Here is a 55,059-nt window from a genome sequence, read left to right as displayed (position 1 = left end):
GGCTCGCCAACAAGGGCATGACCGAGGCCCGGAGCGCGCTGACCAGCCGCTGAGCCCGGCTCAGCGGGTCGCGTCCGGGTGCCCTGGCATGCTGGAACCCCCGCCGCTACTGCCGGACGAACCACCGGCGACGCCCGAGTTGTCGGGCTCGGTCACGATGTCCGGCCGGACGTCGGTGTCCGCCGGTGCGGGGATCTCGGTGTCCGCCTCGACCTGCACCAGCGGCACCTGGCCGGCCTCGTCCTCGCTGTGCTGCGGGTCGCCCGGCAGCTCACCGTCGCGCTTTCGGTAGCCCACGCCGTGCCCCCCGTCGATGCCGGTCCGCGTCGGCGCTGGCTACCCGGCGTCGTCCCGCCCGAAACCTCCGACCAGCGGCGTCGGCGGCGGGCGGATTAGCGGCGTCGGCGTCGGTCGGAGTGGGCGACCAGGGGTGGCGGGTCAGCGGCGTCGGCCGCGGGGACCAGCGGCGTCTGTGTCGGTCGGAGGTGGTCGACCAGTGGAGGTGGTCGACCAACGGCGGCGGGGGTCAGCGGCGTCGGCGGCGGGCGGTGGCGGGGGATCGGGTTGGCTGGCGGACCGGGGTGAGGGGCAGTGCCGTCCAGTGCGCCGGCCGGGTGCGCGTCTCGGGCAGGCCGGTGTGTGTGTCGCCCCGGGCGGCGTCGAGCTGGGTCTGGTGCAGGAAGAGCGTGCGCCGCAGGTCCGCGCCCCGCACGTCGGCCCCGCGCAGGTCCGCGCCGGTGACGTCGGCCAGGCTCAGGTCCGCCCCCCGCAGGTCGGCGCCGATCAGCAGCGCCCCGCGCAGGTTGGCCCGGCGCAGGTCGACCCGGCGCAGGTCGGCGCCGAGCAGGTGGGCACCCCGATGGTCGGCACCCGCGGGGGAGCGGGACGCGTCGCTGGCCCGGGACAGCAGCGGGTTGACCCGGTCCCGATGCGCGACGACATCCACCGCGCCCAGGTGCGTCGGGTCAGCATGGGTGAGTGCGGCGGTCTCGGCGCGGGCGTGCTCCAGCTCGGCGCGCAGGTCGGCGGGCAGGCGCAGCGCCACCGCCTCGGTGAGGAACCAGAGCAGCTCGTGCAGCGGTCGCAGCACCGCGAACGCCTGCGCCATCGCCGGCAGAGTCTCCGGCGCGTCGCGCCAGTCCCGTCCGCCGAAGGTGACCTGGGCGACCTGCTGACCGGCGCCGAAGCAGTCGAACACCGTACAGCCGGGGAACCCACGTTGCCGCAGCTCGGCGTGGATGCCGCAGCGGTGGTCCCGGCGCAGGTGGGGGCAGGGCTGCCCGGCGGGCTTGTCGATGGCGAAGTCGGCGGACGCGGCGAACGCGGGCACCACGCAGCACAGCCCGAAGCAGCGTTCGCAGTCGGCGCGCAGCTGCGCCGGCCCGGCTGGCGGTGCGGGGGTGGGCGACACGCGGATGGTCCTCCTGGCAGTCACGGTGGGCCACCATTGTTTCCCGCGCGCCGCCGATCGGGTGCGCCGGGGGTCACCGTCCGTGCGCGTCGCGGGGTGCCGGAGGACGCGGGCTGCCCGGGGGCGGGACCAGGCGGTAGATCTCCCGTTCCCCGTCGCCGTGGCCGTACTTCTGGTCGAAGTGCCGTTTCACGGCGGCGACCGGCGGGTGGTCGCCGTCGGATGGCTCGGCCAGCGTGAACACCGCGGGGGCCGCTCCCGGCGAGCGGGGTGGCAGGGCGGCCCGCATGGTCACCAGCCCGGTCACCCGGAACCGGCGGCAGTCGACGTAGTGCTGCCCGTCGACAGTCGCGTACGGCACCCGCACCTCGACCACGTCCGAGTCCTCGTGGCGCAGGGTGACCGTGACCGACCAGTACCGCTCCAGGTCCAGGGTGGCCTGCTCGTGCTCCCACAGCTCCTCGAACCGGGCGTGCACGAACCCGCCCCACGGGCTGTCCATGTCCACCTCGAGCTGCGGAACGTTGAACGACAACTTCCCGATCGGGAAGAACGAGATGAGCGCCCGCCCGTCCCACTGGTAGAGCTGGATCGACGGGGACGCGTCGTAGAGCCGGACCTGTAGGCGCTGCCGCAGCCGCGAGTCGAGGGCGTCGGTGAAGGCGGCCAGGTGCCGCAGGTTGGTGCGGATCTGTCGGGGGACGTCCACCCGCTGGCGTTCCAGCTCCTCGGAGCGTTGCTGCGCGGCGGTGCAGTCCGGGTCGAGCAGCAGCAACTGCACCTGGGCGCCGTTGCCGAGCGCCGTGCGGATCGCGGTCAGGGTGTCCTCGCGGTGCCGCTGCTCCAGCAGGATCGTCCAGGTGTCGAGGATGCGCACGCGGCGGCCGGAGCGGTGCAGCCGGGTCACGAACGCCTGCTGGTCGAAGCTCAGGTGCTCCTGCACCCGCGCCTTGCGCGCCTCCTCGAACAGCGGGTCGAAGATGACGTACGAGATGGCCGCGAGCACCACGCTGGCACCGAGGTTGAGCAGCAGGTCGCTGAGGAAGCCGGTGGTGCGCCAGGCCGCCACCAGCATGAGGGCGGCGCTCACGAGCAGCGGCCCTCCGACGGCGAAGGCGCGTCGTTGCCGCCCGCCCTGACCAGCCCACCCGGGCATCCGGTCTCCCTCCACCGTCGGCCGGCCCCGCCGCCTACTGATCACCGGAATGCGGAGAATACGTGCCGGCTTTGCCGCCCGCTGTCCCGTTCGGGGACTGCCGGTTTCGCCGCCCGCACCGCCGCCACCGCGCACAGGGCGACGGTAACCGAGCCGGACGACTGCGGAGGGTAGGCGCGATGGACGACGGCGACCGTGCGAAGGCCCTGACCACCGAGCACTTCGCGGGACAGACCTCCCGAGCGACGGCCGGCGTCCGCGCTGACGGCCCGGACTCGACCTCGGGGATGTCCCGGACCGGCCCCGGAAAGCCGGCCGGTCGGCTGGTCGCCGCCTCGATAAGAAGAGAAGCTACATGTAGTGACTCTTCTGGAGGTGGATGTCGTGCCTGCTCGACGACGACCCGTGGTCCGGGTGCTCATCGGTGTGCTTGTCGGCGTACTGCTGCTCGGTGCCGGCCTCGCCGTGGGTGCCTGGACGCTGACCCGACCCACCGACACCGTCGGTGCGGTCAGCTTCGCCCGCCCGCTGGCCGTGCCGCCGCTGGCCGAGTCCCGGTTGGACGACCGGGGTCAGCGGGTCTTCGACCTGGTCGCGCAGGAGGGTCGGCGTGACTTCCGTGGCGACGGGCGGACCACGGCCACCGCAGGGTTCAACGGTGCCTTTCTCGGCCCGACACTGCGCGCCAGGCGCGGCGAGCAGGTGCGGGTGAACGTGGCCAACACGCTGGGCCAGGAGACCAACGTGCACTGGCACGGCATGCACCTGCCGGCCCGGATGGACGGCGGCCCACACCAACTCGTCCGCCCGGGTGACACCTGGTCACCCACCTGGCGGGTGGACCAGCCGGCCGCGACCCTCTGGTACCACCCGCATCCGCACGGCGCCACGGAGGACCACGTCTACCGCGGCCTCGCCGGCATGTTCATCCTCGACGACGAGCGGGAGACGGCGCTGCCGCTGCCACGCACCTACGGGGTGGACGACGTGCCGGTGATCGTCCAGGATCGCAGCTTCTCCGGCAGCGGCCAGTTCGACAAGACCCGCAACGCGTTCGCCGGCGTCGGCGTGCTGGGCGACACCCTGCTGGTCAACGGCACCGTCGGGCCCTACCTGGACGTGCGTACCCAGCGGGTGCGCCTGCGCCTGCTCAACGCCTCCACCGCGCGGACGTACGACTTTGGGCTCTCCGACAACCGGCCGTTCGCGCTGATCGGCACCGACGGAGGACTGCTGGCCCGGACGGCCCGGTTGACCCGGGTACGACTCTCACCCGGGGAGCGGGCGGAGATCGTGGTGGACGTCCGGCCGGGGGAGCGGGTGACGCTGCGCAGCACACCGCCCGACCTGGGTATCGGCGGACTGTCCCGGCGCTCGGCCGGCGGCGCCGACCGGTTCGACGTGCTGCAACTGCGCGCCGCCGACACCCTCGCCCCCGCCCCGCCGGTGCCGGACGACCTCGTGCCGGTGGATCGGCTGGACGCGGGCACCGCGGTCACCACCCGGCGGCTGGAGTTTCGGGGGCGGGGCATCAACGGCCAGTCGATGCGGATGGACCGGATCGACTTCGCCGTCACCCGGGACAGCACCGAGGTCTGGGAGGTGCTCAATGCCGACGGCACCCCGCACAACTTCCACGTCCACGACGTGCAGTTCCAACTGCTCACGGTGGACGGCGCGGCACCGCCGCCGGAACTGGCCGGATGGAAGGACACCATCTTCCTGCCCCCGCACCGGCCGATGCGGATCGTGCTGCGGTTCACCGACCACAGCGACCCGAACCTGCCCTACATGTACCACTGCCACCTGCTCTGGCACGAGGACGCCGGGATGATGGGGCAGTTCGTCGTCGTCGATCCGGGCCAGGCGCAGGGTCGGCCGCCCACGCACACCGGTCACGGGGACCATGACTGATCGGCCGGGGGCGTACGGTCGCCGGATGCGGGTCACCCGATTCACCCACTCGTGCGTCCGCGTCGAGCACGACGGCGGGGTGCTGGTCGTCGACCCGGGCACGTGGAGTGAGCCTCGTGCCCTGGTCGGCGCGGACGCCGTCTTGGTCACCCACGAACACACCGACCACGTGGACGTGCTGCGCCTGGCCGGCTTGGGCGTCCCCGTGTACGCCCCGGAGGGTGCCCGACTGCCGGATCTCGCTCCGCTGCCGGTCACCAGGGTCAGCGCCGGGCAGCGCTTCACGGCGGCCGGCATCGCGGTCAGCGCCCACGGTGGTCGGCACGCGTTCATCCACGAGGGCCAGCCGGACTGCCCCAACCTCGGCTACCTGATCGGCGACGGGCTCTACCACCCGGGCGACGCGCTGCACGTGCCGGGCGAGCCGGTGCACACCCTGCTCGTCCCGGCCCAGGGGTCGTGGCTGCGCCTGGACGAGGCGATCCGGTTCGCCGGTGCCGTGGGTGCCGCCGCGGCGTACCCGATCCACGACGCGCAGCTCAACGAGCGGGGCCTGGCCAGCGTCGCCGGCTGGTTCGGCGAGACGATCCCCGGCTACCGTCACCTCGTCCCCGGCGACACCGCCTGACCGACGTCGCCACCGGAGGTCTCGGCGCTGAAGCGGGGCGCGGCGCCGGTCAGCACCGCGTGGCTCGTCGGCGCCTGCGGGCGACGGCGAGGTGGCCGGCCGTCCGCCGCGCCACGTCGGCGGTGGCGGTGATGCCGGTGGCGTGGACCACGCCGGCGACCAGATCGGGGTACGCGGCGCGAAGCTGCGCCGAATGCTCGAACCGCACGGCACACTCCTATCGTTGGGTGAGGGCGAGCGTCACGCCGAGCGCGACGAACGTGCCGGCGACGGATCGACGCAGCCAGTCGGTGACCCGGGGTCGGGTCAGCACCCGGTCCCGCAGCCGGGCCGCGAAGATGCCGTAGCCGCTGAACACCACGAAGGTGAGCAGCATGAACACCGCGCCGCAGGCGAGCATCGCCTGGGTCGAGCCGACCGCGGAGTCGCCGACGAACTGCGGCAGGAACGCGACGAAGAACAGCGTCGGCTTCGGGTTGAGCAGGTTGACCACCACGCCGGAGACGATCACCCGGGTCGCCGAGCGGGGTGTGTCGTCGGCCGTCGGCGCGAATGCGCTGCGGTCGCGTGCGGCGGACCAGGCCAGGTAGAGCAGGTAACCGACACCGAGGTACCGGACGATGTCGAACGCGACGGCGCTGGTCTGCAACAGCGCGGCGAGCCCGGTCATCGCCGCCAGCAGGTGCGGCAGCGTGCCCAGTGTGCAGGCGAACGCGGCCAGCACGCCGGCTCGGGCGCCCCGGGACAGCCCGGCGGAGAGGGTGAAGAACACCCCGGTGCCGGGGGTGACCACCACGATCAGCGTGGTGATCAGGAACGGGATGGTCACGATCGTCCTCCGGCGGAGTTGACGGGTCTGGCTCCTGCTCACCCTGCTGCCACAATGGCCCGATGGGCAGAGCCAAACCGATGGCATCCGAAAGGTCCATATCGGCTGGGTCCGATTTCCTGCACCTGAGCGTCACGGACGCGGCGCCGGGCGGGCGCACCGACTGGCTGACCGACCGGCTGCGGCAGGCCATCGCCGAGGGGCGGGTGCCGGTCGGCCAACGGTTGCCACCCACCCGGGTGCTCGCCGCCGACCTCGGTGTCTCCCGGGGGGTGGTCACCGAGGCGTACCAGCGCCTGGCCGAGGAGGGGCACATCTCCGGTCGGGGCCGGGCCGGAACGGTTGTCGTCGGTGCGCCGGCCGCGCCCACACCCGCCCCGGCCGCCGCGCCGGCACCCGTCGCGACCTTCCCGCCGGCACCGAGCACCGACATCTTCGAGGCGGTACGCGCGGCGCACGCGACGATCGACCTGACGCCCGGCGTACCCGACCTGACCGCCTTTCCCCGCGCGGACTGGCTGCGCGCCGAACGGACCGTGCTGCGCCGGCTCGCCGCGGCCGACCTCGGCTACGGCGACCCGTGCGGCGCGCCGGCGCTGCGACAGGCCGTCGCGGCCTGGTTGGCCCGCAACCGCGGTATCAGCGTCGACCCCACCGACGTGATCATCGTGGCCGGCGTCTCCCAGGCGCTCGGGCTGCTCGCCCAGGCGCTCACCGCTGTCGGCGTCGACCGGATCGGGGTCGAGGACCCGGGCTCGTTGGGCGTCCGGCAGCACCTGAACAACTGGCGGATGGACACCCCGCCGATCATTGTCGACGACGCCGGGCTGCGGGTCGACGAGTTGACCGCCAGCGGTGTGCCGGCCGTGATGCTCACCCCCGCACACCAGTTCCCGACCGGCGTCGTGCTCGACGGTGACCGTCGCCGCCAGCTCGTCGCCTGGGCGCGGGCCGGCGGCCTGATCATCGAGGACGACTACGACGCCGAGCACCGCTACGACCGTCCCCCGGTGCCGGCGCTGCGGGGCCTGCTGCCCGAGCAGGTCTGCTACGCCGGCAGCGTCTCCAAACTGCTCGCCCCCGCCCTGCGGGTCGGCTGGCTGCTCGTGCCATCGCGACTGCGCGAGGCGGTGGTGACCGCCAAGCGCAACGCCGACCTGGGCAACGCCGTGCTACCGCAACTGGTGCTGGCGGAGCTGCTGACCTCCGGCGCCTTCGAGCGGCATCTGCGGCTGCTCCGCCGCCGACACATCCGCCGGCGGGACGCCATGATCGCCGCACTGGCCCGCGCGGTGCCGTCGGCGACGGTGCACGGCGCCGCCGCCGGCCTGCACCTGATGATCACGCTGGACGACGCCGTGGTCGACACCGAGCTGGCGCAGGCCACGCTGGCGCGTGGGGTGAAGGTGCAACCGCTGTCCTGGCACTGCCAACGTCCCTACCGGCCGGGCCTCGTGCTCGGCTACGCGGCCCGTACGACGACCGAGATCGACGAGGGCATTGCCCAGATCGCCGCCGCGCTCGGTGGCCGCCGTCGGCCCTCCTGAGCACCGCCGGGCGTCCCCTCGGTGGCGGGGCGACTGCTCAGCCCAGGAACAGCTGGAGCAGCACCAGCCCGGCGAGCAGCGCCGGCCCGCGTGAGCCCTGCCGCACCAGGTCGACCGGGACCATGCCGAACGGTGTGTTGACAGTCGCGCCACCGTAGTTGATCGGAGGGCGGGTGCCGGCCCGGAACGCGGCGGCCACCACTCCGAGCGCCAGCGTCGGCGCCAACCAGGCCGGCCCCGGCTCGACGCTCGGCAGGGTCGACAACCACCACAGCCCCGCGCCGACGGCCGGCACCACCACGTGGATCCCGCGCAGCAGGGCGTCGCTGCCGCCGAGGGCCCGTCGCAACCCGGGTGAGCGGCTGACCGACCGCAGGCCACCGGTGAGCCGGTTGGCGGCGAGGTACGCGAACACCACCTGCGCGGCCCCCGCCAACCCGGGGAGGGCGAGCGCGGCAGCGTACTGCACCCCGATCAGCGTCACCCAGATCAGCAGGGCGCTCGGGTGCCGGCGCAACCGGCGTACGTCGGCCTGCAGGAACGCCCACCAGCCGGGCCCGGGGAGGAACCGGCGGCTGTGCACCCGCCCGATCCGACGCCACCGGCGGCTCTCCACCAGGCCGGCGAGCAGGCTCGGGTCGAGCAGGATCGTGGCCGTGGCGGCGGCGTTGGCGAACTGTGCGCCGGTGGTCAGCGTGGCCCGGTCGACGCGGGGCAGCGCGCGCACCGCGCGGATCGTGCCCAGGCCGACGAGGGGCACCGCGAGGGCGAACAGCGCGACGGTCGGCGTCGCCGCCGGCCGGGGCAGCCCGTCACCGAGATGACCGAGGAGCACCACCCCGGCGGTGAGGACGGCGGCCATCACCATCGGCGCCGCTCCGGCCACCGCCGGCCACCGTCGTCCCGCCCGGCTGCTCTGGGCGACGACGCTCAGTGCCAGCGCCGCCGCACCCCACCCCGCGCCGGCCGCGGCCGCCCAACCCAGCGCGGCCGGATCGCTGACGCCCCCGAGGGCCGCCACGGCCACCCCGAGCGCCGCGGTGCCGGCCGCCGCCCCCAGCAGCAACAGGACGAAGCGCGGCGCCAGCCACGCCCGCCGGTCGACCGGGGCGCTGACCGCCCAGCTCTGCGTGGCCGGGGTGACCAGCAGCGGGCCGAGCGCGCGCAGGCCACGCCAGGCCAGGCCGGCGCCGGCCAACAGCGCGGCGAGAGCCAGCCACCAGCGCACCCCCGGCTCGGCCTGCCCCACGGTGGGGGAGTCCAGCAGGTCGCGGCTGGCGCTGATCGCGAACCAGCCGTACATGCCCACGAACAGGACGATGACGTACGCGTCGCCCAGCACGTCGCCGAGGGAGTGGTCGTGGTGCCGGCCGCGGGCCCGACGCAGGTGGGTACGCAGTTGTCGGGCGGTGGGCACGCCGGTCGGTGTGTCGGCGATCGTGGCCGTCGGGGCGGTCACCTGCCGATCTCGATGCGCTCGTCGACCACCGCGTCGATCAGCTCCGGGTCGTGTGAGGCCAGCAGCACGGCGGTGCCGGCGGCGCGTTCCCGCAGCAGCCGCTCGGCGAGCCACTGCCGCCCGCGGACGTCCAGGCGCTGCTCCGGCTCGTCCAGGATCAGCACCCGGCGTGGCCGCACGAAACACGAGGCCAGCGCCAACCGGCGCCGCTGCCCGCTGGACAGGGTCACCGGCAGTTGGTCGCGGGCCGGTGCCAGACCCAGCTCGGTGAGCACCTCCTCGACCGGCTCGGCGCTGCTCCCGTGGGCGTACGCGACAAGCTCCAGGTGCTCGACCACGGACAGGTCCGGGAAGAAGTCGATGTCGTCCAGGGCGGCCGCCACCAGCGCCCGCACCTGCGGGTCGGTCTCGTCGGCCCGGCGACCCTGCACCAGCACCTCACCCGCGTCCGGCCGGTCGGCGCCGACCACGCAGCGCAGCAGGGTCGTCTTGCCGCTGCCGTTGGGCCCCAGCACCACCGCGATCCGGCCGGCCGCGAGCGTGAAACTCACCTCGTCGAGCACCACCAGGTCGCCGAAGTTGCGGCTAAGTCCCCGTACCGAGAGCGCGTCCACGATCACAGAGTCTCCCAGGGCGGTGCCACCGACCAACCTGAGCGACCTATGTCACGCGGTCGGCGGGTGCGTAGAGCGCGGCGAGCCCGGCGGCGGTGGCGGCCAGGCGTTCGCGCAGCGCGACAGGGGTCAGCACCTCCACGTCGGCGCCGAGGCGCAGCAACTCGCCGTGGGCGTGGGTCAGCGACTCGATCGGCAGCACCGCGGTCACCCAGCCCCGCGCGTCGGGTGGCTGGGCGCTGGCGTCCATCGCGGTCACCACCGGATCGCTGCCGACCTCGCGCAGCCGTTGCCGGCCGGCGGGGGAGAGCCGGACGGTGGCCTCGTCGCGGTGCAGGCGGGCCCGGAACCGCACCACGTGTGCCCGCCACCAGGCCGGCAGGTCGAAGTCGGCCGGTCGGACGAACTCCTGCGGCAGCGGGGTCAGCGCGAGGATCTGGTTGACCCGGTACGTCGCCGGAGCGCCCCGGCCGGGCTGGTCGGCCACCACATACCAGCGGCCGCCCTTGAGCACCAGGCCGTACGGCTCCAGCACCCGGGTCGTCTCGCCGTTCCAGCCGCGGTAGCGCACCTCGACGCGGTGCTGCCGCCAGACCGCCTCGGCCGTGCGGGCCAGCTCGGGGGAGGCGTCGCCGTCGGCGTACCAGCCGGGAGTGTCCAGGTGGAAGCGTTGTTGGAGCTGGGTCGCCCGGTCGCGCAGCGGCGCGGGGAGCGCGGCGTGCAGCTTGAGTTGCAGCGCGGCCACCACGTCGCCGTAGCCCAGCTCGTCGGCGGGGCCGGGCAACCCGGCCAGGAACAGTCGGTCGGCCTCCTCGGTGGTCAGCCCGGTCAGCCGGGTCCGCCAGCCGTCGACGAGCTGGTAGCCGCCGGCGTGCCCGGCCTCTCCGTAGAGGGGGATGCCGGCGGCGTGCAACGACTCCACGTCCCGGTAGATCGTGCGGGGGGAGACGGTCAGCCGCTCGGCGAGCTGGGTGGCGGTCAGCCGGCCGTGCTGTTGGAGCAGCAGCAGGAGGGAAAGAAGTCGAGAGGCCCGCACTCCACTGACACTAGTTGTCAGGGGACCCGTCCTACCGTCCCGGCATGGCTTTTCGCGAGAAGGAACTACGAACGCCCGGACCGATCACGGTGGACGGCCGGCAACTCAAGCGTTACCACATAGACCAGCCGGAGCAACCGATCGAGCCCGAGGTGGAGAAGGCCGCGTACGACCACCTGCCCCTGCTGTTGGTGGACATCGTCGACGACGGCACCCCGGCCGCCGGATGGGTGGTGCTGCACCGGGGCGCGGACACCGGCGCCTACCTGCTGGCGTACACCTGGGTGTGGGACAACGCGCTGGAGGTCCGGGTCGCCGCGGCCGGGCAGTCGGCGCTGGACTGCCCGGACGACGATCCGACCCACTTCGTCGAGCTGCGGCGACCTCCCGCCGGCTGTGTCTGGGAGTTGGCGGTGCTGGAGCACGAGCGGGCCGCCTGGGTTCGGCACCTGCTTGCGCCGGACACCCCCAACCTGGCTGGATATCTCAACGACACGCGAGCGGAAGGGCCGGTGGGCCGCTGATGGGCGACTTCGACTTCTTTGTGGGCACCTGGAACGTGGTGAACCGGCGGCTGGTCAAGCGGCTGGTCGGCTCCGACGAGTGGGAGGAGTTTCCGGGGGTGTCGGTCGCGCACGGCTTCTTCGCCGGCGGCGGCCACTTCGACGAGATCACCTTCCCGACCAAGGGCTCCGCGGGCGCCACCGTCCGGATCTTCGACCCGGCCCGGCAGGAGTGGTCGATCTACTGGATGAGCAGTGTCGACGGCGTGCTGGGTCAGCCGCCGATGGTGGGCCGCTTCGTCGACGGGGTGGGTCGCTTCTACGCCGACGACCAGCACGAGGGGCGGCCGGTGCGGTGCCGGTTCATCTGGTCGGACATCAGCGCGACCACCGCCCGCTGGGAGCAGGCGTTCTCGGTCGACGGCGAGCAGACCTGGGAGACCAACTGGATCATGACGTTCACCAAGGCGTCCTAGGGTTGTCGCGGTAGTTTCCGGCCGTCCGGGTGCGGTGTTAGGGTCCGACCACCGCCCCGGATGGAGGAACGCGATGGCCTCCGACCACGTCGACGTGCTCATCGTCGGCGCCGGCCTGTCCGGCATCGGCGCGGCCTGCCACCTGCGCCGCGACTGCCCCGACAAGACGTACGCGGTGCTGGAGGCACGCGACGCCATCGGCGGCACCTGGGACCTGTTCCGCTACCCCGGCATCCGCTCGGATTCGGACATGTTCACCCTCGGCTACTCGTTCAAGCCGTGGACCGCCCCGAAGACCATCGCCGACGGTGCGACCATCCGCGAGTACGTGCGGGAGACCGCCCGGGAGTACGACGTGCCCCGGCACATCCGCTTCCGGCACCGGGTGCTGCGCGCCGACTGGGACAGCGGCACCGCCCGGTGGACGGTGCACGCCCAACGCACCGACACCGCCGAGACGGTGGTGCTGACCTGCTCGTTCCTGTTCGCCTGCACCGGCTACTACCGCTACGACGAGGGATACACCCCGGCCCTGCCCGGTGTCGACGCGTACACCGGGCGGTTGGTGCACCCGCAGCACTGGCCCGACGACCTCGACCACACCGGCAGGCGGGTGGTGGTGATCGGCAGCGGCGCCACCGCGGTCACCCTGGTGCCGGCGCTGGCCCAGCGGGCCGCCCACGTGACGATGCTCCAGCGCTCGCCGACGTACATCCTGGCGCTGCCCTCGCGCGACCGGCTGGCCGACGCGCTGCGGCGCCGGCTGCCGGCGGCGGCCGCGTACCCGGTGCTGCGCTGGAAGAACGTGTTGCTCTCCACCGTCACCTTCCAACTCAGCCGGCGCACCCCCGGCCTGGTGAAGCGGGTGCTGCGCCGGGCCGCGCGGCGCCGGCTCCCGGCGGGGTACGACGTCGACAGGCACTTCGCGCCCCGCTACGACCCGTGGGACCAGCGGCTCTGCGTGGCACCCGACGGCGACCTGTTCACCGCCGTGCGCGACGGCCACGCGTCGGTGGTGACCGACACGATCGACACCTTCACCGCGCACGGTGTCCGCCTGACCTCCGGGGTGGAGGTGCCCGCCGACATCGTGGTCACCGCGACCGGGCTCAACCTGCTCGCCCTCGGTGGCCTGCGGCTGCGCGTGGACGGCACCGACGTCGACCTCGCGAACACCGTGGCCTACAAGGGCATGATGGTGTCCGGGGTGCCGAACTTCGCCCTGACCGTCGGCTACACCAACGCGTCGTGGACGCTCAAGGCCGACCTGGTCGCCGGGTACGTCTGCCGGCTGCTGCGCCACCTGGACCGCACCGGCCAGCAGGTCGTCGCCCCGCTGCCGCCCGCCGACGACGAGCGGGCGCCGCTCATCGACCTGCGGTCCTCCTACGTGCTGCGCAGTGTCGACGCGCTGCCCAGACAGGGTGTGCGCGCGCCCTGGCGGCTGCACCAGAACTACGCCCGCGACGTGCTGCTGATGCGGCACGGCCGGCTCACCGACGAGGGTGTGCGGTTCTCCCGCGCCACCGCGGCGCCCACCCCGCGTCCCGTCCCGACCCGTCCGGCCGCGCGTCGGTAACCGTCAGCGGAGGAGCACCGATCGTGCGGAGATTCGACTTCACCGGCGCGACAGCCGTGGTCACCGGGGCGGCCAGCGGCATCGGCGCGGCGCTGGCGCACGCCCTCGCCGGCCGGGGCACCGACCTGGTCCTGCTGGACCGCGACGCCGAGCGGCTGGACACCGTCGTCACCGCGATTTGCGCCGCGCACCCGGCCCGTCAGGTGCACACGTACCTGGTGGACCTCGCCGACGTGCGCGCCACCGCCCGGGTGGCCGCCGAGATCGGCGCGCGGCACCCGCGCGTACGACTGCTGGTGAACAATGCCGGCGTCGGTCTCGGCGGCCGGTTCGACGAGGTGACGTTCGACGAGTTCAGTTGGGTGATCGACGTCAACTTCCGAGCCGTGGTGCAGCTGACCCACGCCCTTTTGCCCGCCCTGAAGGCGGAGCCGGGCGCGCACCTCGTCAACGTCTCCAGCCTCTTCGGGTTGATCGCGCCGGCCGGGCAGACCGCGTACTCGGCGAGCAAGTTCGCGGTGCGCGGCTTCACCGAGGCGCTGCGCCACGAACTGGTCGACGACGGCATCGGGGTGACCTCGGTGCACCCCGGCGGGATCCGCACCCGGATCACCGCGAACGCCCGGATCGGCAGCGGCGTCGCACCCGAGGAGTACGCGGCCGGCCGGGCACAGTTCGAGAAGCTGCTCACCATCGCGCCGAGCCGGGCCGCCGAGGTGATCCTGCGCGGCGTCGAGCGGCGTCGGGGCCGGGTGCTGATCGGCTGGTCGGCGAAACTGCCGGACCTGCTGGCCCGGGTGCTGCCCGCCTCGTACAACCGGCTCCTGGTCGCCGGCCTGAACCGGGGCGTCGTCCGCCCGGCCCCGCCCGTGCCGGCGCAGCGCCCCGGCGACGCCGACCCGGCACGCGAGGCGGCCTGAGCGGCCGCCGGGGTCACGGTGGTGCGCCGCACCGCTTCTCCTCCTGCGCCAGCACCGCCTCGCGGTGCTCCGGCTCGTCGCGGCGCTCCAACTCGGCGGCGAGCCGCGCATCGGTCATCAGCCGGGCCCGGTTGCGGTGCAGGAAACTCTCGAAGCCCCCGGTGTACGGGCAGGCCAGGTCGCCGAGCGCCCGTTCCGGTGTGTAGCGGCAGCCGGTGCAGTAGTCGCTGATCTCGTCGATGTCGGTGCCGTCCACCGCGTACGGGCGGGTGTCCACCCGGGCCAGGTCGGCGTACTGGCTCATGCCGATCACCGTCGCGTTCATCACCCAGTGGGTGCCGTCGACGAAGCAGCGCTGGAACCAGTCCGCCACCTCGGTGGGACGCCAACCGCGTTGCAGCGCGTAGTTCGCCAACACCAGCAGTCGGGGCGTCTGGTGCGTCCACGCCCGATCCCGGACGGCCGCGAGGACGTCGGCCAGGCAGTGGGCCTCCACCGCGTCGGCGTCCAACTCGGCGAACCACTGCGGCATCGGCTCGGTCGCGGCCAGCCAGTTCGCCCCCCGGTAACGCGGCTCGAAGTACCAGTAGAGCTGCCAGAGGAACTCCCGCCAGCCGAGCAGGCCCCGGATGAACGGCTCCACCGCCGTACGCGGGGCCGTGCCGGCCCGCCACGCCTGCTCGGCGGCGCGCACCGCCGGCTCCGGGTGCAGCAACCCGAGGTTGAACGAGGACGAGAGCACCGAGTGCGCGAGCACCGGATCGTCGACGCTCATCACGTCGGCGTAGCGGCCGTACCCGGGCAGGCGGTGGGTCAGGAAGTGCGTCAGCCGGGCCTGCGCCTCGTCATGGGTGGCCGGGTAACGGCGGGGGCCGTCCCGGCCGACGAACCGCACCCCGTCGGCGGCCCACCGGTCCAGGTCGCGGCGGACCTCCGCGTCGATGTCATCCTCGACGATCGGTGGGGGCGGGGGTGGCGTCACCGGCACGGACCGGGTCTCGGCCCGGGGTCGGCGTCCCGGGCCCGTCGCGGCGGTCAGCACCTCGTGGCGGCGGCGGGCGTGCCGGTAGAAGTCGGTCATCCGCAGCGGGCCGCGTCGCGGGCGGTCCGCCCAGCCGGCGAAGTCGGCCTGGCTGGTGATGAAGCCGCGTGGCGGCAGCACGGTCAGCCCCGGCACCGACCGGGCGAAACGCAGCGCCGCCCGGGAGTGCGGGTGGCACACCTCCAGCGGGTCACCGACCTGGGCCAGCGCCTCCCGGAACGTGTCGGTGCGCAGCAGCAGCGCCCGGTCACCCAGCTCCGCGGCGCGGTGGCGCAGCGCGGACAGGATCAGGTGCGCCTTCTGCCGGTGCGTCGGCCGGTGGCGGAACAGCTCCCGGACCTCCACCAGGAGCACCTGCTGGTCGGGGTCGTCGAGGAAGTGCGGCCCGAGTTGATCGGCCAGCAACCATCGGCGACGAGGCATGCCCGCAATTCTGCCTACATTCCGGCTGCCGCGCCCGGTGCCGCGCCCGGTGCCGGTTGCCGGACGCCCGCCACGGCGGGTCAGGCCGGGTCGACCCCGGCCACCGCGGCACTCGGCCCGACGTCGCGGCGGCGTCGCAGCACGGTAAACGTCACGAGGGCGACGAGCAGCGCCGCGAGCACGTGCACCGGGGCCGGGCCGAGCGGCGCGAGCAGCGCCAGCAGCGCGACGACGGGGAAGGCGACGAGCACCAGGCCGTGCTGCTGCCGGCGTACCTGGAGCACCCAGACCGTGAGCAGGAAGACGGCGATCGGGATCGCCACCGCGTACGCGGCGGTGCGCCCGGAGACGTGCGCGAGGTGCCGCTCGACGTCCACCGACACCCCCAGGCCGGCGCCGATCGCGGCGATCGCGGCGAACACCAGGTAGTGGCCGTAGCCCCAGATCAGGGAGTACGGCAGCCGGTCGGGCGCCTCGCTCGGCCGGTCGAAGTAGAGCCACCAGAGCGCGAACACGATGACCGCGCCAGCCGCCGCGAGCGACCAGAGGCCGTGCTCCCCGGCGTCGAGCCCGGTCTGGATCGCGATCGAGATGGCCAGGACGGCCTCACCCAGCACGATCAGGGTGAACAGGCCGTACCGCTCGGCGATGTGCGCGGGGTGCCAGGGCGTCATGCCCGGGCGTTCGGCCACCGCCGGCACCAGCAGGTCGGCGAGCACCAGCAGCACGAACGTGGCGACGCCCCACTCGACGGGCGATGCCAGCCGCAGCAGCCAGCCGAGCTGCACCACTGTCACGCCGATGCCGTAGCGGCGCGCCGCCGCGCGGTGACGGGGGTCGCCGACGGCAGCTCGGGTCCAGTTCACGACGGCGGCCAGCCGCATCACCACGTACCCGTAGGTGATGACGGTGAAGTCGCCGTCGGCGAAGGCACGCGGCACCCCGGCCGCCAGGATCAACGCTCCGGAGATCTGCACCAGCGTGGTGATCCGGTAGACGTCGTCGTCGGTGTCGTACGCCGAGGCGAACCAGGTGAAGTTCATCCACGACCACCAGATCGCGAAGAACACCATGACGTAGCTGGTCGCGGCGTGGCGGAGGTGACCCTCGGCGACGTCGTGGTGCAGACTGCTGGCCGCCTGCGCCACCGCCACCACGAAACAGAGGTCGAACAACAGTTCCAGCGGGGTGGCCGCGCGGTGCCGTTCGTCCCGGCGACGTGGCCGCATGGGCCGGTAGAACGGCCGCACCGAACGCGAGTGGGTCACCGCCGCTCCTCAGGCTGGGCTCACCGGCGTCGACGGCCGTGGGTCAGCCCCTCCAACACCAGGGTCAGCCCGGCGCCGACCAACCAGACGTCCTTGGCGAGCCCGGCGCCCTGCTGGGTCGGGCGGATGCTGCCCGGCTCCCGCATGCCCGGCGTCTTCAGGTACAGCTGCACCAGACCCGCGCCGAACGCGGTCAGGCCCAACCCGACGAGCGGGGCCGGGACGACCGGGGCGAGCAGCGCGGCCCCCAGCGCGATCTCCGAGTACGACAGCAGCTTCGCGAAGCGCGGTGGGTCCAACTGGCCGAGTTGCGGCATGGCGGCGACCGCCATCCCGTGCATGCCCTCCGCGGCGGCACCCTCCAGGTTGCGCTTGCCCAGACCCGAGTTGAGAAAGTACGCGCCGATGCTGAGCCGTAGCGGCAGGTGCGCGAGTTTCATGGCTACTCCCGTTGGCCGTGGTCGAGTGCGGCCCGCGTACCCCGCAGCGCCCGCGATAACCCGTCGGGCCGGCTGGGCTGGCCGTGCTGGTCGCGGTAGGTTCGCCCGGGGCCCGACGCCGAGCCCGTGGCACACCCGCCCACCCGGCGCCCGGCCCTGCCGACACACCACCAGCAGGAGGCGAAGTGAGCCAGGAAGTCCGGGGAGTCATCTCCCGCAGCAAGGGCGCACCGGTCGAGGTCACCACCATCGTGGTGCCCGATCCCGGCCCCGGGGAGGCGATCGTCCGGATCCAGTCCTGCGGGGTCTGCCACACCGACCTGCACTACCGCGAGGGCGGCATCAACGACGACTACCCGTTCCTGCTCGGCCACGAGGCGGCGGGCATCGTCGAGCAGGTGGGCGACGGCGTCACCGACGTGGCCCCGGGTGACTTCGTGGTGCTCAACTGGCGTGCGGTCTGCGGGGTCTGCCGCGCCTGCCGCCGGGGTCGCCCCTGGTACTGCTTCAACACCCACAACGCGAAGCAGCGGATGACCCTGACCGACGGCACCGAGCTGGCCCCGGCGCTGGGCATCGGCGCGTTCGCCGAGAAGACCCTGGTGCACGCCGGGCAGTGCACGAAGGTGGACCCGGCCGCCCGGCCGGCCGCCGTGGGTCTGCTCGGCTGCGGGGTGATGGCCGGGCTGGGTGCCGCGATGAACACCGGCAACGTCACCCGTGGCGACTCGGTCGCGGTGATCGGCTGCGGCGGCGTCGGGGACGCGGCGGTCGCCGGTGCGGCCCTCGCCGGCGCGACGACGATCGTCGCGGTGGACACCGACAGCCGCAAACTGGACTGGGCGCGGAAGTTCGGCGCCACGCACACCGTCAACGCCTCCGAGACCGACCCGGTCGAGGCGATCCGTGCCGCCACCGGTGGCTTCGGCGCCGACGTGGTGATCGACGCGGTGGGTCGGCCGGAGACCTGGAAGCAGGCGTTCTACGCCCGGGACCTGGCCGGCACTGTGGTGCTGGTCGGCGTACCGACCCCGCAGATGCAGGTCGAGCTGCCCCTGCTGGACGTCTTCGGGCGCGGCGGTGCCCTCAAGTCCAGCTGGTACGGCGACTGCCTGCCCAGCCGGGACTTCCCGATGCTCACCGAGCTGTACCTACAGGGCCGGCTCGACCTGGACGCGTTCGTCACCGAGGAGATCGCGCTCGACCAGGTCGAGACCGCCTTCGAGCGGATGCACCACGGCGACGTGCTCCGCTCGGTGGTGGTGTTCTGATGACGGCCCGGGTCGACCGTGCGGTCACCGCCGGCACGTTCTCCCTGGACGGGCAGACGTTCGACGTGGACAACAACGTCTGGGTGATCGGCGACGACCGCGAGTGCGTCGTCCTGGACGCGCCGCACGACGTGGCCGCGATCCTCGCCCTGGTGGGTGACCGGAAGGTCCGGGCGATCCTGGCCACCCACGCCCACGACGACCACGTCCGGGTGGCACCCGAGCTGGCCGAGGCCACCGGCGCGCCGGTGCTGCTGCACGCCGCCGACCGGGTCCTCTGGGACCTGGTCCACCCACACCTGCCGCCGCACGGCGAGCTGCACGACGGGCAGATCGTCGAGGTGGCCGGCACCACGCTGCGGGTCCTGCACACCCCCGGGCACAGCCCCGGCGCGTGCAGTTTCCACGCCCCGGACCTGGGTGTGGTGTTCACCGGCGACACGCTCTTCGCCGGTGGTCCGGGCGCGACCGGCCGCTCGTACAGCGACTTCGACACCATCGTCGGCTCGATCCGCACCCGCCTGCTCACCCTGCCGGCGGAGACGGTCGTGCACACCGGCCACGGTGACGACACGACGATCGGCGCGGAGGCGCCACACCTGCAGGAGTGGCTGACCCGCGGCCACTGATCCCCGGCCAGGCGTGCTGGTGCGCGGTCGACGGGCTCAGCGCTCGTCGGCCGCGCCCAGCACCGGTTTGACGTCCAGGACCGGGGTGCCGTCCAACGCTTCCAGGTCGGCCACCCGGACGCGTAGCCCGTCCACCGCGAGCACCCGCACCCGGTGCAGCCCGATCGGGTTGGGTCGGTGCGGGGAGCGGGTGCTGAACACGCCGGTCTCCGGCCGGCTCTCGTCGCCCCGGGGGTGCACCGCCAGCACGTCGCGTCGGGCCCGGTCCAACCACGTCAACACCAACAGGTCCGCCCCGGTGTCCAGGTCACGCAGCGCCGGCGCGACGTGCGCGTCGAAGACCAGCCAGGCCTCCGGCGAGCCCTCGTCGCCCTGCCGTGGGGCGCTCGCCGCGTCGGTCAGCGGTGAGACGACCCGCCCGACCGGGTACAACAGGTACGCGTCACCGCTCTCCACCATCCTCGCTCCCTCCCTCGTGGACGGTCCCAACCTAGCCGCGCCGCGGCGCTAGGATCCCGCTCATGCCCGCCGACTCGCCCGTCCCCGTCGACTCGCCCGTGCCCGTGGTCCGTCAGCTGCGTCTCGTGGTGGAGGCCGCCGACCACGAGGCCGCCGTCGCGTTCTTCCGGGACGCGCTCGGCCTGCCGGAGGAGGCGGCGTTCAGCGGCGAGGGAGATGCCCGGGTGGTGATCCTGGACGCCGGCCGCGCCACCCTGGAGATCGCCAACCCCGCGCAGAAACGCCTGATCGACGAGGTCGAGGTGGGTCGGCAGGTCGCGCCGCGCATCCGGGTGGCCTTCGAGGTGGACGACGCGGCGACGACGACCGCCCGACTGGTGGCCGCCGGGGCGAGCGAGGTCGCGCCGCCGACACGTACACCGTGGCAGTCACTCAACTCCCGCCTCGACGCCCCCGCCGGCCTGCACATCACCGTCTTCCAGGAACTCGCCGGGCCGGACCAGGGCGTCGGGACGCGGGACGCGGAGCCCGGACCTGACGGCGACAACTGAGTCGGGCTGCTTTCCCGCCCCGTGACCTGCGCATGGGCGCGTTGCGCCCGGTGCGGAGGCTTTTCGCCATACGCACGTATCGTCACAAAACGTAGCCGGTGCGTACAGGTATGGCCGACGTCCAGCCATTGCCTCCGGATTCCGAAAACACCCTCTGTCGCGGCCGTCTGGCCTGATACGGGCAGAGCCCGCGATGTCCGGTTCTGCGCCAGTGCCCGGCGCCGCAGCGGGCCGCCCCCGGGCATTTCCGGAATGCCCGACACGTGAACCCGGTTGTGTCCCCCGTACCGTCGGAGCCCAAACCCTCTTCCGCGGTCATCTCCCGAGGAGCGTTCACCCCGGAGCGTTCCGCACGATCGAGAGGGCAACCATCGTGAAGGTCGACTTCACTCGATGGCTCCCCGCCATCGCCAAGGACACTCGATGGCTCCCCGCCATCGCCAAGGACTCGTACCGCAAGACCGCGCTCAGCGCGGTGGGTGTCGCCGCCCTCGGCGGTCTGGCGCTCGCACCGACCGTGGCCGCCGCCCCGGTCACCTCCGGACCGCACCAGGGCGCCGTGGCCGCCATCGACCTGGCCACCGGCAAGGCCACCGGAAAGGCCACCACCCCGGCGCGGCAGGAGGACCAGCCCGTCGAGTCGGGGCTGACCACCGGCTCCGCCACCGGCAAGCCGCCGGCCGGTAAGCCCAGCCGCGACCAGCTGATCCCGCACGGCATCGAGGGCGCACAGTCGCGCATCCCCCTCGACGACGCCCAACTGGCCAACGCGCGAGCGATCGTCGACGCCGCCAAGAAGACAGGTGTCGGCGACCGGGGCGCGGTGATCGGCGTCGCCACCTCGTTGCAGGAGTCGAAGCTGTACAACCTCGGCCACCTCGGCGCGTACAACGACCACGACTCACAGGGCCTGTTCCAGCAGCGTCCGTCGTCCGGTTGGGGCACGCCCGAGCAGATCACCGACCCGGAGTACGCCGCCACGGCGTTCTTCACCGCGCTCAAGAACATCGGCGGCTGGCAGGACCTGCCGCTGACCGCCGCCGCGCAGACCGTCCAGGTCTCCGCCTTCCCCTACGCGTACGCGCAGTGGGAGGAGCAGGCGGCGGACATCGTCCAGCAGATGTGGTGACACCCGCGACACACACCGGCCGGCCCCCGTGCAGAGGGCCGGCCGGTGTCGGTCTCAGGCCAGCGGCGCGCCTTCCTTACGCAGCTTCGCCGAGCCGGCGCCCACCGACCAGCCGGCGACCCACCGGCTGGTGCTGGCCGCGCGGGTGCGGTCGGCCAGGTGATACCAGTCCATCCGGCACCGCTCGCGGGTCACCTCCAGTACGCCGTAGCCGTGCCCGTCCAGTTCCGTCCAGCGAACGTGCGGATTCGTCGAACGCAGCAGGCCGGCACCCAGCGCGCTGAGCGCGTTGCCGGCGGGTAGGCCGAGGAAGTCGTTGACGTTGTCGCTGGTCACCGATGGCACCACGAACTCGGCAGCGGCCGGGTTGTTCGGCCCGGTGGATCGGGTGGTCACCTCGTTGGCCCACGAGGTGTGGATGTCCCCGGTGAGAAACACGACGTCACGGGTGCCGGTGGCGCGCACGTAGTCGACCAGCTCGTTGCGGTCGGCGTTGTACCCGTCCCACTGGTCGGTGTTGAGCACCGCGCCGTTCTGCGGGATGCCGAGCAGGGCACCCAGCGGGCCGAGTAGCCAGGCGGGCAGAGCCCCGACGTCCACCCGCGCGATCATCACCGGGTTGCCGACCAGCTTCCACCGCGCGCTCGACGTGGCCAGCCCGGCCTTGAGCCAGGACATCTGCGTGTCGCCGGTGATGGTGCGTCCCGGGTCGTCGACCGCGGTCCCGGACGCCTGCTGTGAGCGGTACGTGCGAAGGTCCAACATGGACAACTCGGCGAGGCGGCCGAAACGCAGCCGGCGGTAGATCGCGCCGTCCACCCCGACACGCACCGGCATCCATTCCAGGTACGCCTGCCGCGCCGCGGCGAGCCGATCGGCGAACGACCCCTCGGTGCCCGGCGTATGGTTCTCCGCGCCGCCGGACCACTGGTCGTTAGCCACCTCGTGGTCGTCCCAGGTGATCACCCACGGCACTGCGGCGTGCAACGCCTGCAGGTCCGGGTCGGTCTTGTAGAGCGCGTGCCGGATCCGGTAGTCGGCAAGGGTGAGTACCTCGTGCGCGGGTCGCACCGGCCGGACCACCGTGCCGCCCGCGTCGAACTCCCCGCTGCCGTACTCGTAGAGGTAGTCGCCCAGGTGCACCACCAGGTTGAGGTCGCCTCGCTCGGCCAGATGCCGGTACGCCGCGAAGAACCCGGCTTCCCAGTTCGCACAGGACACCACGCCGAGGCGCAGCCGGTCGATCTCCGCGTCCACCGGTGGTGCCGTCATGGTCCGGCCAGCCGGCGACCAGCCGCCGGTGTGGCCGAAGCGATACCAGTAGGTGGTGGCCGGTGCCAGGCCGCCCACCGCCACCTTCACCGTGTGGTCCGATGCCGGTCCGGTGCGTTGCGTCCCCGCGGCCACCACCGTGGTGAAGTTCGGGTCGGCGGCGACCTGCCAGGTCACGCCCACCTCGGGGCCGAGCCCGGAGCCGGGCTGCGCCTCGGCGGTCGGGGTCAACCGGGTCCAGAGCAGGACGCCGTCCGGCAGTGGGTCACCGGAGGCGACGCCGTGCTGAAAGGCGCCGTCGGCCGCGTGGGCCGGCGCGCCACCGGCGAGGGTGACGCCGGCCAGCACGGCGGTGCCAGCCGAGGCTCCGGCCACCCGCAGGAGAGTACGACGGTCAAGGGTGTTCGTCATGGTCTATGTGTCTACCGTCGATGCTGGCTCGTGCGCTGCCCCGTCGACGAGTGTTCGCCGACCCGTCGACGGAGGTTCCCGTTACCCCGCCGCTCAGCAGGCGGCGTAGAGGCGGCGGGTGCCGACCCCGGCGGCGTACGCGTCCCGGTCGCTGAACCGGCACCCGTAGTCGGGTCGGGCCACCACCGCCGGATCCGTCACGGTGTCACCGGCCGGGCGCTTGCCGGTGCGTACCCAGGACACCAGGTCGTCCCACGCGGCACCGGCCTCGGCCGGGGTGAACTCGCAGTGCTGCGTGGCCCGGATGGCCCGCTGGACCACCAGCCCGCCGCGACCGTGCCGTGCCACGTCGGCGGCGTACGCCTGCTCCATGCTGAACGGCACGTACAGGTCACCGAGGCCGTGCAGGCTGAGCACCGGCGCACTGGGCCGCCCGGCGATGCGCGGCACCTCGGTCAGCGTCGGCAGGAGCCGCTGCACGACGTTCTCCGGTGCGACCCGCCGTACGGCGGCATTGACGTTGACCGGGCTGTTCGGGGTGTAGCGGGTGAGCAGGTTGGTGGAGAGCTGAACGGGCCGCTGGGCGGGCGAGTTGCCGCTCCCGGTGGGCACGCTGATCGAGAAGAGGAAGTCCTTCCACACGGCGAACGCGGCATCCGCACCGGGACGAGGCCCGCCCGAACGGTTCACCGTGATCGCCCGCAGTTGCTTGCCTCGTTCGGTGGTGGTGTCCGGCCCGGTGGGAGTCAGCCCCGCCAGGCCCAGCGCCACCTGGATGCGGGGCACCGCGTTGGTCAGGTAGTCGGCCGGCGTGGGATGGGCCGGCACCTCGGCGAGCGCCTGTGCGACCAGGTTGTAGTCCAGGTAGAAGTCCAGCAGCACCTGGTCACCGAGCACCCCGCACATCGGCAGCGCGCCATCGTAGTAGCCGGGGAACTGCTCCAGCGAGCGACCGATGACGTACCCGCCCATCGACACCCCCGCCAGGTAGGTGTGCTGTGGCCGGCGAACGGTCCGGCCGAAGTGGTCGGCGAGGTCCCTGGTGCCCAGCACTCCGGAGCGGATGTCGAAGCCGTTGCGGTCGTACGAGGACGACGCCCAGGCGTACCCCTGCTCCAGGAGACGCTCGCGTAACCCGAAGGCCGGCGGCTCCGGCGAGAGCACCGTGCCCTGGCCGCGGTAGCCGTGCGCCCACAGCACCAGGTTGCCGTTCCACCGGGCGGGGACCTCGATCAGGTACCCGGCATGGCGGTGCACGCCCTGGCGTACCGTCGTCGGTTTGCCGCCCACGACCAGCGGGGCCAACGGCGGGATCTCGATGGTGTACCCGGGCAATGGCTGGTCACCACCCGGGTCCCGATCGGTGGCGCCTGCCGGTGCGGCACCAGCCAGCCCGACCGCCAGGATCAGCGGCGCGGCGGCGGCGAGCAGGCGGCGGAGGGTACGAACGGGTGCGGACAGCATCGATGCTCCCCATCGCGGAGGTCGCCCCGGGGGCGACCAGGCGGGACGGCTGCCTACCGGCCGGTAGCGTCCTGAACCTAGGGCGGCCGTCGACAGGTGTCAATGGCTACGCTGACCGGCTGGTCAAGCCTGACTGTCCGGCCGATCAGACCCTGCACGTACGCCCCGGCGTACGGCTCTCCGCGTCCCGTCCGTGCTCCACCGCCACCCCCTGGCCCCTGGTGGCGGGTTGTCGCGTTCCTTGCCGCTCGACGGGTGCACCCGGTGGCCCGAGCCGGCGGGCCGGTCGGGTTGACTGGTCGGCGTGGACGAGTTGATCTGGGAGGCGGCCCGGGCGTCGCGCAACTGGTTGGACGGGGCGAACGGCACCGGGCAGACCGAACTGACCTGCCGCATCCTCAAGGTGACCGAGGAAGCGGGGGAGGCGTCGGCCGCCTGGATCGGGGTGCTCGGGCAGAATCCTCGCAAAGGCGTCACGCACACCCGCGAGGACGTTGCGGCGGAGCTGGCCGATGTCGCGTTCACGGCGTTGGTGGCCATCGAGAGCCTGGGACTGGACGCGCAGACCGTCCTGGACGCCTGCGCTGCCAAGGTGCGCTCCCGCCTCACCGGCTGAAAATCGCTCCGGCTTCTTCCGGCGAACGTGCCGATGCGCCCCGCGCGCCCGTCCGGTCGCGCGTCCGCGCCCCGCCGTGGTTGATCCACTCGACTTTCAGGAAGTCGCGGGTTCCAACTCGGTGCGACGCCCCGTTTTTCAGAAAGCCGAGTCGATCATCGCGTCACCCTCGTCGATCATGAGGTTGACGGGAGACTTGATCTCTGCTGGGCCGGCCAGCCTCATGATCGACGGGCGGGCCCGGTGCGCTTGTTCGCTTTGGGGTTTTTGGTGTGTGACCTGTCGCATCCGTGGGCCGGAATCGTGGCCGGGCCGGGGTCGTTACACACCCTGACGATCGCAGCACCACCTGCCGCCCGCCCGACCCGCAAGGGGTTGGGATGCGGGTCCCGCAGGTCGGAATGCCGACCCGGGCCCGGTCGTTACAGTCCCCGGGAACGACCGCAGGCACCGCCCCGACGAGGGTGCCGCGCGATGGGCCAACCCCGGAATGACCCCGGCCCGCCGGTCGTTGCAGTCCCGACGAACGACCGCACCGCCCCGACGAGGGTGCCGGCAGGTGGGCCAACCCGGAATGACCCCGGCCCCCCGGTCGTTACACCTGGACCCCGGCGCCACGAGCCCCCGCTCGCAGGCCGCCGACCCCCGACGCCCGCAGCGATCCCCGCCCGCAGGCGCCAACCCCTCCAGACTTTTCCCTCTCTGTTTGTGCAGCGCCGGACGAGGTGCTCACACCCGCCGTGACCGTTCCCCCGATCGGTGCCGCAGCGGGTGTTCTACCCCTGAAGGAGCTACCCCCATGAACACGATCATGCGTAAGAGTGTCCTGTCCGTTGCTGGTCTCGCGTTCGCCGGTGGTGTGTTCGCCGGTCCGATCGCCGCGCACGCCAACCCGGTCGACGCCAAGCCCGTCGCGGCGGCTGTGCAGAGCACCGCCCCGAAGCCGCAGGGTGAGCAGTCCCGGATCACCCTCAACGACGAGCAGACCGCCAACGTCAAGGCGATCATCGCCGCCACGAAGAAGGCCGGCCTGCCCGAGCGCGCCGCGGTCATCTCCATCGCGACGAGCCTGCAGGAGTCGAAGCTGGAGAACCTGGGTCACCTGGGCGACGCCAACGACCACGACTCGCTGGGCCTGTTCCAGCAGCGCCCGTCCAGCGGTTGGGGCACCCCGGAGCAGATCACCGACCCCGCCTACTCCACCACCGCGTTCCTCAAGGGCCTCAAGCAGGTCGACGGCTGGCAGGACATGCCGCTGACCGAGGCCGCGCAGACCGTCCAGGTCTCCGCCTACCCCGACGCCTACGCCCAGTGGGAGCAGCAGGCCACCGACCTCGTCGGCCAGTACTGGAACAGCTGACCCACCACACGACAGCGCTACCGCAGGACCGCAGCCAGCACCACCGCAGGACACCGACCGGTGGCCGGCACCCCGTAACTCGGGTGCCGGCCACCGGCGTTTCCCGGCTGGTCGGCGTCCGCACATGAATCGTGGGGTGCGCGACACGGACTGCCGGCATGCCGGGGAGGTGACTGCCCGGCCCGGTTCGCGGTCGCTCGGAGATCTGGGACAGTGTCCGTTCTCGCGACAGGGTGATCCGGGGCCATCAGGTCACGGGCACGAACGCGGTCCGGCTCTCGGTAAGCCCCCTGACCAGGAAGCGCTGCGGCGGCGGGTGGGCGTGCGCGTACAGTCGGGCGGTGGAGCGTACCGAATCAATGCTGGCGCAGACCCGCCCACCTGGCGTGGCCGACGTGGATCCCGGCAGTGTGCTGTTGCCCGGCCACGACGTGCCGTTGGGTCGGTACACCACCGTGCGGAGGTTGCTGCCGCAGCGGGCCCGCCGGATGGTCGGCGCCTGGTGTTTCGTGGACCATTTTGGCCCCGACGACGTGGCGCAGCGCCCCGGCATGGAGGTGCCGCCGCACCCGCACACCGGCCTGCAGACGGTGACCTGGCTGCTCGACGGTGAGATCCTGCACCGTGACAGCATCGGCAACGTCCAGCCGATCCGGCCCGGTCAACTGAACGTGATGACCTCGGGGAACGGCATCGCCCACTCCGAGCGGTCACCGGCCGTCCATCCGCCGGTGATGCACGGCGTGCAGCTCTGGGTGGCGCTGCCGGACCCGGCGCGGGCCGGGGCCGCCGACTTCGCGCACCACGCCGACCTGCCGCGTTGGCGCGACGGCGATCTGGATCTCACCCTGTTGGTCGGCGAACTCGCCGGGCAGCGGTCACCGGCGGTGGTGCACACCCCGCTGGTCGGCGTGCAGGTCGAGCTGCGCGGCGAGGCGCCGACGACGCTGGCGCTGCGGCCCGATTTCGAGTACGCCGTGCTCGCGATGTCTGGTTCCGCCGAGGCCGCCGGGGTCGGGTTCGAGCCGGGGGCGCTGCTCTACCTGGGTTCGGGCCGCCACGAGCTGACCGTGCGGGGCGGGGCCGGGGCGCGGTTGCTGCTGCTGGGCGGTACGCCGTTCGAGGAGCCGCTGGTGATGTGGTGGAACTTCGTCGGCCGCTCGCACGAGGAGATCGCCGCCGCCCGGGAGGACTGGATGGCGGGGGACGGACGCTTCGGTGTGGTCGCCGACGATTCGGCGCCGCCGCTGCCAGCCCCCGCCCTACCCACCACCCGACTCAAGGCCCGCGACCGCACAGGCACCCTGCACGGCTAAGGCGTGTTTTAGAAGTCGTGGTGGCCGGTGAAGGTCGCGGCGTGGCGGTGATCGACAACTGAAGAGGTCTCCGGTATCTGGTTCTGCGACCAAGCAAGAACTTCATACCGGAGACCTCGTGGCCACCTTAGCGGTGACGAGGCGGCACGACCTGACCGACGCTCAGTGGCAGCGGCTCGCCGCGCTGCTGCCTGCCGTGTCGGTGAAGGGTCGTCCGCCGAAGTGGGAGAAACGGCAGCTCATCGACGGGATCAGGTGGCGGATCCGGATCGGGTCGCCGTGGCGTGACGTCCCGGCCGAGTACGGACCATGGCAGACGCTCTACGGCCTGTTTCGTCGTTGGCAGCGCGATGGAACCTGGGACAAGATCCTGGCCGCGTCACAGGCCACCGGCGATGCGCAAGGCCGGATCACCTGGACGGTCAGCGTGGACTCGATGACCAGCCGCGCCCACCAACACGCCGCCGGCGCCCGCAGAGACGGCCACTTGCAGAAAGAGCCACCCGGCGGCGTGCACGACGAACCCGCCGATCACGGCCTCGGACGATCTCGCGGCGGTCTGACCACCAAGACGCATCTGGCCTGTGAGCAGGGACAGAAGGTCCTATCGATGGTCGTGACCGCCGGGCATCGTGGTGACAGCCCGCAGTTCATCCCGGTCCTGCGCCGTATCAAGGTGACCCGTCTCGGAGTAGGCCGGCCCCGCACCTGCCCCGACCTGGTCCTGGCCGACAAGACATCCCACGCAATTTGGTGTCAAGCTGCGGTGGGTAGCTGTTGTGGTTGGGGTGGGGTGAAGGCGGTTGTCTCCTGGTAGAGCTGTCGGGTTTGCAGGCAGTGGTGAAGGCAGCCAAGGAGCCGGTTGGACAGGTGGCGCAGGGCGGCGGTGTGGCCGTCGCCGGCGGTTCGTCGGCGTTGGTAATGAGCGTGGGCGCCGGGGGAGGCGGTGAGGGCGGAGAAGGCCCAGAGATGGCTGGCGTGGGCGAGGCGCTGATTTTTCACTCGTCGGTGCATGACGATCAGGCTCTTGCCGGAGGAGCGGGTGATCGGGGCGGAACCGGCATACGATTTCAGTGCTCGTGTATCAGCGAAGCGGGATCGGTCATCTCCGATCTCGGCGAGTGCCCGGGCGCCGACGAGTCGACCGAGGCCTGCGAAGCTGGTGATGATCTCGGCGTCCGGGTGTTGATCAAAAGACTGTTCTGCGGCCGTGGCCAGGTCTTCGGCGTTGAGGCAGGCGGTGTCCAAGGCGCGCAGTAGGGCCAGGGCTTGTCGTCCCATGGCCTGCTCGACCAGGGGTGGCTGGTGCAGGGTTGCGGTGGTCAGGGCCTGGTGCAGTCGGTCAGCTTCGGCTGTGACGCCTCGTTGCCGGCCGGCTCGTCGTAGGGCGTCGGCGAGGTCGTCGGGGGTCAGTGTCGCTGCCTGGGTGGGGGTGGGCGCTGTGGCGAGTACGGCGCGGGCTTCGGGGCGGGTGATCCCGCCGCGGGCGTCGCGGAAGGCCAGCAGGAACGTCGGGTAGTACTCGCGCAGCAGTGAGCGCAGTTTGTTGTGGGCTTGGGTTCGATCCCATACGGCGTCTTGTTGCGCACGGGCGAGAACTGCGATCGCCTGGACCAGTTCGGAGTCGTTGGGCAGCGGCCGGTGCACGGCCATGTCGGTGCGCAGAATGTTGGCCAGGACCACCGCGTCGACATGGTCGGACTTGGTGCGTGAGACGGTATATCGGTCTCGGTAACGAGCGACCGCGACCGGGTTGATCGCGTAGATCTGCCGACCGGTCGCCCGCAGGCAAGCCACCAGCAAACCCCGGGAGGTCTCGATCGCCACGGGGATCGGCTGTTGCGGGTTGTCACCGGCGTCGGCGAGCAGGTCGATCAGCTGCCGGTAACCGGCCGCGTCATCACCGATTCTCAGCCGTGCGACCAACCCGCCGCTGTCGTCGACGATCGCGACGTCGTGGTGTTCCTCGGCCCAGTCAATTCCGCAGTAAACAGTCATAGGCATCAACCCCCTCGTAGGCGATATCTGAGATTCGGGCGGGCCTGCCACGATCACGCCGCGACCTAATGAAAGGACTCTCGGTCCACCATCCCACCAGCGTTGAAGTGACCGTGGACGCCCGCGTGGCCCTCCACCGTTGTCGAAGGATTCGATGATCCAGGCCTGTCCAGAGGTGGCCCACGCGAGCGGCTCAAGCAAGTGACTACCACTGCACAAGGGCCGGTCTTGCCAGGACCCGCCGTGTCGGATCGGTCTTGTCGAAGCGCTCACCGCGCGGGCTACAACGCGAGATCTCCGAACGAGCCGGGCAAGACCAGCCCTTGCATGCTCATTAGGCCTACACCAGCCGCGGTAATCGCGCCTACCTGCGCAAGCGTGGAATCAAGGCGTGCATCCCGAGCAAGAAAGACCAGGACGCCCACCGCAAAGCCAAAGGCAGCCGCGGCGGACGCCCGCCGAAGTTCGACCGAGACCTCTACCGGATGCGACACGCCGTCGAGAACGGCATCAACAGACTCAAGCGCCACCGCGGCGTGGCCACCCGCTACGACAAGTTAGCCGTCCGGTTCCAGGCCATCCTGACCATCACCATCATCTGCGAATGGCTCTGACCCGACTTATGAAACACGCCTTAAACCCACCCAAGCCCGGCACCCCACCAGACCGCGCCCCAACAGCCCCGGGGTGGGGACTGGGTGTGGGGGTTGGTGGTGTGGGTAGGCGTCGGGATGGCGACCACTCTGATGACGCCCGTGGCGGACCGGAAGCGCCTGGCACGCCGGCTCGCCGGTAGTGGGCGGGGCTTCGCTGAGCAGTACGGCTTCCGGGTGACCAACAATCCGGCGAGCCTGTTCCAGGTGCTCTACCTGGCGGTGTTGCTGGCCCGCCGGGGTGACTTCCGCCGGGCGTTGGACGGGGCGCGGGCGGTGCGCGACGAGGGATGGGACAGCGCCGCCCGGTTGGCGCGTTCGCTGCACGAGGACCGGGTGCGGGTGCTGCGTGCCAGCGGTCAGCGTGGCGACGTGGACGCGTTGGCCGACGTGTTGGGCGACCTGGCGCGCACGGTGGTCGAGAGGTACCGGGGCGACCTGCGGCGTCTGCGGGCGGTGGCGCGGCACGATCCGGTCCGGGAGCGGGCGCTGCTCGCCGAGCTTCCGGGTGTGGACGGGCAGGTCGTGGAGCTGTTTCTCCGGGAGGTGCAGGCGTTGTGGCGGGAGGTGGCCCCGGTGGCCGATCGCCGGGCGTTGGCCGCCGCCCGCCGGCTCGGGCTGGGTCGGTCGGCGGACGACCTGGCGGGCCTGGCCAGTGGCGAGTCGGAGCAGCTGGCCTGGCTGGTGGGGGCGCTGGCCCGGGTCGACCTGGAGCACCGGTACGCGGAGGTGACGGGTCGGCCATGACGTGCCCTGCCCCACACTTCGTCAAATTCTGACCAAACGGGGGATGTTCTGTCGTATGGTTGGACCCGGCAGTGCTGGCCGCTCGGTTCGAGCGGGCATCCACCGCCTGGTGACCGCGACCGGTTCGGACGTGGTTCACCGCCTGGGCAGGCTTGCGTGGCGCCCTGGGTCGCGGTTCGTGACCAGGGGCGCCCGCCTGTCCCGGCCCTTCCTCCCTGTGCCGTCCCGCATTCGTTCAGCGGGCCAGACCGGCCAGCAGGTTCACGGTCACGGCGATGATGAAGGCGCCGAACAGGTACGACACCATCGAGTGCCGCAGCACCGTGCGGCGCATCTCGTTGCTTGTCAGGTTGGTGTCGGAGATCTGGAACGTCGTCCCGATCGTGAACGCGACGTACGCGAAGTCGGAGTAGCACGGCGGGTCGGGTTGGTTGAAGTTCACCCCGCCGTCCGGGCCCGTGTAGTAGATCCGGGCGTACCGGGCGGCGAACACGGTGTGCACCACGAACCAGGAGAGCACCACGCTGAGCACGCCCAGGCCGCCGTGTGCTTCCCGGCCGAGGCCGGGTGGCGCGCTCTGGGCGCTGGCCACCACCAGTCCCACGGCGAGCAGGCTGGCCAGGCAGGCGACGAGCAGCAGCGCGTCCCGGATCGCCCGGTTCGGGTCCTCGTGTACGGCCAGCCGGGCGGTCCGCTCGGCGTCCATCGGCCAGAGCTTGCGCCAGACCAGCGTGAGCCAGCTCAGTGCGCCCACGTCCCAGCCGGCGAGCGCGGCGAGCGGCAGCGGCAGCAGCAGCGCGAAGAGGCAACCGGCGATGACACCGACCACCGCCACCACGGCGAGCTGCACGGCGGCCGGGAAGCGCATGTCGGGCGGCCGGGAGGGCGGGCGCGAGGGCGGCCGGGTCAACGGTGAACTCCGTGTGCCGCAGCCGTGGCCGCCACCGCCGGGTCAGATGCCGCGTAGGTGCTGCGAGACCCGGTTGTGCGTCTTGTCCCGGGCCTGCTCGGCCCGCTGGGCGGGGCCCACCTCGGGCGCGGCCTCGATGCCGGCCGACCGGGCCACCTCGGTGCCGTTGGCGTAGTCCACCGGTGGCAGGGCCCGCAACGCCTTCAGCACGTCCGGCGGGGCACCCTCTCGTTCGGCCTCGCGGACCACGTCGCTCTTCCCGGCCGGGTAGTCCAGGCTCGACAGGTACTGCAGGACGTCGGCGTAGCTCGCCATGGCGTGGGCTCCCTCGGGCATCGATGTGGTCACGACCGGCGGCGGTTACCCGCCCGCCGGACGGTCACGCCCACCCCGGGGAGAAATGCCGGCGCCGTTTCCCCTCGGCCGCCGCGGGTACCCGCAGGCGCCGACGCGAGCCTCAAGGGAGTACGCGATGAACTACGACACCTTCATCGACCAGGTTTCCCAGCGCACCGCGACGTCGTCCGAGCGGGCGGTCGAGCTGACCCGGGCCGTGTTGGAGACGTTCGCCGAGCGGCTGACCGGCGGTGAGGTTCTGGACCTCGCGGCCCAGCTGCCCCAACCGTTGCAGCTCGTGCTCAGGCCGAGCCCGAGCACCGAGCAGGCGGACCGGTTCGGTGCGGCCGAGTTCGTCGCCCGGGTGGCGTTGCGCGCACGCGTGCCGGAGCCGGCCGCCCGGGATGCCACGCGGGCGGTCTTCACCACGTTGCGCGAGGCGATCACCGGTGGTGAGTTCGACGACGTGGCCACGCAACTGCCGCGTGACTATCGGGGCCTGGTGGAGCAGGCGATGGCCCCGGGGGCGACGCTGCGCCGCGCCTGACCGGGGCACACACAGCGGTTTACCAGGGCAACCATCGATGTCCCGCTTGGCATGGCGATTCGGCAGGGCCTAACCTTGTCGTGCGAGGGGAGTACTTCCCACGAACCATTCCGGTCAGTACGGCGCGCCCGGCGCGCCTCGGGTGGTTGCCCATCAGGTGATGGGTGAAGGAGACCTCGAACATGACGGTGTTCGAGGAGACCCCAATGAGTGACGTGTCATATCTGTCTGCCGCCAGTGACCTGGCGTCGGTGGGCACGCCCACGCTGTGGGCGGTGACCATCGTCGGTGTGCTCCTGCTGTTGGTGCTGGACTTCCTGGTCACCCGTCGCCCGCACGAGGTGTCCATGCGGGAGGCCATCGGCTGGTCGGCGTTCTACATCGCCCTGCCGCTGGCGTTCGGCGGGTGGCTCTGGTCCCGCTACGGCTCCGACCAGGGCGTGGAGTACCTGACCGGTTACCTGGTGGAGAAGTCGCTCTCGGTCGACAACCTCTTCGTCTTCATGCTGCTGCTTGCCGCGTTCGCGGTGCCGGCGGTGCTCGCCCAGCGGGTGCTGCTCTACGGCATCGCCGGCGCGCTGGTGCTGCGGGCCGTCTTCATCGCCCTCGGCGCGGCGGCGTTGCAGACCCTCGACTTCGCGTTCCTGCTCTTCGCGATCATCCTCATCGCCACGGCGGTGAAGCTGCTGCGCGACGCCGTGTCCGGGCACGAGCAGGAAGTCGACATCAACAAGATGCGCTCGGTGCGGCTGCTGCGCAAGGTCATGCCGGTGGTCGACGAGTACCACGGCACCCGGATGACCGTCCGGCAGGGCGCGAAGCGGGCACTCACCCCGTTCGCCCTGGTGGTGGTGGCGGTGCTGGCCACCGACATCGTCTTCGCGGTCGACTCGGTGCCGGCGGTCTACGGCATCACCGAGGACCCGTACCTGGTCTTCGCCACCAACGCGTTCGCCCTGCTCGGCCTGCGGGCGCTCTACTTCGTCCTGCACGCGGCCCTGAGCCGGTTGGTGCACCTCAGCTACGGTCTTGCCGTCATCCTGGCGTTCATCGGCCTCAAGCTGGGTCTGCACTGGGCACACGGCATCTGGGACAGCGTGTGGGAGATTCCCACCGAGATCTCACTCGGCGTGATCATCGGCGTCCTGGCAGTGGTCACCGTGACCAGCCTGCGCGCCACCCGGGGCGGCGACGTGCCCGAGGACCGCGAGGTCGTCACCGAGCGGCGCTGACCGCGCCACGCCGCGCCGACCGGGAGGTACGCCGGAAAGCTCCCGTCCGGGCCGGCGCGGGTGGTACGACTGTGCCATGGGAATCGTGTCACCGGGCTTTCAGGGTCGGCCCCGAACGCAGGAGCCGGCCCTGCCACCCGGTCAGTACCTGACCGAGGACTTCCCGGTGCTCTCGGCCGGCCCGACACCCCGGGTCTCCCTGGACACCTGGGAGTTCGTCATCAGCGCCGAGAACGGCAGCGAGCACCGGTGGTCGTGGCAGGAGCTGATGGCCCTGCCGCAGGAGACGCCGATGGTGGACATCCACTGCGTCACCCGCTGGTCCAAGCTCGGCACCACCTGGCAGGGCGTCTCGCTGGACACGCTGCTCGACGGTGTCGACACCGGAGCGCACTTCGCGCTGGCGCACTCCTACGGCGGGTACACCACCAACCTGCCGCTGGACGACCTGCGCGGCGGTCGGGCCTGGGTGGCGCACACCTTCGACGGTGCGCCACTGCCCGCCGAGCACGGTGGGCCGGCACGGCTGCTGGTGCCGCACCTCTACTTCTGGAAGTCCGCCAAGTGGGTCCGCGGCCTCCGGCTCAAGACGATGGACGAGCCCGGTTTCTGGGAGACCGCCGGCTACCACGACTACGGCGACCCGTGGCGCGAACAGCGGTACCAGGGTGACTGAGCGCGCCGTGGCGACGAGCACGCCGGCCCGGGCGCCCAACAAGTGGCACGTCAGTCGGTTGGTGGAGCGCCGGGTGGAGACACCGACCGCGCAGACCCTGGTGCTGGAGGTGCCGGACTGGCCGGGGCACCTGCCGGGGCAGCACGTCGACGTGCGGCTCACCGCGCCGGACGGTTACCAGGCGGCCCGGTCGTACTCGATCGCCGGGCCGGTGGTGGACGGCCCGGGTGGGCCGCGCATCGAGGTGACCGTGCAGCGGGTGCCCGATGGCGAGGTGTCCCCGTACCTCATCGATGTCTTCGCCGACGGCGACCCGGTGGAGGTCCGCGGACCGCTTGGTGGCTGGTTCATCTGGCGGCCCGAGGAGACCGCGCCGGTGCAGCTGGTCGCCGGTGGTTCCGGCATCGTGCCGCTGATGGCGATGATCCGAGCCCGGCGGGCCACCGGCAGCAAGGCGCCGTTCCGGCTGATCTACTCGGTGCGGACGCCGGGCGACGTGATCTACGCCGACGAGCTGCGCCGCCGGGTCCGCGACGACTTCGGCCTGGACATCGCGTACGTCTACACCCGTGAGGCGCCCGAGGGCTGGCGCGGTGAGCCGCACCGGATCGGGCTGGCCGACGTCAACACGCACGGCTGGCCGCCGGACCTGGAACCGCTCACCTACGTGTGCGGCCCGACCGCGTTCGTGGAGACCGTGGCCGACCTGCTGGTGGGGCTGGGTCACCCGTCGCGGCGGGTCAAGACCGAACGCTTCGGCCCCACCGGCTGACCGCCGCCCGCTCCCGTACCGCCGAGGAGATCCGATGACCGAGATGTCGTACCTGGACGGCAACATGCTCGACGGCCCGATGCGTGAGCTGTTCACCGTCGACCTGAGCACCGCGATGGGCCGCTGCGAAAACTGCGGGACGACCGGCTCGATGGCCAGCCTGCACGTCTACTCGCACGCCCCGGGCCTGGTCGCCCGCTGCCCGTCCTGCGAGGCGGTGATGCTGCGACTGGTCCGCGGACCGGACCGGGCCTGGCTGGACCTGCGCGGCACCACGTTCCTCCAGGTGCCGATGCCGATGGAACAGCCGTTCCCCAGCCCGCTCTGACGGGCCCGCCCGGCGGGGTCAGGCACTGGCGACGGTCCTGATCGCGCGGACCGCCTCGGCGACACCACCGGACCACGGCGTGCCGTGGCCCGGTAGCACCCACGATGCCTGGACGTCCTCCAGGTGGCGCAGCGACGCCAGCGCCTGGAGGGGGTCGTCGGTGAAGGGCGCGGGCGGCGTCCGCCTCGTGCACGTGGATCGGCACACCGTGGTCGCGTCGGAGCCGTTCGGCGAACCCGAGGTGGTCGGTGTCGCCGTGGGTGAGGACGACACCGCGGATGTCGTCCACCGAGCGGCCCAGGTGCGACAGCTCGGCCAGCAACTCGCGCCAGTGCCCGGCCAGGCCGGCGTCGATCACTGTCACACCCTCGTCGGTGTCGACGAGGTAGACGGCCACGATGTCGTTGCCGATGTGGCGCAGGTGCGGGCCGAGCCTCATCGCGCGCCCTGGACGCCGCACGTACGCTCACCGCCTGGGCGAACGGGTTCGTCAGCATGGAGCTGGCCGGCGCCTTCAAGCTGGGCGGCGACGTCGACCAGGCGTACGAGTTCGGCATCGCCCGCCTCGCCGACGCCCTCGCCCGATGAGCACCGGTCGCTGGCGGGGCACGCCGCCCTGACGGATCAAACCGGCCCGCGCAGCGCTTCGGTCAGATCTGGTTCGCGCCGCCGTCGACGAAGATCTCGCCGCCGGTCATGAAGCTGCTCTGGTCGGTGGCCAGGAACAGCGCGGCGTTCGCGATCTCCTCCGGCTGGCCCATCCGGCCCATCGGCACGGTGGAGGTGAGCGTCTGCACCAGCGCGGTGGCCTCCTGCGGGCTGGCGGCCAGCCCGGTGATGCCCGGAGTCTCGGTCGGGCCCGGGACGAGGGTGTTGACCCGGATTCGGCGGTCGGTCAGCTCGGCGGCCCAGGTGCGACCGAACGAGCGGATGGCGGCCTTGGAGGCGGCGTAGACGCCGAAGGCGGGGGTGCCCTTCGTCGCCGCGGTCGAGCCGGTCAGGATGATCGACGCGCCGTCGTTGAGCACCGGCAGGGCCTTCTGGACGGTGAACATGGTGCCGCGCACGTTGCGGTCGAAGGCGTCCGCGTAGTGCTCGACGGTGATGGCGCCCAGGGCGGCGAACTCCCCTCCGCCGGCGTTGGCGAACAGCACGTCCAGGCCGGCGCCATGGGCCGTGATCGCCGCGAAGACGCGGTCGAGGTCGTCGAGGTCGCTCACGTCGCTGCGAATTCCCGTGGCGTTCGGACCGATGGCCCGCACGGCCTCGTCCAACTGCTGCTGGCGGCGGCCGGTGACGAAGACGTGCGCTCCCTCGGCCGCGAAGCGGCGGGCCGTGGCCAGGCCGATGCCGGTGGTGCCGCCGGTGACCAGGGCGGTCTTGCCGTTGAGCTGAGCCATGACGCGTACTCCTCGGGGTTGGTTGTTCTCGTCGCTGTTCTGTACCGCTCGGTACGAAACGAAACCTAGCAGGGTCCGTCGCCATTCCCCAAACTTCTGTACCGATCGGTTTCGCCTGGCGGTAGAGTGGGTGCGACGAGAGGGCGGAGGGCATGACCCAAACCGGACGACCGCGTGGTTTCGACACCGACGACGCCCTGGACCGGGCGATGGAGGTGTTCTGGCGGCACGGCTACGAGGGCGCCTCGCTGACCGAGCTCACCGCTGCCATGGGCATCAACAAGCCAAGCCTCTACGCGGCCTTCGGCAACAAGGAGGGCCTGTTCCGCAGGGTGGTGGCCCGCTACGCGGACGTCGAGATGGCGTACGCGCGCGACGCGTTGGACCAGCCCACCGCCCGGGACGTGGCGGCCGTGCTGCTCCGGGAGAACGCGGTGGCGCTGACCCGACCCGACCGTCCCGCCGGTTGTCTCTCCATCCAGGGCGCCACCGCCTGCAGCACCGACAACGCGGCCATCGCCGACTTCCTGGCGGCCAGCCGGCTGACCGGCGAGAATGCGCTGGCCGCCCGTTTCGTCCGCGCCGTCGACGAGGGTGACCTCCCACCGGAGGTCGATCCCACCGCCCTGGCCCGCTTCCTCAGCGTCGTCACCGAGGGTCAGGCCGTGCACGCGGCGGCCGGTGCACCGCGCGGCCATCTGGAACAGTCGGCCGAGATCGCCCTGAACGCCTTCATCGCGGTGGCGTATCCCGTTCGCTGACCGGAGCGCGACATCCCCGCCGCGCGCCCGTCGCCGTGCCGGAAACTCGGGTGCGGGTGACCCGGCTCTTCCCTAGGCTTCCGCGTCAACGGCCGGCACGGCATCCGGTCCGAAGGGGAGACGACGTAGCGATGACGGCACACCTGTTCGCGATCACCTTCGACGCGCGCCAGCCCCTGCGACTCGCGGGGTTCTGGGCGGGGCTCCTCGGTCGGGAGATGGTCGACGACCCACACGACGGCGTCCTGGTCCTACCGACCACCGACACCGAGTTCCGGATCCGCTTCGCCCCGAACGAGCAGCCCAAGGTCGTCCAGAACCGGATGCACTTCGACCTGACGAGCAGCTCGCTGGAGGACCAGCGGCGGTCGGTGGCCCGGGCACTGGAGCTCGGCGGGCGACACATCGACATCGGTCAGGACCCGGCCGACGATCACGTGGTGCTCGCCGACCCCGAGGGCAACGAGTTCGACGTGATCGGGCCGGGCAACAGGTTCCTCGCCGGCTGCGGGCCGATCGGCGCACTCGCCTGCGACGGCTCGGCGAAGGTCGGTTACTTCTGGAGCGCGGCGCTGGGGTGGCCGCTGGTCTGGGACCAGGACGAGGAGACCGCGATCCAGTCACCGCACGGCGGTACGAAGATCTCGTGGGGCGGTCCGCCGTACATGCCGAACGGGGGCCGGGACCGGGTGCGGTTCGACATCGCCCCGGCCGCCGACGTCGACCGGCGGGCGGAGATCGACCGTCTGGTCTCGCTCGGAGCGACGGTCGTCGACGCCGACCCGGGCGATGCCGGCGGTCGGGTGCTGATGGCCGACCCGGACGACGGGGAGTTCTGGCTCCTGACGCCCCGCTGACGGGCCGCGAGCCCGCGAGCGCGGTCCCCGGGCTGCCACCCCGCGTGGGCCGCGACGGCGTACGTCAGTCGAAGACCGAGACGCGGGTGCGGTGGTGCCGGGGGGTTTCGATCTCGTCGATCACCGCGACCGCGAGGTCGGCGTACGACAGGGTCGTGGATCCCGACGGGGGGACCGAGTCCCCGCCGACCTGGTACCGGCCCAGTCGGGGGCCCGCCGCGTCCAGCATCGCCGGTGGGGTGAGCATGAGCCAGTCGACAGCGGTGTCCGCCGCGCGGAGGCGGTCCAGGCCGGCGGTGTGCGACAGGGCGAACGGGCGCAGGTGGCTCGGGAACGCCGCGGGGTCGTCCAGGATCAGGCGGCCGTGCTCGTCGCGGAGGTTGGCGAAGAGTCCGATGAGGACGAGGCGACGCACTCCGGCCTCGGCCAGTCCGTGCAGGAGCGCGTCGACGGCGTTGACGTAGAACTGGTCGTCGAGGCGGCCGAGGGCGGCCAGGGCCTCGGGTCCGGACGCGGGGCTGACCGTGCTGACCACGGCGTCGTGACCACGGGAGACGGTGGACGTGGAGCGCGGGTCGGTGACGTCGCCCCGCACCACCGTGACGCCGTCCGTACCGATGTCGCCTGTCGTGTCCGGATTCCGGACGACGGCGGTGACCCGGTGTCCACGGGCGCGCGCCTCGGCGGTGATGGCCCGTCCCGCTCTGCCGCCCGCCCCGAAGATGGCAATGCTGCTCATGGATCCGTCCCTTGTGTGGCTGCCGGTGTGGACCCCAGGGACGGTATCTACGAGATACTGGTTACTGCAAAGGAACTGGGATAGGTTGGGGCATATGGTGACGGATCTGGATCCCGAGATGTTCGATCCGATGTGCCCGTCCGGTGCCATGCCATTCCAGATCGGTGACAAGTGGACCGGAATGGTGGTGCTCTGTCTGCAGAACGGGCCGCGTCGCTTCACCGAGATCCGGGTGCCCCTTCGCGCCGTCACGCCGAAGGTGCTGACGCAGACCCTGCGGGCGATGGAACGCGACGGGCTGGTGCTGCGCACCGCGTACCCGGAGAATCCGCCCCGCGTCGAGTACGAGCTCACCGAGTTGGGGCGCACCCTGTTGACGCTGATCGAGGCGGCGCGGGCCTGGAGCAGGGATCATCTCCCCGCCCTGCTCAGGGCTCGGGAGGAGTGGGCAGGAGCGGCACCGACCGGTCAGCGTGGTCGGCCGTGAGATACCTGCGTACCGGTGGTCCGGCCGCGATCCGGCGGCCCCGGCCCACCGACTCCGACGAGTTCGTCGCCGCCGCGCGGCGCAGTCGGGACCTGCACCACCCGTGGCTGGTCGCGCCTTCCAGCCCGCAGGAGTACGACCGCTACCTGCGGCGGATCCGTCGCCGGGACAGTGCCGGTTACCTGATCTGTGACCGGGCCAGCGGTGCGATCGCCGGCTACGTGAACATCAGCGGGATCGTGCTGGGCGCGCTGCGCGGCGGTTACCTGGGCTATGCGGCGTTCCAGCCGTACAGCGGGACCGGGCACGCCTCGGCGGGTGTCGCGCTGGTGCTCGACCACGCGTTCCACGCGGTCGGGTTGCACCGGCTGGAGGCCAACATCCAACCGGGCAACGAACCATCCCGCCGGCTCGCCCGCAGGCTCGGTTTCCGGTTGGAGGGCTTCTCGCCGGACTATCTGTTCATCGACGGCGCCTGGCGCGACCACGAGCGCTGGGCGATCACTGCACCGAACGTGTCCTGACGGCTGCCGGTAGGCCGGCGAGCTGGATAGAATAACCGCCCGCGATGCCACCAAACCGGGACAGAGGCGACGACGCGGGTCAACGGATATGATCCGTCTCCATTACCCTCAGCGAAGTGGCGGTCAGTCCTGGCAACGAGCGGTGGCTGGTCCGTGTCCGTAGTACACACGGCGACGTTCTGGGCGCCGGGTTGGCACTGGATGCTCGCCGCGTCCTGACCTGCGCACACGTCGTCAGCAACGGCGGCGAGAGCGAGTCGTCCAGCAGCGAGCCGTCCCGGGAGGTCCTCGTCGACCTCGTGGGCCAGCCGGTCAGCCGGACGGTGCCGGCCCGGGTCGTGCCCGGCTGCTGGTGGCCACCCACCCCCGACGAACGCGACGACATCGCGGTGCTCGAACTCGACGAGCCGATGTCGCAGGGCCCGTTCGCACCGCTGCGCCGCACGAAGACCATGGACCGCCGCGTCTTCATGTACGGCTTCCCGGCGACAGTCGTGCACGGCGTGCGCGTCGACGCCACACTCAAGGGCCGTTCCGGGGCGGGATGGGAACGGATCCAGATGGTCTCCGGGGCGGCCGAGCTGCGGGTCAGCCGCGGCTTCAGCGGCACGGCGGTGGTCGACGCGCAGACCGGAAACGTCGTCGGGATGGTGGCCAGCACGTACGAGGTCGGCGACCGCGACGGGGATGTGGTCGGCGCCGGCCAGGGCAGCGGCCTCTCCTGGATGATTCCGGTCGAGACGATCCTGAACCGTCTGCCGTGGCTTCGTGCCCAGGTGCCCGGTGAATCGTCGATCGACCCGCGTCTGCGGTCAACCGCCGGCACGCCGGCAAACCAGACAGTCCTCCGCCAACTCGCGGGCTTCTTCGGCCGCCTCTCGCCCGACAACGTGCTGGTCATCGTCGTCAACCACCGCGAGTCCGACGTGGCCGAGGCGGTGCGCCAGGCCGCCGTGCTCTCCAGTCGGGAGCTTCGATCGTCGAACGACCCGGATCAGGTCCCGGATGCTCCGCCGATCGGCAGCATCGACCTCGCGGTGGACGCGACGAACAGAAGCACGAAGGACGTGTCCCAGCGGATCGCCGACTGGTCCGGCGAACCCACCGTCGTGACCACGACGCCGGACAACGACCGGGCCGTCGAGACGACGCCGCGCTCGATCATCATCAACAACATCGACGAGGCCGCCGAGCCTGAGACGCTGCTGTCCGAGGTGGTGCTTCCCCTGGTCGACCAGGCCCCCACCCGGGATCTGCGGATGCTGCTGACCTTCCGGGGGGAGTCGATCCCGCTGCGCACCACACTGCTGGCACGTCGCGTCGCCAGCCTCCAGGCCACCGAGGAGGCCGCCCGCCGGGCATACCGCAGGGCCGCCGCCGTGGTCGCCGACGTGCCCCGGCCGCAACCCAAGGCGATCGAGCTGCGCATCCAGCTGACCAAGCTGCGGGCCGCTGCCGCCGCCACCGACGGCGACACCCTGGCCGCCCTGCTCGCCTCGACCGAGCGGGCCACCGACCGGGCGCTGCGCAAGGCCGAGTCGACCCGACGGGAGATCGTGGCGCGGGAGGATCTCTGGTCCGAGCTGCGCGGACGGCTGGGCGCCTATCGCGCCAGGGCCGTGCAACACGGGTTCGCCGAGGACGCCGTTCTCGGCACGTCGTACCGCGGCGCGCACGACCTGCTCATGGCCGCGCCGTGCGATCTGGTGACCGCCGAGGCGGCGGTCCACGAGTACACCGAGGCGGTCGCACGCCGGGTTGGTGGCCAACACGGCGGGGGTGGGTCGTGACACCATGCAACTGGCCGGGCTGCACCGGCACCGTCGACGAGACCGGCTTCTGCGACGTCTGCGGGTTGGCGCCGCTGCCAGACACCACCAAGCCGGCCTCCACACCGTCCCGGTCCACCGGTCGAGACATCTGGACGGTGGCCAGCCTCGTCTCGCTGCCGGTGCTGACCTTCTCGCCCGACGGTGCCGCCACCGAGCCACTGCGGGTGCCCGAGGAGTTCCGCTTCTGCCCCAGGGGTCACCCGGTCGGTCGGACCCGGGGCGGTCGACCCGGTCGGGACAGCGGGTTCTGCCCCTACTGCCCGACCCCGACGCCGTTCAACTTCCGTCCCGGCCTGCAACCGGGTGATCTTGTCGCCGATCGGTACGAGGTGCTCCGCTGTGTGGCACGTGGCGGCCAGGGCTGGGTCTATCTCGCTCACGACACCCACAACGACCACGTCGACGTCGCGCTGAAGGGTGTGCTGCACGCCGCCGACGAGGCTTCTCTGCGGGCCGCAGTCGAGGAACGACGGTTCCTCAACGCGCTGGACCACCCGAACATCGTGCGGAGCATCGACTTCGCCACCCACGACGACCCGGTCGCCGGCCCCACCGGTTACATCGTGATGGACTACCTCGACGGCATGTCGCTGCGCAGGTTGCAGGTCGCCGCGAAGGACCCTCGACAGCCGGACGTCTCGCTGCCGATCGACCACATCCTCGCCTATGGTCACGAGATCCTGGCCGCACTCGACTACCTGCACCGGCGCGGGCTGCTCTACACGGACATGAAGCCCGACAACGTGATGCGCACCGCCGACCGGATCAAGGTGATCGACCTGGGCGGGGTCCGCAAGGTCGACAGTGGGAGCGAGGGGGTCGTCCACTCCGTCGACTTCTCCGTCAGCAAGGCCGAATACCAGGAACGGGGGCCGACCGAACGCTCCGACCTGTTCGCCCTCGGCCGCACCCTGGAGGAGCTGTACCGGTCCCGCACGCCCGGCCCGGACATCCCCGGCGCCGCCCCGGACGCTCTCGGCATCGAGTCGTTCAACCGGCTCGTCGCCCGCGCGATCCGTCCGGACTGGGACCGACGGTTCGCCTCCGCCACCGAGATGTCCGAGCAACTCCTCGGCGTGTTACGGGAGATCCTGGCGGGCCAACCGGACCGGCGTCAGCCCGAGCCGATCTCGCTCTTCCAACCCTCCGCCCGGCTGCTGGACGCGGGGCTCGGGCTGGTCCTACCACTGCGTACCTGGATCGACACGGTCGACGGCACCGTGCTGGACGACGGCCGTCCCGCCTCCGTCGACGTGGCCCTCGGCCTGGCGGTGCCCCGACCCGACCCGGAGGATCCGGCCGTCGACGTGCTGCGCACTGTTGACGCGTCGGACGCCCAGGCCCTGCTGGGTGAGCTCGCGATGGTCGAGCAGACGTCTGTGGAGATCGAGCTGAGCAGGTGCCGGGCGCACCTCGCACTGGCCGATCCCGCCGCGGCGGCCGCGGCGCTGTCCGACGCCGAAACGTTGACCGGCGCCCAGACCGACGCGGACTGGCGGATCGCCTGGCACCGCGGGCTGCTCGCGCTCGCCGCCGACCGGATCGACGAGGCGGGGCAGCAGTTCGACGCGGTCTACAGCGACATCCCGGGTGAGGTCGCTCCGAAGCTCGCCCTCGGCTACTGCGCCGAGCGGGGCGGCGACCACGTGCGGGCGGCCCGCTACTACGCGGCGGTCTGGCAGCGAGATCCCTTCCAGGCCAGTGCCGCGTTCGGGCTGGCCCGGCTCCGCCTGGCGGCGACCGAGCGGGCCGGGGCTGTCGCCGTACTCGACGAGGTGCCGGCGCTCTCCCGGCACCACGACGCCGCCCGGATTGCCGCGGTGCGGGTGCTGTCGTCCCGGTTGCCCGGCGGGCCACCCACCGCCGGTGAGCTCAACCAGGCCGTGCACCGGCTGGCCGCGCTGGATCTCGACGGTGCGGCGCGCGATCGGCTGACCACCGCGATTCGGGAAATGGCGCTCGACCTGGCCCGTTCCGGAGACGCCGCCGACCTGACCGGCGGCCCGGTGCTGGGCGAGCCGCCGACCGAACGCGCCATCCGCGCGCTGCTGGAGCGGTCCTACCGCGCCCTGGGCCAGCAGGCGCAACACGCCGCATTTCCCGACCTGCTGCCGGCGGCGCGCTCGACCCGCTTTCGGTGGGCTGGTCGCACCGACGATGTTGGCCGTCGCGCTGCCCACGACCTGCTCGTCGACCGGGCGAACGCCGTCCGGCCCCGCACCCGATGGTGACCGAGCCGACCCGGAACGGAGCGTGAATCGGTGGAGACCGCCATGCAGTTCAGCCTGGAAGCCAACCAGAACAAGTATCTGCGCGTGGGCGGCCGGGAGCTGCACGCCGTGCTCTCGGTAACCGGACAGGGCACGACGGCCGAGGACGACACGCCGGCCCGCTCGGATCCGTCCCGGCTGGTCGAGGTGCTGGTGATCGACTGCTCCGGGTCGATGGCGGACCCACCGACCAAGATGGCGGCGGCGCAGCAGGCCGCCGCCGCGGCCATCAACGCGCTGCCGGACGGTGTCCGCTTCGCGGTGATCCAGGGGACCCACGAGGCCACGATGGTCTACCCGGCGACTCGGACGCTCGCGACCGCCGGGTCGGCCACCCGGAAGGAGGCCAGAGCCGCCGTGGCCCGCCTCGGCGCCAGCGGCGGGACGGCGATGGGCAGTTGGCTGGCGGCGGCCCGGGACCTGCTTCCGCCGTCGTCGACGATCAACCACGTGCTGCTGCTCACCGACGGCATCAACCAGCACGAGACCGCGGACGCCCTGGAGCGCGTGCTGCGTGGCTGCGCCGGACGGTTCGTCTGCGACCCGCGAGGCATCGGGGAGGGCTGGCACCCGGCGGATCTGCTCCGGATCGCCGCCGCGCTCAACGGCACCGCCGAGGCGGTCCGGCGGCCGGCCGAGCTGGCGGCGAGCTTCCGGGAGTCGGTTCTCGCCGCGCTCACCAAGCTCCTGCCGGACGTACGGATCCGGCTGCGGACCCTGCCGTACGCGGAGCTGGTGTTCTTCAAACAGACAAGTCCCACCATTCAGGACCTCACCGAGTACGCCGAGAGGGTCGACGAGCGAACGTGGGGGTTCGCCACCGGCTCGTGGGGTGCGCAGCGCAGGGATTATCACCTCTGCCTGCGCGTCGAGGCACCCGACGACGTCCTGGAACAGGACCGGTTGGCCGCCCGGGTCGACCTCGTGGTCGACGGGGAGGTGCGGGCCGCCACCGCGACCATCCTCGTCAACTGGACCGCCGACATGGCCAAGTCCTCCCGCATCGACCTCAGCGTCTCGCAGGTGACCGGCCAGGAGGACGTCCGGCGGGCCATCAACGCCGGCTGCGACGCGCTCGACCGGGGTGACCGGATCGAGGCACACGCCCAGTTGGCACAGGCGGTGGCGCTGGCGACGGCGACACGGGACGAGGCCGCCCTGGAGCAACTGCGGCACCTGGTGGACATCGAGCCCAACGGCCTGGTCCGGCTCCGGGAAAACCTCAGCCAGACCGACATCAAGGTCAGCATCGTCGACTCGGTGCAGAACCCGCTGCCACCGCCGGTGCCACGAGTGCCGGCCGTCGCGGACGTGATCTGCGGTGTCTGTCTGGAGACGTCGCCGCCCGGCGCGGCCCGTTGTGAGGAGTGCGGCACCCCGTTCGACGGAGACCCGGCGACGGGAGTGCGGGTATGACGGTGGACACGCGGACGCCGCCGCGGGTCAGCACCACCCGGCAGACCCTCGTGCGTCTGCGGGGGTGGCTGCTCGGCGTCACCGCGGTCACCCTGGCGACCAGCCTGGCGGTCTTCCTCGGTGTCGCCGGTAGTGCCGACGCGGCCGCGCAGCGGTCCGTGCCGGCGATCCTCGCCAGTTACGACGCACAGGACGCGCTGCGCAACGCGCACCTCGCGGCTGTGGAGAATCTCGGCAAGGGCGGTGTCGTCCTCGGCGGCCCCGGGGCGGATTACCAGCGTCAGATCGCCGCCGCAGGCCAATATCTCACCCTCCTGGCGGAGAACAACGCGGCCGGTGCGGAGGGCACCCAGGACATCCAGACGATCGAGGCGCTGCTGGTGACCTACACCGGGATCATCGGCCAGGCCGACGCGCGCTTCCGGGACGCCGACCTGGGGGCGCTCGGGGTGGCCGCGCTCCGGGACGCGGCGAGCCTGTTGAACGACATTCTGGTCCGGCTGCAAGATCTGCGGGGCAAACAACTGCTCGCCCTGGACGACCAGGTGGACAACACCTGGACCGACACGCTGACCGTGGCCGTCTGGCTGCTGCCGCTGGTCGCGCTCGGCGTGCTGCTGGTGCGGGCACAGGTGTATCTGACCCGCCGTTTCCGCCGGACGGTGAACGTCCCCCTGCTGTTGGCCACTGTCGCGGCGGTCGGGATGGTGGCCCTCACCGCGCTGAGCCTCTGGTCCGCGGACAGGCTGGACCAGGCCCGCGCGGGGGTCGACGTTGTCGACGGCAGCCGGCGGGCGCAGCTCATGGACGTGGGTTTCCTTGCCGCCGACGGCCTCGTGGGTCAGGTGGAGGCGCAGTGTGGCAGGACGGCCTGCGCCGACACCATCGCCGAACTGAGCAGCCCGTTCCCGTCCCCGTCCCCGTCCCCGTCTCCGACTTCGGGGGCCGCTGCAACCGACACCGGGACCGACGCCGCCCTTACCGACGGTGCCGCCGTGGCGGCCGACAAGGCCATCATGGAGGATGCCGGCGGCGCGGCCCGGAGCTACGGCGGCGAACTGCTGTTGCCCGTGCTCGCCCTCACCATCGCGGGGCTGGTCCTGTGGGGCTTCCAGCTCCGCCTGGCGGAATACGGAGAGCGGTGACCATGAGGCGCAGCGCACGGATTGCCCGGACGGCGGTGGCGATGGTCGCGGTGCTGCTCGCTGGCGTCGCGCTCAACGGTTGCTCTGCCGAGCCGACCGAGGAGCTGACGGTCTTCGGCTCGTGGACCGACGCCGAAGGGAGGTCGTTCCAGAAGGTGCTTGACGACTTCCAGCTCAGGTACGGCATTCGAACCCGTTACCAGGGGCACCGGGATGTCAGCCAGGTGCTCCAGGTGGCGATCGAGCGAGGCCGTCCGCCCGACGTCGCGGTCCTGCCCCGCGTCAACGACCTGCAGCGGTACGTCAATGCCGGTCAGTTGGCGCCGCTGGAGGGCGCGGTCACGACCGACCCGGGTTCCGCTCCGCAGCTGATCAAGCTCGCCCCCAAGGTCGGATCCGCCGGCACGCGCAACGGCAGTGAACTGCCCTACGCGGTCGCGATCGCCACCCACCTGAAGAGCGTGGTCTGGTACGACCCGGCCCAGTTGCGGAAGTTCGGCCAGGATCCGCCACGGACCTGGAACGAGCTGGTCAGCCTGACCCAGCGCAAGGTCGGTGGCCAACAGGTGCGCTGGTGCCTGGCCATGAGTTCCCAGTCGGTCTCCGGTTGGCCGGGCACCGACTGGATCGAGGACATCCTCCTGCACCAGTTCGGCCAGGCCTTCTACGAGCAGTGGACGCGCGGTGACCTTTCCTGGGACTCCCCGCAGGTGAAGGGTTCCTGGGAGACCTGGGGTTCCCTGCTGCGGGCCTCGTCGGAGGGGACGGCCCGAGCCAGCCTCTACACCACCTTCCAGACGGCGGCGAAGGGCCTGTTCGTTGCGCGCGCGGAGGCGACGGAGCCCGACTCGCGGGGGTGTCACCTGGACCACCAGGCGTCCTTCGCGATCCGCGAGTACCGGCTGCACCTGCCCGAAACGTCCAGCCCGGCGCCTGCTCCACAGTTCACCTTCTTCCCCACACCGTCGATCGGGCCGACGGACACGTCGGCGCTGCGTGAGGTCTCCGACGACGTCGCGGTCATGTTCCGTGACCCCAAGGCCACCAAGGACACCGAGCGGGCCCGGAAGCTGATGAGCTACCTCGCGTCCGAGCAGGCCCAGACGGTCTGGCGTCGGCAAACCCAGGATCTGGCCTTCAGTCGGCGCGGCGAGGCGCCCGAATACCAGGACGGGATCCTGGCGGCGGTCGCGCAGCGGCTGCGTACCGGCACCCTGTGCTGGGACGGCTCGGACCTGATGCCGGCTGCGATGGCCACGGCGTTCGAGCGGGCGGTCCTGGTCTACCTGGAAGCACCGGAGCGCCTGGACAGTCTGCTGGCCGAGCTCGACACCATCAGAAAGACGGGGCCCAGGGCCGAGTGGCTGGATCTCACGTGTGTGCCGCCCGCCTAGGAAGAGGACGTGAACGATGACCGAACTGCGCAGATTCGACCTCGACGGTGGCGGCTCGGTGGTGGTCGAGGTCGACGGTCGGGCCGGCGTGACCCCGGCAGGCAACGCCGGCAAGGTGGTCCGTGAGGCGCGGGCGACGTTCGACCGGGCGCTGTCGGAGGTACGCGACGCGGCGTCCGCCGCACTCGGCCAGTTCCAGTCGATGGCCCACAGTCCGGACGAGATCGAGATCAGCTTCGGGGTCCAGTTGACCGCGGAGGCCGGGGCGGTGATCGCCCGGACCGGTGTCCAGGGTCAGCTCACGGTGACGGTGCGCTGGCAGCGGCCACCGACCCCGTAGACGGTCGGGAACTTTCACCCGGACCGGGTGATGACGCCCAGTTCCACTCTCCTTACGGTGGGTGTCATGGCTGCCGTCCGCGCGACCCCTGCCAACCCCTTCCCCGGCCTGGCCGTCGCAGATGCGGACAGCGCCGATCAGCGGGCCATCCCGCCCGAGTTGGGCCCCGACTCCCTCGCGGTGCTCAGCGGGCCGACGTTCCTGTACTCCAACGCGTGCGGGGATGTGCCGACGGGCAGCATCGGTGGGCTCGTGCACCTGGACACCCGCCTGGTCAGTGGGTGGAGCCTGACCGTCAACGGCGGCGAGTTGTTGGTGCTGCGTTCGGAGACGATCGACCACTACTCCGCGCAGTACGTGCTCACCAACCCGGAGTTGCCCGGGCTGCCACCGAACTCGCTGGGTCTGCGGCGGCTGCGCTACGTCGGCGACGGTTTCCACGAGCGCGTGGAACTGGTCTCCTTCCGGCTGGAGCCGGTGCGGGTGGAGCTGCGGCTGGCCGTCGCCGCCGACTTCGCCGACCTGTTCGAGGTCAAGTCGAGGGTCCGGGACCGCTCCGATGAGATCAGCCGTGACCACGCCGCCGACGGGTCCGAGCTGTGCTTCTCCTACCAGCGTGGCGACTTCTCCGCGCAGACCCGGGTGTGCTGCGCGAAGCCGGCCGACCGGATCGAGGGCGACGACCTGGTCTGGGAGTTGGAGCTGGGCTCCGGCGAGGAGTGGCAGGTCGACCTGCACGTGCCACTGCCGCCTGGGATGGGGGTGGTCGAGCCGGTCCGGGGCGACATCGCCGACGTCATCCACGGACGGGCGGACGACCCGCTGCGCCGGTGGGTCGAGGACCGGGCGGTGCTGCGCAGCGACAATGCGGCGTTGGAGCACACCGTGCGGCAGTCCCGCAACGACCTGGCGGCACTGCGGCTCGACCTGGAGGTCAAGGGCCAGCGGATTCTGCTGCCCGGTGCCGGACTGCCCTGGTTCCTCGCCGTCTTCGGCCGGGACACCCTGATCACCGCCTACCAGACTCTCGTCGCCGGGCCCGCGCTGGCGAAGGGTACGTTGCTCGCCCTGGCCCGGCTTCAGGGTGAGACGTGCGACGACTTCACCGACGAGGAGCCTGGCAAGATCCTGCACGAGGTGCGCAGCGGCGAGTTGACCCGCAGTGGCGAGAAACCGTTCGGGCCGTACTACGGCAGCGCCGACGCCACCCAACTCTGGCTGATCCTGCTCTCCGAGTACTGGCGCTGGACCGGCGACGACGAGACAGTCCGGCACCTGCGGGACAACGCGCTGGCCGCGTTGCAATGGATCGACGAGTACGGCGACCGGGACGGCGACGGCTACGTCGAGTACGCCACCCGCTCGCCCGAAGGGCTGGGCAACCAGTGTTGGCGCGACTCCCCGGACGGCGTCTGCTTCGCCGACGGCCGGATCCCCGTGCTGCCGCTGGCCACCTGCGACCTGCAGGGCTACACCTACGACGCCAAGCTACGGCTGGCCGAGTTGTTCGACGGGCCGTTGGGTAATCCCACCTTGGCGCGCCGGCTGCGCGACGAGGCCAACACCCTGCACGAGCGGTTCAACAAGGACTTCTGGATCGAGGAACGGGGCGGCTACTACGCGGTCGCGCTGGACGGCGACAAGAATCGCGTCGACTCCAAGACCTCCACCATGGGTCACCTGCTGTGGAGTGGGATCGTGCCACCGGAGCGGGCCGACGCGGTGGTGGGGCAACTCATGTCGCCGGACATGTTCTCCGGTTGGGGCATCCGCACGCTGTCGCGGGAGGAGCGGCTCTACAACGCCCTCGGTTACCACCTGGGCACGGTCTGGCCACATGACAACTCCATCGCCGCGCTCGGCCTGGCCCGGTACGGCTACCGCGCCGAGTCGAACCGGATCAGCCTGGCGATGATCGAGGCGGCCGAGCAGTTCGGCCACCGGCTGCCGGAGGCGCTCAGCGGGTTCGATCGCGAGCGGTTGCTGTTCGCCGTGCCGTTCCCGACCGCGTGCAGCCCGCAGGCGTGGGCGGCCGGCACGCCGCTGGCCCTGATCCGCGCCATGCTCGGCATCAACCCGGTCGGCGGTCGGCTGGTCCTCGACCCGGACGTCCCGCAGGAGCTGGGAAGGATCGCCGCCGAGCGGGTGCGGGCGTTCGGCCAACAGTGGGAGTTGGAGGCGATCGGCCACAGCGGCCACGTCCGGCTCCAGCCGAGCTGAGCGCGGCCGACGCGTCGGACGTTTGTCGCGGCCCGCGACGGGAAACGGCCCGCAATGACGAAACCTCGTGTGGTGATCGTGGGGGCCGGGTTCGCCGGTTACCACGCGGCGAAGACGTTGAGCCGGATCGCCCGGGACCGGGCCGAGATCGTGGTACTGAACTCCACCGACTACTTCCTCTACCTCCCGCTGCTGCCCGAGGTGGCAGCCGGGGTGGTCGAGCCGAAACGGATCGCGGTGCCGCTGACCGGGACGCTCAAGGGCGTACGGGTGGTGATCGGCGAGGCGGACCACGTCGACCTGCAGAACCGCTGGGTCGGCTTCACCCAGGCGGAGGGCGAGAAGAACCGGCTGGCGTACGACCGGTTGATCCTCGCCGTGGGCAGCGTCAACAAGCTGCTGCCCATCCCGGGGGTGACCGAGTACGCGCACGGCTTCCGCGGCCTGCCCGAGGCCGTCTACCTGCATGATCACATCGTCCGGCAGCTCGAACTGGCCGAGCAGGCCGAGGACCCGGCCGAGCAGCGGGCGCGCTGCACGTTCGTGGTGGTCGGGGCGGGCTACACCGGCACCGAGGTCGCCGCGCACGGGCAGTTGTTCACCGACGCGCTGCACGCCCAGCGGCCCCGGCTCACGGTCCGGCCCCGCTGGATGCTGCTCGACGTGGCGTCGCGGGTGCTGCCGGAGCTGGACAAGCGGATGTCGGACACCTCGCACAAGGTGCTCAACCGGCGTGGGGTGGACGTGCGCATGGGCACCTCGGTGGCCGAGGCGACCTGTGACGGGGTGAAGCTCACCGACGGCGAGTACGTGCCGACCTGCACCCTGGTGTGGTGCGTGGGGGTGCGCCCCGACCCGTTCGTCAACGAGCTGGGTCTGCGCACCGATCGGGGGCGGCTGGTGGTCGACGAGTTCCTCAACGTCCCCGGCTACCCGGAGGTGTTCGCCTGCGGCGACGCCGCGGCGGTGCCGGACCTGGTGAACCCGGGAAAGATCTGCGGGATGACGGCCCAGCACGCGCAGCGGCAGGGCAAGCGCGCGGCGCACAACATCGCCGCGTCGTACGGCTTCGGCAGGCGCAAGCCGTACAAGCACCACGACCTGGGCTGGGTCGTCGACCTCGGCGGCAAGGACGCGGCGGCGAACCCGTTGCAGGTCAACCTGGCCGGGTTGCCGGCCAAGACGGTCACCCGCGCGTACCACCTGATGGCGATGCCGGGCAACCGCACGCGGGTCAGCGCCGACTGGGTGCTGGACGCCGCGCTGACCCGCTCGGCGGTCCAGTTGGGGCTGGTCCCGGCGAACGCGGTGCCGTTGGAGAGCACCACCCCCGAGGTGGCGACCCGGGGCCGCTGAAACGACCGCGCCGGTCAGCCCGGTGGCGACCCGGGCCGCGCCGGTCAGCCCGGTGGCGACCCGGGCCGCGCCGGTCAGCCCGGTGGCGACCCGGGTCGGGGGTCAGCCCTGGTGTGCGGGACCGACCGACCGCGCACCCGGGCCGGCCGGCGGGGCGGGCCGGAGCCGACGCGGACCGTACTCGCGCAGCAGGGTCTGCACGATGCCGGCGGCGGGAATGGCCAGCAGCGCGCCGAGCAGGCCGGCCAGCTCCGCCGCGAGCAGCACGCTGACCAGCACGGTCAGCGGGTTGAGTCGGACCGCCCGGGACAGGATGAGTGGCTGCAGCAGGTGGTTCTCCACCTGCTGGTAGACCACGAAGAAGACGAGCACCACCACCCCGGCGGTGGGGGAGTGCAGGAACCCGGCCCCGGCGGCGATCACCGCGCCGAGGGTCGCACCGACAAGCGGTATCAGGTCGGCCACCGCCACCAACAGGGCGATCACGGCCGCGAACGGCACACCGGTGACGACGAGCACCACGAAGGTCAACACCCCGCAGATCACGCTGATCACCAGGTTGCCGGTGAGGTAGCCGGTGACGGTGCGCGACACCTCCCGGCCCACCCGGCGCAGCCGTTCACCCTGACCGTCCCCGGCCACCGCGAGCAGGCCGCGGGTGATCCGCGGCGCCTCCAGGACCATGAGGTACGCCAGCACGATGACCGTGACCAGCCCGGCGACCGTCTCGACGACCCCGCGCAGCACGCCCACGGCGGGTTGCCGCAGCCGGGTGCCGAGGTCACGGAGCTGCTCGGAGTGCTCGCTGACGTAGCGTCGCGCGCCGGTGCGCTCCAGCAGTTGCCCCAGCGGGCCCCGGCCGGCGCGGGCGTCGTGCAACAACCCCGGTGCCCGGTCGGCGAACCGGCCCACCTCTCCGAACAGCGGCACCAGGATGAGCGCGACCAGGATCGCCAGCAGCACGAACACGACGAGGAACACCAGCAGCGTGGCCAGCGACCGTCGCCGCACGAGACGGCGTTGCAGCAGGTCGACGAGGGGCTTGAGCGCGACGGCGAAGAAGGCCGCGACCACCGCCCAGACCAGCACCCGGCGGGTCGCGTACACGAAGGCCAGCGTGAACGCGGTGGCCAGCACCAGACCGATCACGATCAGGGTGCGGCGGGCGGTCACCCGGTCGTCGGCGTTGCTCATCCGCCGCGCCTTCCCCGCACTCGCCGTCGAAAACCCGGCATTGCGGACGCGAAGGCCGCGCGAGGGTGCTGAATTCGGTCAGCGACGCCCGGATGTGCAGTTCCACCCCGCCAGGCGGCGAGTGGCCGAAGTCGCTCAGTCGTCGGTGATCGGGTGGGCGCCGGCCACGAACGTGTCGAGCGCCGCGGCGTGCAGCAGCCCGCCCGGCACCGGGTCGCGCAGCGCGGCCACCGCCAGCCGGCCGACCGGCAGCCCGCCGGGCCGGGACGTCGCGGCCAGCACCAGGTTGCCGTAGCGGCGACCGCGCAGCATCCGCCGGTCGCCGAGCACGCACACGTCGGCGAAGACGGCCCGCACCGTGGCCACCTGCACCCGGGTGGCGACCAGGGGAGGCAGGTCCGTGACGTTGACCAGGAGCATCCCGTCCGGGCGCAGGGCACGGGCCACCTCGGCGGCGAACTCGACGGTACGCACGTGCCGGGGCATCCGGGCCGCCCGGTAGATGTCGGCGATCACCAGGTCGCAGGAACCGGCCGGGGTGGCGGCGAGCGCGTCCCGGGCGTCGGCGATCTCCACCCGCACCTGCGGCGGCAGCGGCGGCAACTCCCGGGCGACCAGCTCGACCACCGCCGGGTCCCGCTCGACGACCCGTTGCGGGGAGCCGGGCCGGGTGGCGGCCAGCCAGCGGGGCAGCGTCAACGCGCCACCACCCAGGTGCAGGACGCTCAGCGGTACGCCCGCCGGTGCGGCCGAATCCACCGCCGAGGCGATCCGCCGGACGTACTCGAAGTGCAGGTGCCGCGGATCCTCGACATCCACGTACGACTGCTCGACGCCAGCGGACAGCAGCGTCCGCCCGGTCCGCCGGACCGGATCGGCGACCAGCTCCAGCCGGTCGGCGGCGCGGTTCATGCCCGGCACGCTAACCCAGGCCCACCCGCCAGCCGGCGCGCGGCCCGGCACGACCGACGGGCCGGCGGAGCGGAACTACCCGCGTCCACCGGCCCGGCACAGCAGTCGCGGCCGGTCAGCCGCCGGCCATCCCGGCTCCCACCTCGTCGATCGCGTCGTCGATCCGGTGGGCGAGGTCCACGTCGAGCGCGGTCACCCCGTCGGCCTGGCTGGTCCGTACGGTCAACACGGCGGCGGTGTCCCCCGGACGTCCGATGCTCGGGCCGCGCCCGGTGTCCTGGCGCATCCGG

The 55,059-nt window shown here is 71.9% G+C and carries 57 protein-coding genes and 3 pseudogenes (2 of these 60 cut by a window edge); 36 read left to right on the top strand and 24 right to left on the bottom strand.

The window, feature by feature from the left end; all coding sequences use genetic code 11:
- On the top strand, positions 1-53 hold the 3' portion of the coding sequence (rnhA, locus tag ACGFIQ_RS18805) for a ribonuclease HI (RefSeq protein ID WP_357078479.1). Its footprint begins 421 nt before the window's first position; only the last 53 of its 474 coding nucleotides appear in the window; its start codon lies off the left edge, out of view; it ends in the stop codon at positions 51-53.
- A gap of 7 nt (positions 54-60) precedes the next feature.
- On the opposite strand, the gene ACGFIQ_RS18800 is transcribed toward rnhA, so the two are convergent.
- The 3 genes from ACGFIQ_RS18800 to ACGFIQ_RS18790 all read right to left on the bottom strand — a co-directional run bounded on the left by ACGFIQ_RS18800 (position 61) and on the right by ACGFIQ_RS18790 (position 2,567).
- Complete coding sequence (locus ACGFIQ_RS18800) at positions 61-297, bottom strand: preprotein translocase YidC (RefSeq protein WP_393245113.1); 237 nt, start codon at positions 295-297, stop codon at positions 61-63.
- A gap of 229 nt (positions 298-526) precedes the next feature.
- Positions 527-1,411, bottom strand: coding sequence for a pentapeptide repeat-containing protein (locus tag ACGFIQ_RS18795; protein ID WP_393245458.1), 885 nt, complete (start codon positions 1,409-1,411; stop codon positions 527-529).
- A gap of 73 nt (positions 1,412-1,484) precedes the next feature.
- Positions 1,485-2,567, bottom strand: coding sequence for a DUF5919 domain-containing protein (locus ACGFIQ_RS18790; protein WP_393245111.1), 1,083 nt, complete (start codon positions 2,565-2,567; stop codon positions 1,485-1,487).
- Positions 2,568-2,951: 384 nt separating this feature from the next.
- Here ACGFIQ_RS18790 and ACGFIQ_RS18785 point away from each other — a divergent pair, with 384 nt between their 5' ends.
- Together ACGFIQ_RS18785 and ACGFIQ_RS18780 are read left to right on the top strand one after the other, a co-directional pair.
- On the top strand, positions 2,952-4,481 hold the full coding sequence (locus ACGFIQ_RS18785; RefSeq protein WP_393245109.1) for a multicopper oxidase family protein: 1,530 nt from the start codon (positions 2,952-2,954) through the stop codon (positions 4,479-4,481).
- A gap of 25 nt (positions 4,482-4,506) precedes the next feature.
- Positions 4,507-5,109, top strand: a complete 603-nt coding sequence (locus ACGFIQ_RS18780; protein ID WP_393245107.1) for an MBL fold metallo-hydrolase — start codon at positions 4,507-4,509, stop codon at positions 5,107-5,109.
- A 49-nt stretch (positions 5,110-5,158) separates the two neighbouring features.
- On the opposite strand, the gene ACGFIQ_RS18775 is transcribed toward ACGFIQ_RS18780, so the two are convergent.
- Together ACGFIQ_RS18775 and ACGFIQ_RS18770 are read right to left on the bottom strand one after the other, a co-directional pair.
- Complete coding sequence (locus tag ACGFIQ_RS18775) at positions 5,159-5,317, bottom strand: hypothetical protein (protein ID WP_393245105.1); 159 nt, start codon at positions 5,315-5,317, stop codon at positions 5,159-5,161.
- Between the two features lie 9 nt (positions 5,318-5,326).
- Positions 5,327-5,938, bottom strand: coding sequence for a LysE family translocator (locus ACGFIQ_RS18770; RefSeq protein ID WP_393245103.1), 612 nt, complete (start codon positions 5,936-5,938; stop codon positions 5,327-5,329).
- 62 nt (positions 5,939-6,000) lie between these two features.
- Between ACGFIQ_RS18770 and ACGFIQ_RS18765 the strand changes: the two genes are divergently transcribed.
- Complete coding sequence (locus tag ACGFIQ_RS18765) at positions 6,001-7,485, top strand: PLP-dependent aminotransferase family protein (RefSeq protein ID WP_393245101.1); 1,485 nt, start codon at positions 6,001-6,003, stop codon at positions 7,483-7,485.
- Positions 7,486-7,522: 37 nt separating this feature from the next.
- Here ACGFIQ_RS18765 and ACGFIQ_RS18760 read toward each other — a convergent pair whose 3' ends face one another.
- From ACGFIQ_RS18760 to ACGFIQ_RS18750, 3 genes are read right to left on the bottom strand one after another with little or no spacing between them, the layout of a single operon-like run.
- Positions 7,523-8,944, bottom strand: a complete 1,422-nt coding sequence (locus ACGFIQ_RS18760; RefSeq protein ID WP_393245099.1) for a DUF6297 family protein — start codon at positions 8,942-8,944, stop codon at positions 7,523-7,525.
- Positions 8,941-9,564 (bottom strand): ATP-binding cassette domain-containing protein, encoded by a 624-nt coding sequence (locus ACGFIQ_RS18755; protein ID WP_393245097.1) that lies wholly within the window; start codon positions 9,562-9,564, stop codon positions 8,941-8,943. Before ACGFIQ_RS18755 ends, ACGFIQ_RS18760 begins: the two co-directional genes overlap by 4 nt.
- 40 nt (positions 9,565-9,604) lie before the next feature.
- A complete protein-coding gene (locus ACGFIQ_RS18750; protein ID WP_393245095.1) occupies positions 9,605-10,594 on the bottom strand; it encodes a helix-turn-helix transcriptional regulator in 990 nt (329 codons plus the stop codon).
- Between the two features lie 44 nt (positions 10,595-10,638).
- Between ACGFIQ_RS18750 and ACGFIQ_RS18745 the strand changes: the two genes are divergently transcribed.
- The 4 genes from ACGFIQ_RS18745 (at position 10,639) to ACGFIQ_RS18730 (ending at position 14,072) form a co-directional block, all read left to right on the top strand.
- Complete coding sequence (locus ACGFIQ_RS18745) at positions 10,639-11,118, top strand: hypothetical protein (RefSeq protein WP_393245093.1); 480 nt, start codon at positions 10,639-10,641, stop codon at positions 11,116-11,118.
- The gene (locus tag ACGFIQ_RS18740) at positions 11,118-11,573 is read left to right on the top strand and encodes a hypothetical protein (RefSeq protein WP_393245091.1); all 456 of its coding nucleotides are present in this window, start codon (positions 11,118-11,120) and stop codon (positions 11,571-11,573) included. The genes ACGFIQ_RS18745 and ACGFIQ_RS18740 overlap by 1 nt, the downstream gene beginning before the upstream one ends.
- 73 nt (positions 11,574-11,646) lie before the next feature.
- The gene (locus ACGFIQ_RS18735) at positions 11,647-13,152 is read left to right on the top strand and encodes a flavin-containing monooxygenase (RefSeq protein ID WP_393245089.1); all 1,506 of its coding nucleotides are present in this window, start codon (positions 11,647-11,649) and stop codon (positions 13,150-13,152) included.
- Between the two features lie 23 nt (positions 13,153-13,175).
- Complete coding sequence (locus tag ACGFIQ_RS18730) at positions 13,176-14,072, top strand: SDR family NAD(P)-dependent oxidoreductase (protein WP_393245087.1); 897 nt, start codon at positions 13,176-13,178, stop codon at positions 14,070-14,072.
- 13 nt (positions 14,073-14,085) lie between these two features.
- On the opposite strand, the gene ACGFIQ_RS18725 is transcribed toward ACGFIQ_RS18730, so the two are convergent.
- The 3 genes from ACGFIQ_RS18725 to ACGFIQ_RS18715 all read right to left on the bottom strand — a co-directional run bounded on the left by ACGFIQ_RS18725 (position 14,086) and on the right by ACGFIQ_RS18715 (position 17,245).
- Positions 14,086-15,537 carry a cryptochrome/photolyase family protein gene (locus ACGFIQ_RS18725; RefSeq protein WP_393245085.1) on the bottom strand — a complete coding sequence of 484 codons (1,452 nt, stop codon included), beginning with the start codon at positions 15,535-15,537 and terminating at the stop codon, positions 14,086-14,088.
- An 80-nt stretch (positions 15,538-15,617) separates the two neighbouring features.
- The gene (locus ACGFIQ_RS18720; protein WP_393245083.1) at positions 15,618-16,805 is read right to left on the bottom strand and encodes a low temperature requirement protein A; all 1,188 of its coding nucleotides are present in this window, start codon (positions 16,803-16,805) and stop codon (positions 15,618-15,620) included.
- 20 nt (positions 16,806-16,825) lie between these two features.
- Entirely contained in the window at positions 16,826-17,245 is a 420-nt protein-coding gene (locus ACGFIQ_RS18715) for a hypothetical protein (RefSeq protein WP_393245081.1), read from the bottom strand.
- Positions 17,246-17,430: 185 nt separating this feature from the next.
- Between ACGFIQ_RS18715 and ACGFIQ_RS18710 the strand changes: the two genes are divergently transcribed.
- The gene (locus ACGFIQ_RS18710; protein ID WP_393245080.1) at positions 17,431-18,516 is read left to right on the top strand and encodes an S-(hydroxymethyl)mycothiol dehydrogenase; all 1,086 of its coding nucleotides are present in this window, start codon (positions 17,431-17,433) and stop codon (positions 18,514-18,516) included.
- The gene (locus ACGFIQ_RS18705) at positions 18,516-19,145 is read left to right on the top strand and encodes an MBL fold metallo-hydrolase (RefSeq protein ID WP_393245078.1); all 630 of its coding nucleotides are present in this window, start codon (positions 18,516-18,518) and stop codon (positions 19,143-19,145) included. The genes ACGFIQ_RS18710 and ACGFIQ_RS18705 overlap by 1 nt, the downstream gene beginning before the upstream one ends.
- Before the next feature lie 36 nt (positions 19,146-19,181).
- Here the strand turns inward: ACGFIQ_RS18705 and tsaA are convergent, their stop codons facing one another.
- Entirely contained in the window at positions 19,182-19,604 is a 423-nt protein-coding gene (gene tsaA / locus ACGFIQ_RS18700; RefSeq protein ID WP_393245076.1) for a tRNA (N6-threonylcarbamoyladenosine(37)-N6)-methyltransferase TrmO, read from the bottom strand.
- A 62-nt stretch (positions 19,605-19,666) separates the two neighbouring features.
- Between tsaA and ACGFIQ_RS18695 the strand changes: the two genes are divergently transcribed.
- The gene (locus ACGFIQ_RS18695; RefSeq protein WP_393245073.1) at positions 19,667-20,155 is read left to right on the top strand and encodes a VOC family protein; all 489 of its coding nucleotides are present in this window, start codon (positions 19,667-19,669) and stop codon (positions 20,153-20,155) included.
- A gap of 373 nt (positions 20,156-20,528) precedes the next feature.
- Positions 20,529-21,284, top strand: coding sequence for a hypothetical protein (locus ACGFIQ_RS18690; RefSeq protein ID WP_393245071.1), 756 nt, complete (start codon positions 20,529-20,531; stop codon positions 21,282-21,284).
- Between the two features lie 54 nt (positions 21,285-21,338).
- Here ACGFIQ_RS18690 and ACGFIQ_RS18685 read toward each other — a convergent pair whose 3' ends face one another.
- Both ACGFIQ_RS18685 and ACGFIQ_RS18680 read right to left on the bottom strand, forming a co-directional pair.
- Positions 21,339-22,967: an alkaline phosphatase D family protein gene (locus ACGFIQ_RS18685; protein ID WP_393245069.1), complete on the bottom strand. Its 1,629-nt coding sequence runs from the start codon at positions 22,965-22,967 to the stop codon at positions 21,339-21,341.
- A 93-nt stretch (positions 22,968-23,060) separates the two neighbouring features.
- Positions 23,061-24,431, bottom strand: a complete 1,371-nt coding sequence (locus ACGFIQ_RS18680) for a hypothetical protein (RefSeq protein WP_393245067.1) — start codon at positions 24,429-24,431, stop codon at positions 23,061-23,063.
- A 304-nt stretch (positions 24,432-24,735) separates the two neighbouring features.
- Here ACGFIQ_RS18680 and ACGFIQ_RS18675 point away from each other — a divergent pair, with 304 nt between their 5' ends.
- The 4 genes and pseudogenes from ACGFIQ_RS18675 to ACGFIQ_RS18660 all read left to right on the top strand — a co-directional run.
- Complete coding sequence (locus tag ACGFIQ_RS18675) at positions 24,736-25,047, top strand: MazG-like family protein (protein ID WP_393245065.1); 312 nt, start codon at positions 24,736-24,738, stop codon at positions 25,045-25,047.
- Positions 25,048-25,846: 799 nt separating this feature from the next.
- Entirely contained in the window at positions 25,847-26,407 is a 561-nt protein-coding gene (locus tag ACGFIQ_RS18670) for a hypothetical protein (protein WP_393245063.1), read from the top strand.
- Between the two features lie 341 nt (positions 26,408-26,748).
- Positions 26,749-27,723: a pirin family protein gene (locus ACGFIQ_RS18665; RefSeq protein WP_393245061.1), complete on the top strand. Its 975-nt coding sequence runs from the start codon at positions 26,749-26,751 to the stop codon at positions 27,721-27,723.
- A gap of 118 nt (positions 27,724-27,841) precedes the next feature.
- Positions 27,842-28,459: pseudogene (locus ACGFIQ_RS18660) on the top strand (IS5 family transposase); the annotation flags it as partial.
- 20 nt (positions 28,460-28,479) lie between these two features.
- On the opposite strand, the gene ACGFIQ_RS18655 reads toward ACGFIQ_RS18660, so the two are convergent.
- Positions 28,480-29,721, bottom strand: coding sequence for an IS110 family transposase (locus tag ACGFIQ_RS18655; protein ID WP_393245059.1), 1,242 nt, complete (start codon positions 29,719-29,721; stop codon positions 28,480-28,482).
- A gap of 338 nt (positions 29,722-30,059) precedes the next feature.
- Between ACGFIQ_RS18655 and ACGFIQ_RS18650 the strand changes: the two are divergent.
- Both ACGFIQ_RS18650 and ACGFIQ_RS18645 read left to right on the top strand, forming a co-directional pair.
- Positions 30,060-30,335, top strand: a pseudogene (locus tag ACGFIQ_RS18650) (transposase); the annotation flags it as partial.
- Between the two features lie 117 nt (positions 30,336-30,452).
- Positions 30,453-31,121, top strand: coding sequence for a hypothetical protein (locus tag ACGFIQ_RS18645; RefSeq protein ID WP_393245057.1), 669 nt, complete (start codon positions 30,453-30,455; stop codon positions 31,119-31,121).
- 235 nt (positions 31,122-31,356) lie between these two features.
- Here ACGFIQ_RS18645 and ACGFIQ_RS18640 read toward each other — a convergent pair whose 3' ends face one another.
- Positions 31,357-32,031, bottom strand: coding sequence for a DUF1345 domain-containing protein (locus ACGFIQ_RS18640; RefSeq protein ID WP_393245055.1), 675 nt, complete (start codon positions 32,029-32,031; stop codon positions 31,357-31,359).
- A 42-nt stretch (positions 32,032-32,073) separates the two neighbouring features.
- A complete protein-coding gene (locus tag ACGFIQ_RS18635) occupies positions 32,074-32,346 on the bottom strand; it encodes a DUF2795 domain-containing protein (protein WP_393245053.1) in 273 nt (90 codons plus the stop codon).
- Positions 32,347-32,503: 157 nt separating this feature from the next.
- Here ACGFIQ_RS18635 and ACGFIQ_RS18630 point away from each other — a divergent pair, with 157 nt between their 5' ends.
- From ACGFIQ_RS18630 to ACGFIQ_RS18610, 5 genes are all read left to right on the top strand, one after another.
- The gene (locus tag ACGFIQ_RS18630) at positions 32,504-32,914 is read left to right on the top strand and encodes a DUF2267 domain-containing protein (RefSeq protein ID WP_393245051.1); all 411 of its coding nucleotides are present in this window, start codon (positions 32,504-32,506) and stop codon (positions 32,912-32,914) included.
- Positions 32,915-33,120: 206 nt separating this feature from the next.
- Positions 33,121-34,146 (top strand): TerC/Alx family metal homeostasis membrane protein, encoded by a 1,026-nt coding sequence (locus ACGFIQ_RS18625; protein ID WP_393245049.1) that lies wholly within the window; start codon positions 33,121-33,123, stop codon positions 34,144-34,146.
- Positions 34,147-34,222: 76 nt separating this feature from the next.
- Entirely contained in the window at positions 34,223-34,822 is a 600-nt protein-coding gene (locus ACGFIQ_RS18620; protein WP_357080493.1) for a sulfite oxidase-like oxidoreductase, read from the top strand.
- Positions 34,823-34,829: 7 nt separating this feature from the next.
- Positions 34,830-35,594 (top strand): ferredoxin reductase, encoded by a 765-nt coding sequence (locus ACGFIQ_RS18615; protein WP_393245456.1) that lies wholly within the window; start codon positions 34,830-34,832, stop codon positions 35,592-35,594.
- Between the two features lie 34 nt (positions 35,595-35,628).
- Entirely contained in the window at positions 35,629-35,922 is a 294-nt protein-coding gene (locus tag ACGFIQ_RS18610; RefSeq protein ID WP_357080490.1) for a DUF6510 family protein, read from the top strand.
- Between the two features lie 18 nt (positions 35,923-35,940).
- Here the strand turns inward: ACGFIQ_RS18610 and ACGFIQ_RS18605 are convergent, their stop codons facing one another.
- Entirely contained in the window at positions 35,941-36,195 is a 255-nt protein-coding gene (locus ACGFIQ_RS18605) for a hypothetical protein (protein WP_393245046.1), read from the bottom strand.
- Positions 36,116-36,361, bottom strand: a pseudogene (locus ACGFIQ_RS18600) (MBL fold metallo-hydrolase); the annotation flags it as partial. The pseudogene ACGFIQ_RS18600 and the gene ACGFIQ_RS18605, both read right to left, overlap by 80 nt.
- Here ACGFIQ_RS18600 and ACGFIQ_RS18595 point away from each other — a divergent pair.
- A complete protein-coding gene (locus ACGFIQ_RS18595; protein WP_393245454.1) occupies positions 36,280-36,510 on the top strand; it encodes a TetR-like C-terminal domain-containing protein in 231 nt (76 codons plus the stop codon). The pseudogene ACGFIQ_RS18600 and the gene ACGFIQ_RS18595 sit on opposite strands and share 82 nt — an antisense overlap.
- 62 nt (positions 36,511-36,572) lie before the next feature.
- Here ACGFIQ_RS18595 and ACGFIQ_RS18590 read toward each other — a convergent pair whose 3' ends face one another.
- The gene (locus ACGFIQ_RS18590) at positions 36,573-37,322 is read right to left on the bottom strand and encodes an SDR family oxidoreductase (protein WP_393245044.1); all 750 of its coding nucleotides are present in this window, start codon (positions 37,320-37,322) and stop codon (positions 36,573-36,575) included.
- Between the two features lie 152 nt (positions 37,323-37,474).
- Here ACGFIQ_RS18590 and ACGFIQ_RS18585 point away from each other — a divergent pair, with 152 nt between their 5' ends.
- Entirely contained in the window at positions 37,475-38,083 is a 609-nt protein-coding gene (locus ACGFIQ_RS18585) for a TetR/AcrR family transcriptional regulator (RefSeq protein WP_393245042.1), read from the top strand.
- A 131-nt stretch (positions 38,084-38,214) separates the two neighbouring features.
- Positions 38,215-38,940: a VOC family protein gene (locus tag ACGFIQ_RS18580; protein WP_393245040.1), complete on the top strand. Its 726-nt coding sequence runs from the start codon at positions 38,215-38,217 to the stop codon at positions 38,938-38,940.
- Positions 38,941-39,004: 64 nt separating this feature from the next.
- On the opposite strand, the gene ACGFIQ_RS18575 is transcribed toward ACGFIQ_RS18580, so the two are convergent.
- Positions 39,005-39,679: an NAD(P)-dependent oxidoreductase gene (locus ACGFIQ_RS18575; protein WP_393245038.1), complete on the bottom strand. Its 675-nt coding sequence runs from the start codon at positions 39,677-39,679 to the stop codon at positions 39,005-39,007.
- Positions 39,680-39,773: 94 nt separating this feature from the next.
- Between ACGFIQ_RS18575 and ACGFIQ_RS18570 the strand changes: the two genes are divergently transcribed.
- The 10 genes from ACGFIQ_RS18570 (at position 39,774) to ACGFIQ_RS18525 (ending at position 52,663) form a co-directional block, all read left to right on the top strand.
- On the top strand, positions 39,774-40,166 hold the full coding sequence (locus ACGFIQ_RS18570) for a winged helix-turn-helix transcriptional regulator (RefSeq protein ID WP_393245036.1): 393 nt from the start codon (positions 39,774-39,776) through the stop codon (positions 40,164-40,166).
- The gene (locus ACGFIQ_RS18565; protein ID WP_393245034.1) at positions 40,163-40,690 is read left to right on the top strand and encodes a GNAT family N-acetyltransferase; all 528 of its coding nucleotides are present in this window, start codon (positions 40,163-40,165) and stop codon (positions 40,688-40,690) included. Before ACGFIQ_RS18570 ends, ACGFIQ_RS18565 begins: the two co-directional genes overlap by 4 nt.
- Positions 40,691-40,806: 116 nt before the next feature.
- Positions 40,807-42,480 (top strand): serine protease, encoded by a 1,674-nt coding sequence (locus tag ACGFIQ_RS18560; RefSeq protein WP_393245032.1) that lies wholly within the window; start codon positions 40,807-40,809, stop codon positions 42,478-42,480.
- Positions 42,477-44,753: a tetratricopeptide repeat protein gene (locus ACGFIQ_RS18555; RefSeq protein WP_393245030.1), complete on the top strand. Its 2,277-nt coding sequence runs from the start codon at positions 42,477-42,479 to the stop codon at positions 44,751-44,753. Before ACGFIQ_RS18560 ends, ACGFIQ_RS18555 begins: the two co-directional genes overlap by 4 nt.
- Positions 44,754-44,783: 30 nt before the next feature.
- On the top strand, positions 44,784-46,208 hold the full coding sequence (locus ACGFIQ_RS18550) for a VWA domain-containing protein (protein ID WP_393245028.1): 1,425 nt from the start codon (positions 44,784-44,786) through the stop codon (positions 46,206-46,208).
- Positions 46,205-47,353: a hypothetical protein gene (locus ACGFIQ_RS18545; RefSeq protein ID WP_393245026.1), complete on the top strand. Its 1,149-nt coding sequence runs from the start codon at positions 46,205-46,207 to the stop codon at positions 47,351-47,353. Before ACGFIQ_RS18550 ends, ACGFIQ_RS18545 begins: the two co-directional genes overlap by 4 nt.
- Positions 47,354-47,355: 2 nt before the next feature.
- Complete coding sequence (locus ACGFIQ_RS18540; RefSeq protein WP_393245024.1) at positions 47,356-48,747, top strand: ABC transporter substrate-binding protein; 1,392 nt, start codon at positions 47,356-47,358, stop codon at positions 48,745-48,747.
- 16 nt (positions 48,748-48,763) lie between these two features.
- The gene (locus ACGFIQ_RS18535; protein ID WP_357080443.1) at positions 48,764-49,087 is read left to right on the top strand and encodes a CU044_2847 family protein; all 324 of its coding nucleotides are present in this window, start codon (positions 48,764-48,766) and stop codon (positions 49,085-49,087) included.
- A gap of 66 nt (positions 49,088-49,153) precedes the next feature.
- The gene (locus ACGFIQ_RS18530; RefSeq protein ID WP_393245021.1) at positions 49,154-51,307 is read left to right on the top strand and encodes a glycogen debranching N-terminal domain-containing protein; all 2,154 of its coding nucleotides are present in this window, start codon (positions 49,154-49,156) and stop codon (positions 51,305-51,307) included.
- A gap of 54 nt (positions 51,308-51,361) precedes the next feature.
- Complete coding sequence (locus tag ACGFIQ_RS18525; protein ID WP_393245019.1) at positions 51,362-52,663, top strand: NAD(P)/FAD-dependent oxidoreductase; 1,302 nt, start codon at positions 51,362-51,364, stop codon at positions 52,661-52,663.
- Between the two features lie 102 nt (positions 52,664-52,765).
- Here the strand turns inward: ACGFIQ_RS18525 and ACGFIQ_RS18520 are convergent, their stop codons facing one another.
- From ACGFIQ_RS18520 to ACGFIQ_RS18510, 3 genes are all read right to left on the bottom strand, one after another.
- Entirely contained in the window at positions 52,766-53,857 is a 1,092-nt protein-coding gene (locus tag ACGFIQ_RS18520) for an AI-2E family transporter (RefSeq protein WP_393245017.1), read from the bottom strand.
- Positions 53,858-53,992: 135 nt separating this feature from the next.
- Positions 53,993-54,769, bottom strand: a complete 777-nt coding sequence (locus ACGFIQ_RS18515; protein ID WP_393245015.1) for a spermidine synthase — start codon at positions 54,767-54,769, stop codon at positions 53,993-53,995.
- Positions 54,770-54,884: 115 nt separating this feature from the next.
- Positions 54,885-55,059, bottom strand: the end of a protein-coding gene (locus ACGFIQ_RS18510; RefSeq protein ID WP_393245012.1) for a DUF2267 domain-containing protein. 803 nt of this gene lie beyond the right edge of the window; 175 of the gene's 978 nt are visible here — the last part of the coding sequence; its start codon lies off the right edge, out of view; its stop codon occupies positions 54,885-54,887.

This window comes from Micromonospora sp. NPDC048898, assembly GCF_043198035.1.
Lineage (GTDB): Bacteria > Actinomycetota > Actinomycetes > Mycobacteriales > Micromonosporaceae > Micromonospora.
This window is presented reverse-complemented; position numbering and strand designations above follow the sequence as displayed.

Bases quoted from the DNA above. Each gene is read 5' to 3' on its own strand.
- ACGFIQ_RS18790 (WP_393245111.1), bottom strand. From the start codon at position 2,567: ATGCCCGGGTGGGCTGGTCAGGGCGGGCGGCAACGACGCGCCTTCGCC.
- ACGFIQ_RS18780 (WP_393245107.1), top strand. From the start codon at position 4,507: ATGCGGGTCACCCGATTCACCCACTCGTGCGTCCGCGTCGAGCACGAC.
- ACGFIQ_RS18765 (WP_393245101.1), top strand. From the start codon at position 6,001: ATGGGCAGAGCCAAACCGATGGCATCCGAAAGGTCCATATCGGCTGGG.
- ACGFIQ_RS18745 (WP_393245093.1), top strand. From the start codon at position 10,639: ATGGCTTTTCGCGAGAAGGAACTACGAACGCCCGGACCGATCACGGTG.
- ACGFIQ_RS18740 (WP_393245091.1), top strand. From the start codon at position 11,118: ATGGGCGACTTCGACTTCTTTGTGGGCACCTGGAACGTGGTGAACCGG.
- ACGFIQ_RS18735 (WP_393245089.1), top strand. From the start codon at position 11,647: ATGGCCTCCGACCACGTCGACGTGCTCATCGTCGGCGCCGGCCTGTCC.
- ACGFIQ_RS18725 (WP_393245085.1), bottom strand. From the start codon at position 15,537: ATGCCTCGTCGCCGATGGTTGCTGGCCGATCAACTCGGGCCGCACTTC.
- ACGFIQ_RS18715 (WP_393245081.1), bottom strand. From the start codon at position 17,245: ATGAAACTCGCGCACCTGCCGCTACGGCTCAGCATCGGCGCGTACTTT.
- ACGFIQ_RS18705 (WP_393245078.1), top strand. From the start codon at position 18,516: ATGACGGCCCGGGTCGACCGTGCGGTCACCGCCGGCACGTTCTCCCTG.
- tsaA (WP_393245076.1), bottom strand. From the start codon at position 19,604: ATGGTGGAGAGCGGTGACGCGTACCTGTTGTACCCGGTCGGGCGGGTC.
- ACGFIQ_RS18695 (WP_393245073.1), top strand. From the start codon at position 19,667: ATGCCCGCCGACTCGCCCGTCCCCGTCGACTCGCCCGTGCCCGTGGTC.
- ACGFIQ_RS18685 (WP_393245069.1), bottom strand. From the start codon at position 22,967: ATGACGAACACCCTTGACCGTCGTACTCTCCTGCGGGTGGCCGGAGCC.
- ACGFIQ_RS18680 (WP_393245067.1), bottom strand. From the start codon at position 24,431: ATGCTGTCCGCACCCGTTCGTACCCTCCGCCGCCTGCTCGCCGCCGCC.
- ACGFIQ_RS18670 (WP_393245063.1), top strand. From the start codon at position 25,847: ATGAACACGATCATGCGTAAGAGTGTCCTGTCCGTTGCTGGTCTCGCG.
- ACGFIQ_RS18655 (WP_393245059.1), bottom strand. From the start codon at position 29,721: ATGACTGTTTACTGCGGAATTGACTGGGCCGAGGAACACCACGACGTC.
- ACGFIQ_RS18645 (WP_393245057.1), top strand. From the start codon at position 30,453: ATGGCGACCACTCTGATGACGCCCGTGGCGGACCGGAAGCGCCTGGCA.
- ACGFIQ_RS18635 (WP_393245053.1), bottom strand. From the start codon at position 32,346: ATGGCGAGCTACGCCGACGTCCTGCAGTACCTGTCGAGCCTGGACTAC.
- ACGFIQ_RS18630 (WP_393245051.1), top strand. From the start codon at position 32,504: ATGAACTACGACACCTTCATCGACCAGGTTTCCCAGCGCACCGCGACG.
- ACGFIQ_RS18625 (WP_393245049.1), top strand. From the start codon at position 33,121: ATGAGTGACGTGTCATATCTGTCTGCCGCCAGTGACCTGGCGTCGGTG.
- ACGFIQ_RS18620 (WP_357080493.1), top strand. From the start codon at position 34,223: ATGGGAATCGTGTCACCGGGCTTTCAGGGTCGGCCCCGAACGCAGGAG.
- ACGFIQ_RS18610 (WP_357080490.1), top strand. From the start codon at position 35,629: ATGACCGAGATGTCGTACCTGGACGGCAACATGCTCGACGGCCCGATG.
- ACGFIQ_RS18590 (WP_393245044.1), bottom strand. From the start codon at position 37,322: ATGGCTCAGCTCAACGGCAAGACCGCCCTGGTCACCGGCGGCACCACC.
- ACGFIQ_RS18585 (WP_393245042.1), top strand. From the start codon at position 37,475: ATGACCCAAACCGGACGACCGCGTGGTTTCGACACCGACGACGCCCTG.
- ACGFIQ_RS18580 (WP_393245040.1), top strand. From the start codon at position 38,215: ATGACGGCACACCTGTTCGCGATCACCTTCGACGCGCGCCAGCCCCTG.
- ACGFIQ_RS18575 (WP_393245038.1), bottom strand. From the start codon at position 39,679: ATGAGCAGCATTGCCATCTTCGGGGCGGGCGGCAGAGCGGGACGGGCC.
- ACGFIQ_RS18570 (WP_393245036.1), top strand. From the start codon at position 39,774: ATGGTGACGGATCTGGATCCCGAGATGTTCGATCCGATGTGCCCGTCC.
- ACGFIQ_RS18545 (WP_393245026.1), top strand. From the start codon at position 46,205: ATGACGGTGGACACGCGGACGCCGCCGCGGGTCAGCACCACCCGGCAG.
- ACGFIQ_RS18540 (WP_393245024.1), top strand. From the start codon at position 47,356: ATGAGGCGCAGCGCACGGATTGCCCGGACGGCGGTGGCGATGGTCGCG.
- ACGFIQ_RS18535 (WP_357080443.1), top strand. From the start codon at position 48,764: ATGACCGAACTGCGCAGATTCGACCTCGACGGTGGCGGCTCGGTGGTG.
- ACGFIQ_RS18530 (WP_393245021.1), top strand. From the start codon at position 49,154: ATGGCTGCCGTCCGCGCGACCCCTGCCAACCCCTTCCCCGGCCTGGCC.
- ACGFIQ_RS18525 (WP_393245019.1), top strand. From the start codon at position 51,362: ATGACGAAACCTCGTGTGGTGATCGTGGGGGCCGGGTTCGCCGGTTAC.
- ACGFIQ_RS18520 (WP_393245017.1), bottom strand. From the start codon at position 53,857: ATGAGCAACGCCGACGACCGGGTGACCGCCCGCCGCACCCTGATCGTG.
- ACGFIQ_RS18515 (WP_393245015.1), bottom strand. From the start codon at position 54,769: ATGAACCGCGCCGCCGACCGGCTGGAGCTGGTCGCCGATCCGGTCCGG.